Genomic DNA, 57671 nt, shown 5'->3' with positions numbered 1-57671 from the left:
CGCCCAGCTCGGCGACATCGAGAACCTCTACGTCAGCTCTCGCACCGGGCCGCAGAAGGTCCCGCTGCGACAGGTGTCCCGCTTCACCTACTCGCTCCAGACGGAGAAGATCCGCCGCCGCGACCAGTTCCGCACCATCACCGTCGCCACCTTCCCCCAGCAAGGCGTCCTCCCGTCGGAGGTGATGAAGGCGGCGCGCCCCGGACTCGACGCGCTCCAGGAGAGCCTGCCCATCGGCTACACGCTGGAGATTGGCGGCGAGGCCGAGGAGCAGAAGAAGAGCTTCGCCAGCATGGTCGTCGTGCTGGGCATGCTCATCGTCGCCATCTACGTGATGCTCGTCATCCAGTTCAAGAACGCCGTCAAGCCGCTGGTCGTCTTCGCGGCCCTGCCCTTCGGCGCGGCGGCGGCGCTCGTCTCCCTGGTCATCATGGGCGCGCCGTTCAGCTTCATGGCCTTCCTGGGCATCATCAGCCTGATGGGCGTCATCGTCAGTCACATCATCGTCCTCTTCGACTACATCGAAGAGGCGCATGAGCGCGGCGAGTCCCTGCGCGAGTCGCTGCTCGACGCCGGCGTGCACCGACTGCGGCCCGTGCTGGTGACGGTGGCCGCCACCGTGTTGGGGCTCATCCCGCTCGCGCTGCATGGCGGCCCGCTGTGGCAACCGCTGTGCTACGCGCAGATTGGCGGACTCACCGTGGCCACGGTGTTGACGCTGCTGCTCGTCCCCGTCCTCTACACCCTCTTCGTGAGGGACCTGCGCTGGATTCGCTGGGACGCCCACTCCCAGGAGCAGCCACCCGAGTCGAGCACACGGTGAGACAGGCGGTGGACCGACCGGGGACGCGCCCCTGGTCCTCGTCAGAGGGAGTCTCCAGTTTCCTGGATGGAAGCTCCCATGACGGCAGCGCGCCCCAACGCCACCCTGCACCCGCTCGAAAAGGTGCTCGACTGGCTGGTTCCCGCCGTGTGTCTGCTGGCCGTCCTGGTGACGACCGCGGCACTCGCTGGCTGGGCGCTCGGTAGCGTGCGGCTCACCCGCGTGGTGGCCATGCCTGGTGCCGGACCGATGATGCCCATCACCGCGCTGGGCCTGCTCGCCACCAGCGTGTCGCTGTGGCTGCTGCACAGACAGCCGATGAGCCGACGCAGGCGGCTGGCCGGACAAGCCCTGGCGCTGCTCGTCCTCCTGGTCGGAGGGATGATTCTCTTCGAGTACCTGACGCGAAGGGCCCTGGGCATCGACCTGCTCTTCTTCGAGCGGACCGTGCTCGAGATGTCACCTGACCTGCCAGGCCGGCCGTCTCCCCTGACAGCGTTGAGTCTATGTTTCCTGGGCCTGGCCTTGCTGCTGCTCCACGTCATGACGCGCAGGGAATGGCACCCCGCCCGGCTCCTGGCGCTGTTCGTCGCCGTCATCGCCGCGCAGGCGCTCATCGGCTACGCGTACCTGGAAGAAGTCTCCCGCGAGCCTCCGCCAGGGCTCACGATGTTAGGGCCTTATCTGCCCATGGCGCTGCACACGGCGCTGGTGCTCCTGCTGCTGTCGCTCGGCGTGCTCTGCGTCCATCCCAGGCGCGGACTGGTGGGCGTGCTGCTGCGCGATGACGCGGGCGGGCTCATGGCGCGCAGGCTGCTGCCGGCGACCATCCTCATCCCGCTGCTCGTCTGGGGACTGCACCTGCTCAGTGAGCGGCTGGGGCTCCGCGACGCTCCCTTCGGGACCTCCGTGTTCGCGCTCGTCACGGTGGCCGCGTTCCTGACCATCCTGGCGCGCAACGCCCATTCCCTGTCGCGGCTGGACGCGAGTCAGCGCGAGGTCGAGAGGTCCCTGCGCGACTCCGAGGCCCGCTTCTCCGGCATCGTCAACAACGCGGCGGATGCCATCATCACCATCGACGCGAACCAGCGCATCTCCTTGTTCAACACCGGCGCGGAGCAGATCTTCGGTTACACCGCGAACGAGGCCCTGGGGCAGCCCATGAGCCAGCTCCTGAAGGAGCCTCTGGGCACGAGCATGGGCACCCGCGAGGAGCATCGTCGTCTGCTCGGGCTTCGCAAGGGCGGGGAGGTGTTCTCGGCGGAGGCCACTCTCGCCGACGTCTGTGTGGAGGGGACCCGGCAGCGCGTGGTCATCCTGCGGGACATCAGCGCTCGCGAGCGCGCGGAGGAGGGGCGGCGGAATCGCGAGGAGCTGTTCCGCACCGCGTTCGAACATGCGCCCATCGGCATGGCCCTGGTGGGGTTGGATGGGAGTTTCCTGAACGTGAATGAAGCGCTGTGCCAGATGCTCGGATATTCGCGAGAGGCGCTGGGCGGACTGACGTTCCAGGACCTCACCTACCCCGACGACTTGGAGAAGGACCTGCTCCATGTGAAGCAGCTGATCGACGGGGAACAGGCGACCTACCAACTGGAGAAGCGATACATCCACAAGCAGGGGTCCCTGGTGGACGTCCTGCTCACGGCGTCGCTCGTCCATGACTCCTGGGGCAGGCCGCTCCATTTCATCTCGCAGATTCAAGACATCTCCGAGCGCAAGCGACTGGAGGGCGACTGGCTGCTGCTCGCGGAGGCCGGCCCCCGGCTGGCCAGCTCGCTGGACCCGCAGACGACACTCTCCACGGTGTCGCGGCTCGTCGTGCCAGCGCTCGGGGATTTCTGCCTCATCGCCATGCTCGACGAGAACGGACGGGTGCTGCGCAGGGAGTGCCTGGCGGCCTCGGCGGAGAAGTCGAGGCTCCTGGAGACGCTGTTCGACAGGTATCCACAGGCGGCCTTCCGACGCGGGCACGCCCTCGCGGAGGTCTTCAAGACGGGTCAATCCCTCTTGTTGGAAGAGGTGCCGCTGAGGTTGTTGGAGACCACCGCCGAGGAGGCACGCCACCTGGACCTGTTGACGCGGCTGGCGCCGCAGTCGTGCATCGTCGTCCCGCTGAGCGCGCGGGGACACATGCTCGGCGTGGTCGCGCTGGCCACGTCCGAGTCCGGGCGTCGCTACAGCCCCAGGGATCTGGCGTTGGTGGAAGAGGTGGCGCGTCGCGCGGCGCTCGCCATCGACAACGCCAGCCTGCATGCCCAGTCCGAGGAGGCCACGCATCTGCGGGACGAGGTGCTGCGAATCGTGGCGCATGACCTCCGCTCGCCGCTGAACGTCATCGCGTTGAGCGCGGGGACGCTGATGAAGCGCTCACCTTCGGAGCGGGCCTCGGACTCCCGTCCGCTGAACTCCATCCAGAAGGCGGTCATCCGCGCCACCACGCTCATCGAGGACCTGCTGGACGTGGCGCGGATGCAGGGCGGAGGGCTCAGGGTGGACCGACGGCCGGAGTCGACGGAGGCCCTGTTCCAGGAGGCGTTGGAACAACACCGCGCGCTCGCGGACGCGAGGTCCGTCCACCTCCAGCTCGATATCGCACCCGACGTTCCGCCGATGTTCGTCGACAGGGACCGGGTGCTCCAGCTCTTCTCGAACCTGATAGGCAATGCGCTCAAGTTCACCCCCATGGGTGGGCTCGTCACGCTGTGCGCGGAGCCGTGGGGGGACATGGTGCGGTGCTCGGTGAAGGACACCGGCTCGGGAATCCCGACCGAGGACCTGCCCCACCTCTTCGAGCCCTTCTGGCAGGCGAGGAGCCGGCGCAAGGAAGGCGCGGGGCTGGGGCTCACCATTGTCAGGGGAATCACCGAGGCCCATGGTGGCCACGTCTGGGTGGAGAGCCACCCGGGCCTCGGCACGACGTTCTACTTCTCGCTCCCCGCGGTGAATCGAGCGGACACCCCGCTCACGTGGCACGCCTGAGCCAGCGGCTCAGTGAGGCGCGGGCACGGGCCCGTTCCCAGCAGGCGCCGGCCGAGGTCCACGTGTCCTCGGCTCCGGCACTTCACGCCCGCCCTGGCTTGCCGCGCGCTCCAGCGTCGACTCCGTGAAGATGCTCAAGCCCAGCTCCGGCCTGTAGCCGTGCACCTCCTTCACGTCGAGCTTCCGCATGAACTCCACGATGCCGGGACTCACCTCCTGCCCCGGCACCAGGATGGGGAACCCCGGCGGATACGGCACCACGAAGCGCGTGGACACCAGCGGACGCCCTGACTCCAGCGCCTTGCTTGCTTCCGCCAACGTCACGTACTCGCAGTTCTCCTCGCGGTAGGCCATGAAGAACGCGCTCCGGAGATCGCCCTCCCCCACTCCGCCCGACGGCTGGAACGCCGGATGGAAACCACTGAAGTCCGGCAGCGGCGGCAGCTCCTCGGTGATGGCTCGCACCTTCCCATCGAACAGCCGACGCTCCGCCTCCGTCGCCTGGAACAGCATCGACTCCAGCCGCTCCACCTCGTGCCGCAGCCCATCCAACAGGAAGGACAGCGAGCCCCACGTGACGCCAATCGTCGCGTTCATCAACACCGTGTTGATGGACGTGTGGTTCACCTGGATGCCCAGCCGGTCCATCAGCACCTTGCTGCGGAACTCGAAGCCGTTGCGCCCCGTCAGCGCCGTGAAGAGCGTCAGTCGCGTCGGGTCCAGCACGAACTCGTCCTGGCTCCACGCCCGCGTCATGTCGTCCACCCCCGCCGAGTCCGGACCCACATACCGATTCAGCCCCGACTTGCGGAAGACCTCCGGCACCACCTGCTCCGCGTCCAATATCCGCAGGTAGCGGTGCAGCAGCGGGTCTTCCCGCACACGCTCCCGCATCCGCATCGCGAGCTGGTACGCCTCCTTCACCATCGCGAAGCCCTCCAGGTCCACCTGCCGCCGCGCCAGGTCCAACGACGCCACGATTTGATGGTTGGGCGAGGTCGTGAGGTGCGTGAAGTACGCCTCCTTGAGAGGCGCCGCCGCGCGCCGCTCGAAGTCCTCATCCCAGACATGCAGCATGGACCCCTGCCGGAACGCGGACAGTGACTTGTGCGTGGACTGCGTCGCGTACACGCGCACCCGCACCTTGTCCGGGTCCGCCATCAGCCGGTCCTCGAGCGCTCGCCCCCCCGACGCCGGGTCCACGTCCCCCCGGCGCGCTCGCCACGCGCGGTACTCCTCACGGTAGGCCTTGCTGCGCAGCCGCTCCGCCAACCGCTTCGCCGCCGTCATCGCCGTGCGCTGCCGCGCCAGTGGCATGAACGTGGCGTACGCGAACCACGCCTCATCCCAGAGGAACGACAGGTCCGGCTTGATGGCCAGCAGCTCCTCCATCACCCGCTCCGGGTGATACACGAGCCCGTCGAACGTGCAGTTGGTCAACACCACCAGCTTCACCTTGTCCAACCGCCCCGCCGACTTCAGCTCCAGCAGCTTCGCCTTCAGCGTGCTGAGCGCCACGCCGCCGTACATCGCGTACTCGCGCACCGGATACGCATCCAGGTACAACGGATGCGCCCCCGCCAGCACCAGCCCGTAGTGGTGGGACTTGTGGCAGTTGCGGTCGATGAGCACCACGTCGCCCGGCTCCAGCAACGTCTGGTGGACAATCTTGTTCGCCGTCGACGTGCCGTTGGTGACGAAGAAGGTGCGCTGCGCGCCGAACGTCTGCGCCGCCTTCTCCTGCGCTTCCTTGATGGAGCCCTTCGGCTCCAGCAGCGAGTCCAGCCCCCCCGCGGTGGACGACGACTCCGCCATGAAGAGGTTGGGGCCGTAGAACTCCCCCATGTCCCGCAGCCACCGCGAATTGAAGACGGAGTGTCCCCGGGCAATCGGCAGCGCGTGGAAGTTGCCGATGGGCCGCGAGGCGTAGTGCTTGAGCGCATCGAAGAACGGCGTCCGGTACCGCTCTCGCACGCCGTCCACCACGGTGACGTTCAGCTCGGTCGGGGACTCGTACCGGTAGAAGACGCGGTCGAAGAGGCGCTCGGTGTGCAGCTCCCGCCCCACCAGCGACTCGTCCGTGACGAGATAGAGATTGAGGTGCGGGCGCAGCCGCCGCACCCAGCGCGCCACCACGACGCCCGCCTCCTCTCCCCGCTTCTCGGCCTCCGCGAGGATGGGCTCCAGCGTGGAGCGCAGCTGCTTCACCGGCGAGCGCGAGCGCAGCGGCAGGTCCTGCCGCACCACGCAGACCTGCACGTCGTCATTGACGAGCACCGCCACCAGCGCATCCTCCACCGAGCGGACCTGGAGCATCTCGTAGAGGAACTGCTTCTCACCGCGCTGCGCCTCCACCATGCCGTGACGAACGCGCGCGAAGTCCTCCGGCGCCATGTCATCCACCACCAGCGTGGTGAAGTAATGCGAGCCCTCCGGCCCCACCTCCCCGATGGCCCCGGAGGCGCGCGGTCCATCCGCTTCCGACAGCAGACAGGCCCGGTCGCGGTGCATGCTCAAGAGCCCCACCAGGTGGCGCACCTCTTCGGCCAGCTCCTCGATGTCATGCCGGCGCGCCATCTCCGCCAGGCGCAAGAGTCGCGCCTCGCCTGGGAACACGAAGAGCCGCTCGATGGGGTGCACCTCCGCGAAGAGCGACAGCGTCTGCTCCATGTGCTCGGGCTCTACCTTCCCCGCCGCGTGACGCGCCTCCAGTCGGCTCATCTCCTCTCGAAGCCGGTTCCACACGTCCAGACGGACCTGCTCCGGATTCAAGACCGCGGACAGCAGATGTGCTTGGACACCAGACTCCAGCGAGGTCATGGGCTCCGCCATGGCTCTCCATCCTTTCGTCGACGAGCACTGGCGGTGCGCCGTGCGACACGACGTCGGACAAGGTAGCCGTCACACGCCCAGGGCCAACCCCGGACGGCGGGGAGGGGCCAGGGCCTCACGCGAGGCCTCATGGGCGCGGGGGCTCTCCTGCTCGGGCGCTCTCGTCATTGCCTCGGGACCTCCGAGTCCTCACTCCTCAACCACCGAAGCCGGGCGCCTTGTGTCCGCTCGTGAGCGCCCTCGTCCTTGGGAGGAGATGACATGAAGCTCGCACACCATGTTCGTAGAAGCTGGTTGCTCCCCACGTGCCTCCTGGCACTCGCCGCTCCCGGCCTCGCGCTCGGCGACGACCCCAAGCCGGCCACGAAGCCGTCGAGCGCCGCGACTTCGGCCGCCCGCCCCTCCCCGGGAGACGAGGCCATGCCGACGGAGGCGGAGATTCAGCAGGCACTCCAAAAGGCCCACCAGCAGTTCCGAGGCACCAAGGAAGGCAAGAACGCGGACTACATCCCGTACCTCGCCACGGTGAATCCCAACCTCTTCGGGCTCGCGCTCGTCACCGTGGAAGGGAAGGTCTACACGGTGGGCGATGCCTCCTCCGCCTTCCCCATCGAATCTCTCTCCAAGCCCTTCACCCTGGCTCGGCTGATGGAAGAGGTGGGCGCCAGGAAGGTCGAGGACAAGATTGGCGTGGATGCCACCGGGCAGCCCTTCAACTCCATCGTCGCGATTGAGATGAACGAGGACCACCGCGCCGGCAATCCGCTGGTCAACGCGGGCGCCATCACCACCGTGAGCATGATTCCGGCGGCGACGGCCGAGGCTCGCTGGAAGAAGATCAGCGACAACTTCAACGACTTCGCGGGCGCGGACCTCCCGGTGAATGACGAGGTCTACAAGTCGGAGACGGCGACCAACACGCGCAACCAGTCCATCTCCGCGCTGCTGGACTCGTACAAGGTGCTGGGCTCCCCTCGGGAGCAGGCGCTCGACCTCTACACGCGCCAGTGTTCGGTCAACGTCACGGCCCTGCAGCTCGCCACCATGGGCGCCACGCTGGCCAACGGCGGCATCAACCCCATCACCGGCAAGAAGGTCATCAGCCCGGACACGGCGCGCCGCACGCTCGCGCTGATGGCCACCAACGGCCTCTACGAGAACACGGGTGAGTGGCTCTATCAGGCGGGCGTCCCCGCCAAGAGCGGCGTGGGCGGAGGCATCGTCGCCGTCGTGCCCGGCCGCTACGCCATCGCCGCCTTCTCGCCGCCGCTCGACAAGGCGGGCAACAGCGTGCGCTCACAGCGGGCCATCAGCCAGGTCGTCAACTCGCTGGGGGACAATCTCTACGCCGCCACACCCGGTACGGGCAGCCAGCAGGGCACCGGGGGCGCGGGGCGCGACCTGAAGCAGAAGAATCCCCCCTCGCCATAGCCGGGCACCGCGTCCACACCAAGGGCCCCTCCCCACGACGCGGAGGGGCCCGCGGCCAGGCTCAAGGCAAGGCTTCATCCCCCCGCGTGTTCACGGCCGCCCTCCCGCGAGAACGAGGCCGCTGTCCGTCAATCATCGCCGACGTGTCCCGCGCGTTCGCTCCGAGATAGCTCGCGAGCCGTGAGGCTGGCGCCGCTCCTCCTCATGCCCAGAGTGCCGCACGGGTCCGCATGCGAGCACAGATGCGGGCAGCGCTCATTCCGGGGAGCAGGGTATGCGTTGGATGCGAGTGGCGATGTTCATCGCCGCGATGGGCAGCGGGCTTCTCATGCCGGCCGTGGGCTACGCGCAGGACGACGACGACAAGGGCGAGAAGGGCGAGAAGGACGACGACAAGAAGCCCGCGCTCACCGGCGGCTTCGACGAGGAGAACGGCTTCCATCTCCAGTCGGAGGATGGGAACTACCTGCTCGGCATCGGACTGCAGGCCGGCTACAAGTTCGAGCCCGTCTTCCTGGATGGCGATGCGGAGTCGCGCACGGCCTTCTCGTTCCTCCGGCCCATCCTCCGCGGCAACATCTTCCGGCCGTGGATCCGCTTCTGGACATCGCTGGAGCTGGCGGACCCGCCGCTGTACCTGCTCGACTCGCTGGTGGAGATCCAACCCATCGACGCGGTGGGCATCCGCGCGGGTCAGCAGTACACGCCCTTGAGCCGGCACGAGTCCTGGGGACCGCAGCAGATCCTCTTCCCCGAGTTCGCCACCATCGCCAACTACTACTGGACCGGTCGCGACAAGGGCGCGACGATTTTCGGGACGATGGAGCACCTGGAGTACTACGTGGGCCTCTACGGCGGCTCGCCGCTGCGCTCCATCCGCTCCGAGCCCGGCAAGTACCAGTTCAACGCGCGGGCGACGTTCTCCCCCATGGGCAAGCCCGGCTACGGCGAGCTGCCCTACATCATGTCGGGGGACAAGGAGCCGCCTCCGCTCAACGTCTCGTTCACCTTGCAGGGCGCGGGTGGCGACGTGATGCAGGTGAAGGAGAACTTCAACCCGGAGGCCGGCGTCTTCCAAATCCTGAGGACCGGCGAACGGCGCTTCATCACCGGCGGCGTGGACCTCTTCATCCAGGCGCGCAGGTTCAGCTTCTTCGGCGAGGCGTATCTCAGCCGGATGGACCCGAAGGACTCCCCCGCGCGCAACTTCTCCAGCTTCGGCGCGTGGGTTCAGGCCGACTATGTCTTCTACAAGAAGGTTCTCGATGCGGGCGTGCGTCTGAGCTACCTCAACCCGAGCTTCGACCTGGATGATGACCTGCTGTACATCGCGGAGGCGCAGCTCGCCTGGTTCGTCAACGCGCCGCACCTGGCCTTCAAGCTGCGCTACCAGATTGCCCACCAGCAGGCCGCCGCCGGCGCGGAGGCCGCCGCCGTCGTCATCGCCAAGGACCCGGGCACCTCCCAGCTCATCACCCTGCAGCTCAACCTGGCGTTCTAGCGCCTCCTCCGCTGGGCACGGACACCGGCTTTGCGTTATCCCTGCGACTGGCAAGGAGACGCGAAGCCATGCAGCCCATCGACCACGCGCAGCTCTCGCGGCTGGACCTGAATCTACTGGTGGCGTTCGACGCCCTCATGCGCGAGCGCCATGTCACCCGGGCCGCCCACCGCATCGGCCTGGGCCAGCCCGCGATGAGCCACCACCTGGCCCGGCTGCGCGAGCTGCTCGGAGACGAGCTCTTCACGCGCGCCCCCACGGGCATCATTCCCACGCCTCACGCCCAGGCGCTCGCGGAGCCCGTGCGCACCGCGCTCGCGTGCCTCCAAGGCATCCTCACCCAGCGCCCCTTCGACCCCGCCACGCAGGAGCGCCACTTCCGCGTGAGCCTGTCGGATGGGCTGGAGTCCGCGCTGATGCCGCCGCTGCTCGCGCTCGTCGCCGAAGAGGCGCCCGGCGTCACCCTCTCCCTCTCGCCGCTCCAGGAGGCCCAGGGCCTGGCGATGCTGGATGACGGCACGTTGGACCTGCTGGTGGGCCCGCCCCTGGAGCAGGCCCCGCATCACAAGCTGCGGCTGTTCTGCGCCGGGGGCTACCTGGTGGTGTTCGACCCGGGCACCGTACGGGTGGACACGCCGCTGTCCCTGGAGGACTTCCTCTCCATTCCGCATGTCCGCGTGTCACGGCGGGCGGACTCCAGCGACGCGGTGGATGACGCGCTCGCCCGGCTCCGACTGCGCCGCCGCGTGGCCGTGCAGACGACCCATGCGCTCAGCGTGCCGCATCTGCTGCGTGGCGCGCGGCTGCTCGGCCTGCTGCCCCGCCGCTCGGCCCTGGCGAGCGCGAAGGCCTTTGGCTTGAGCGTGAGTCCTCCGCCCCTGGCCTTGAGCGCGGAGAGCATCGCGATGCGCTGGCATGCCTCGCGAGACTCCGACCCGGGCCACATCTGGCTGCGCGAGGCGATGTTCCAGGCCGCGACGTCGAGCGGCGAGGACGGCGCCTTCACCCGGGTGGCGGCGAGGACGCCCTCGCCGCCCAAGCGCTCCCGTCAGAAGGTGGCGATGGGATTGACGGGTGAGCCCGTGCCGCCCTCGATGGCCAGGGGCGCGATGCTCAGGAGGAAGTCGTAGCGTCCACGGGCCGTGGCCGCCTTCGCCAGGGCCTCCAGGTCCGCGTTGTCGATGACGTGGACGCCCAGCGTGTTGATGAGCAGCAGGTGCACCGGCATCACGAGCCCCTCCACGCCCGAGGGCAGCACGTCCAGCCCGACATCCGTTGCGACGACGGCGACACCGCGCGCGGCGAACCACTCCACGCTGGACAGATGCAGCCCCGGTGAGTGCGAGGACACGTCCCACGCTCCCACCGCCGCGCGGCGGGCCCAACGCCCCGTGCGGACGATGACGGCGTCTCCGCTCGTCACCTTCACCTTCGTCTTGCGCTCCCATGCCTCCAGGTCCGCCGCGTGGATGGGCGTCCCCGGCTCCAGGTAGGGCACGCCCTTGAACGCCGCCATGTCGATGAGCACCCCGCGCGTGGTGAGCCCGTCACGCACCGAGTTCACCGAGAGCACCGAGCAGCCCTTCGCGTCGACCTTCGACTGCGCGTAGCCGTTGTACGTCCGGCCCCCGTCGAAGACGTGGCAGAGCGCGTCCAGGTGCGTGTGGGACCAGCCGTGGAAGCCGACAGCCAGCCGGTCCGCGCTGTACGTGGACTCGGGGGCCTCTCCGTGGACGAGCATCTGATGCTCCAGCGGTGACGGGACGTCCGCGGCCTGTCGCGTCTCCAGCGTATGCGCCAGTGAGACGGACACGCCCTCGCGCACCAGCTTCGCGGCCTCCTTGCGCCTGGCGGGAGTGATGAGGTTCGCGGTGCCGAGCTGGTCCTCGGGGCCCCAGCGCCCCCAGTTGCCGTGTCGCTTCTTCCACGCCTGGATGGACTCGGGGCTCGACAGTCCCCGCGCGACAGGCGTGCTCGGCGGCGTGGCGACCGCGGCACCGGTCCACCCCACGCTCGCGAGGAGGACAAGGACCTGGATGGATTTCTGGAACATGGCGCTCTCCGTTGCGGGCCTCCCCGAGGGCGGGAAGGCGACCTCGCCCTCCTCGCGGTGCGGGGAGCGGCGGCGCCACGTACGTAGCGACAGGGGGCGCGACGGCCCAATCGAGCCCGTCGATGACGGTCATCGACGAACGCCCCGGGCGGGCTGTAACCCTCCGCGCTACAAGTCGACGGGATTTGTAGCCTGAAAGGCCACGCCCCGCCTCCATGGGCGGTGATGACCCTGGGGACCGGGTGTGGCGGCACACCCACTGCATTGTGAGAAATCGCCACACGGCCGGGAGCAACCCACCACGACCGTGCGCTCCGTTTCGCAGGGGGGCCCGGGGGGACGGAGTGGGGGGACGCGGGGCCCGGCCGGTGAAGCTCCCAGGCCGGGCCTCCGCGGCGGCTTTTCCCGCATGCCTGGCGGGCAGGCGGAGATGGATGAGCGGGACGTCGTGTCGCGCGGCCATGGTATCTTGAGACTCATGTCTGCTTCCGACCGGGCCCGCAGCACCACCCCCTTGCCTCCAGACGTGCAGACCGACTCGCTCTGGAAGGTCGACGCCCGGGACTCAGGAGACGAAGCGCTGCACGTGACGCTGCCCTATGAGCAGGGCCGCCGCGCGTACGACGCCTCCACCGTGCGCCGCTTCCGCCTGACGGTGGTGGAGGGCACCAACTCCGGCAGCACGTGGGAGTCCACGGCGGACACCTGCTCGGTGGGCTCGCATCCGCTCAACGACTTCGCGGTGGATGACTCCACCGTGTCCCGCTTCCACTGCGAGATTCGAATCGGCGCCAAGGGACCTCAGGTGAGGGACCTGGACAGCCTCAACGGCGTCATCCTGGATGGCGTCCAGGTGATGGAGGGCGTGCTGCGCAGCGGCTCGCTCTTGCGGCTGGGCCGCGTGGTGCTGCGCTTCGACTTCAGCGCGGAGAACAACCGGCTGCCCGTGTCGGAGAGCACGCGCTTCGGCACCCTGGTGGGCGCGTCGGTGGCCATGCGCGTGTGCTTCGCGATGATGGAGCGCGCGGCCTCTCGCGACGTCACCGTGCTGCTGGAGGGCGAGACGGGCACGGGCAAGAGCCAGGCGGCGCAGGCCATCCACGACGCGGGCCGCCGCAAGGACGGGCCCTTCCTCGTCGTGGACTGCGGCGCCATCCCCGCGCACCTCCTGGAGAGCGAGCTGTTCGGCCACGAGAAGGGCGCCTTCACCGGCGCAGTGCAGCGTCGCGCCGGCGTCTTCGAAGAGGCCATTGGCGGCACCGTCTTCCTCGACGAGATTGGCGAGCTGCCCGCGGAGCTGCAACCCAAGCTCTTGCGCGTGCTGGAGAACCGGGAGATTCGCCGCGTCGGCAGCAACACGTACCAGCCGGTGGACGTGCGGCTGATGGCGGCCACGCACCGCGACTTGCGCGCGGAGGTCAACGCGGGGCGCTTCCGCTCGGACCTCTTCTTCCGGCTCGCGGTGCTGCGCATTCCCCTGCCCCCGCTGCGTCAGCGTCCGGAGGACCTGCCCCTGCTGGTGGAGGGCATCCTCGGCTCGCTGGGCGCGGAGCGGGAGCGCACCGCGTCCTTGCGCACGCCGGACTTCCTGGCGCGCCTGCGCTACGCCGCGTGGCCGGGCAACGTGCGCGAGCTGCGCAACTACCTGGAGCGGTGCCTCGTCTTCGAGGAGGCCGTGGAGCTGACCGAGGACGAGTCGCGCTCGGGCAACCCCATGGAGGTGGACCCCAGCCTCCCCTACGCGGACCAGCGCCGCCGCGCGGTGGACGACTTCGAGCGGCGCTACCTGCGCGCGCTGCTGGAGAAGCACCAGGGCAAGGTGGCCCAGGCCGCCGTCACCGCGGGCATGGACCGCGTCCACCTCTACCGACTGCTACGCCGCCACGGAATCAAGCCGTGAAGGTCAGCGTCGGCCGGTGACGCGAGACCAGATGGCTCCGCCGCCCGGCAACGGCGCGGCGTGAAAGCCCGTCTCCAAATCCCTCAGCGCCGCCGCGGTGGCCACCAGCCCCGTGTCCGGGGAGTCCGCCACCCAGCCGGGAAGGTGCAGCAGGCTGCCCCCGGCGCTCGTCCGTCCCTCGGAGGTGGGCAGCCGGTCCACGTGCACGGTGATGGCCAGCTCCACCGGCGCGCCCTCCGCGCCATGAGGGCCCTCCAGCAGTGACAGCGCGGCGGCCAGCACCCGCTCACGCACCGCGCGTTCGGAGACGGCGTCGTCGGGCAGGAGCGCCAGCGCCATGAGGCAGCCGCTCCCCTCCAGCCTCACCTCCAGCCCCGCCTCCCGAGCCACCGCGCCGGTCCGCTCCAGCAGACCATCCATCCGCTCCAGGTGCGACGCATCGACGGCACCCGACAGCCGCGCCTCCGCGTACAGCGCCACCGCGTGGCCCTGGGCCTCTCGCGGCTTCACGCCCCCCACCGCGCGCCGCAGGTCCTCCAGCAGCACGACGACGTCCGGGTAGCGGTCCTCGCGATTCTTGGCGAGGCAGCGCAGCACCACGTCATCCAGCGCCGCGGGCACGGGGGCGCGCTCACCGGGCCGGGGCGGCGGCGCGTGCAGGTGCTGCTCTTCTACTTCATGCCGCGTGGCGCCCTGGAAGGGAGGCTGTCCGGTGACGAGTTGGAACAGCAACACGCCCAGCGCGTACAAGTCAGTGCGGGCATCGGGCGCCTCGCCGCGAATCTGCTCCGGCGCCATGGACAGCGGCGTGCCCAGCGCCACGCCGGTGTGGGTGAGGGACGAAGCGCCCGGCGAGTCCGGCGTCAGTCCCTTCGCCACGCCGAAGTCCACCAGCTTCACCAGGAGGGCCTCGCCGCTCCCGGACAGCTTCATCACGTTCTGCGCCTTCAAGTCCCGGTGCACCACGCCCGCGGCATGGGCCACGCGAAGAGCGGCGCCCACCTGCTCCAGGACTTCCAGCGCCTCGCGTGAGGACAGCGGGCCCCGCGCCGCCAGCTCCGCGGCCAGGTCCCTGCCCTCCAGCCACTCCATGGCGATGAAGGGCCTGCCATCCGGAAGCTCGCCGTAGTCATGCACGCCGACGATGTGCGGATGACTCAGTCGCTGGAGCGTGGCCGCTTCACGTCGGAAGCGGCGCAGCGCGGTGTCCGTCGACAACGCCGACGACTGGAGGACCTTCAGCGCGCAGGCGCCCGCGCCTCCCACGTCCCGAGCACGGTAGAGGGTGGAGACAGGGCCGCGGTAGTGGACACGCTCCACCACCCAACGGCCCACCAAGGCTCCTGGCCGAAGCTCCTCGCCATAGAGCGACTCCACGCCTCCCGTCGTCATGGACTGACGTCCTTGCGCGGACGAATCGTGCGTTCGCACAGCCCATCCGGACTCTGCGCGGTCATCGCGTCCTTCTTGGCCCGGGTCCGCGCGGTCACCGGACCGCAGGGGTCATGCAGGAACGTCGTCACCGGCTCCGTCCAGAGCAGGCCATGGATGTCCTCGCACTCCTCGTAGTCACCATCGCCGCGCACCATGGGGCCGTCGTCCACGGCGCACTTGCCCGCCTCGTTCGCCGTGTCCCAGCACGGCCCCGCCACGGTGGCCGCGCAGTTGGCGCCGGAGCCAGGCAGCGCGCAGACGCGGTACGTGGAGTAGGCCGAGCCGCTGCCCCAGGACGGGTCGTAACAGGAGTACATCTTCCGGTAGATGGCGCCCTTGATGACGGCATCATCGCCCCTCACGACGAAGCGAGAGGGCTCGCCACCCCCGCGGATCTCCTCCACGTACACCTTGGTGGCCAGCGCATCCGGTTCGAAGATGTTGCCGTAGAAGGCGCCCTCGCGAACCGCGAAGACCTGCTTCTCCGACAGCGCGTACCGCGACCTCGAGTTCTCCGACACCGCCACGTTCGCCACGCCGACCTCGTCGGAGTCCCACGCCGCGGTCATCACGCTGTAGTAGCCCTCCGCCGGGCAGGTGAAGGAGACGATGGGGTCCGCGCCGGAGCAGCTTCCTTCACCCTCGCCCAGGTTGGTGGAACCGCTCGAATCGCAGCCGACGACGCCCGAGCAGACGCGCAGCACCATCTGCGCCCCCGAGCTGGAGCCCACCGAGGGGCCGGGGCACGAGGCGGCGCCGCCCGCTCCCACCGACACGGGAGTGCCGGGAACGCAGGCGCCGATTCCGTCGGCGGACCAGCCACAGTCGCGCTGCGCGCCGGTGGTCTGCTCGGTACAGGGACCGAAGCTGACGAGCTTGCTGGCCGTGGTCGGCTCGTACTCGGCGGGCTTCGTCACGGGCTCCAGGTAGAAGATGCTCGGGTCGCCCGGCACCTCACCGCGGATGGACAGCTCCACGCGACGGCCCAGCGCGTTGTTGCGCGACAGGAGGCACCCCGAGACGCGGTTGAGGCACGCCTGCGAGGGCGCCGAGTTGAGCCAGCTCGTGCACAGCCCCGCCTTGCCACCCCAGACGCGGGGGCCGGGAGTAGGACCTCGCGGGTTGTAGTACCAGAGCACCTGGTTGGGCCCCAGCGCACAGCTCACCAGGTACTCCATGAACTTCTGCGCGTCGGGGTCATGCAACTGCTTGAGGATGCGCGGGTCTCCCCCCCCCACGCTGAAGAGGGCCGTCAGCCTCGACGACGCCAGCAGCCCGTTCGCCACGGGGTTGGTGCCAATGGCGTTGAGGACGAGCGCGTCCGTGGACAGGGAGTTGGCGATGCGGATCTCCGCCTGGCTCTCCCCCAGCTCGACCTCCGGAGGACTGGAGAGCACACCTGTCCCCCCATCACAGCCAGCCAGGACCACGAACAGCACGGACACGATTCCCGACGGGGGGCGACGGACAGTGACACCCATGGACGCTCCTCCAGTGAAAAACAAGCAATCAGCGAAATACCCCCTCACAGAAGCACGCCTCAGGCCAGCCCGCCGCCGGTCACCTTACCGCCTCTGAAGCCCACCCTGGCGGGTCGTCTGCTGTGGCGAGGAGAGTCACACACGGCGGAGGTTTTGTAGCGTCACGCGCTACACCCGCCGCGCCACGTCCTGGAGGACCGACAGGCGGGGGCGCCACAGGGGCGCGGCCGACACGGCGCTCTCCGCCTGGGCCAGCCAGGCGAGCCCTTCGGCCAACCTGCGGGCCTCGAAGGCCGAGTGCGCGGCCTGGAGGAGCAGCTCCGCCTTCTCGTCGGGGGAGGCCAGCTCTCGCGCCTCGGCTTCCAGGGCGTGCCAGGCCTGGGCCTCGTGCCCGCCCGCACCGGCCTTGGCCTCGCGCACCTGAAGCTCCACCAGCCTGCGCATGACGGCGGTGGGAGGCAGGGAAGCCGGGGGGCAGTGGGACTCAATCCAGCGAAGCTGCCGGGAGGCTTCGTCCAGGTCTCCCAGCGCGGCGCCGATGCGCGCGAGCAGCAGGGCATCCAGGGGCACCGGATGCTCCTGGAAGAAGCGCACCCCCAGCTCGTGCGCGCGACGCGCCAGGGGCAGCGCCTCTTCCAGCCGCCCCTGCATGTAGAGCACCTCCGCGAGGTTGAAGGTGGACCAGCGCTCCACCTGGGCGTGACCCAGCTCGCGCCCCAGTCCCATGGCGCGACGCAGGTCCTCCTCCATCCGCGCCACGTCCCCCTGCCCCAGCCACAGCAGCACGCGGTTGATGAAGGTGGCGGCCAGGTGCAGGGAGTCACCCGCGGCCTCGCAGCGACTCACGGCCTCCTCGAAGCGCGCGGAGGCTTCCTCCGTGCGCTGAAGGAAGGTCAACGCGGAGCCCAGCATCGCCAGGGCCACCACCAGCGTCTCGTGCTCGCGAGCCCCTTCAGCGCCCTCGACGACGGAGGCGAGGATGCGCGCCGCCGGGGCCCACTCGCCCTGGCGCACGTGCAGCCGTCCCCGGGCAAGAGAGCAGCGCAGCGACAGGCGCGGATCATCGAGCTGCTCGATTCGCTCCAGCGCCTGGCGCGCGCACACCGTCGAGCCGTCCACGTCCTCCATCCAATCGCGCGCGGTGGCCTCCTCCAGCAGCAGGTCCACGGGCAGGGACTTGTCGCCACGGCCTTCGGCCAGGGCGCGCGCGGCGGTCAGGTCTCCAATGCCCTCATGGAAGCGCTGGAGCCGGTGACGCACGCGTCCGCGGCCCGCCAGCGCGAGCGCCCGTCGCGCGCTGTCCTCCTCGGGGAGCAGCGAGAGCGCGCGGGTGTAGTGCTGCTCCGCCTCCACGGATTGATGGGCGCGGCGTGCCTCCTCGGCCAGCGCGAGGAAGGCGATGGCGGCCTCCTCGTGCGCGCCACAAGCGGCGGCATGGTGGGCGCGACGGCGGCGCTCGGCGATGGACGTGCCCGGAGTGGCCAGGCGCGCGGCGGCATGCAGCGTGCGGCGCGTCGCGGGAGGCAGGAGCGCCTCGAGCGCCTCGCGCAGCAGCGGATGGCGGAAGGCGAAGCGGCCCAGGCCCATGGGGCGCAGCAGGCCCGCGCGCACCAGTCGCTGCAGTCCGGCGCCCGCGTCCAGCGCGGTGGCCACGCCAACCAGCTCCTCGCGAGGCTCCAGGTGCCGCAGGGCCGCGTCCACGCGAGCGACATCCAGCTCGGAGCCCAGCACCGCGCACAGGCGCGCCAGCATGCCGTGGGCATCCGGCAGTCCCGCGAGCACGCGCGTGGCGAGCCGCTGGAAGAGGGGCGTCACCGAGACGTCCAGCAGCGCGTCCGGGGCGATGTACCAACCTCCGCCGGGCGAGGCGCGCAGCGCGCCAGCGGTCCGCAGCGCCACGGCCAGCTCCACCAGCGACAGGGGCACGCCCTGGGCCAGTTGTTCCAGCCGCGCCAGCACGGGCTCGGGGATGTGCTCGGCGGGACGAAGCAGGTGCTGCAGCAGCGCGCGGCTCGCGTCGGGAGGCAGCGGAGGCAGGACGTGTCGCGACGCATGGCCGCTGCGCTCGCCCAGGTGGGGACGCAGGCCCAGCAGCGCGGGACGCGCCACCACGCAGACCCACAGCGGAGCGGACGCGCCCGCCAGCGTGGCCACCTCCAGCGCGTCCAGGCTGGTGGGGTCGGCCAGGTGGGCGTCATCCAGCAACAGCACGCGAGGCGTCTCCCGCGCGCGATGACGGAGCGCCTCGGCGAGCCACCGCGCGGCGGCGTGGCGTGCGTCGGCAAGTGGAATGGGCCCGGGGCGCGGAGTCTCGGGCAGCGGCGATGCGCCCTCACCGACGGAGGCTCGCAGCGCGTCCAGCAGGGCCTCCGGCGCGGAGACATCCGGAGCCGCCGCGCGCAGGCGGAAGACCTGGGCACGCCCCGCGGCCTCCAGTCGCATCGCGAGCGCCTCGATGACGCGCGACTTGCCCTGGCCCACGTCACCGGTGAGGACCGAGAAGCCAGGCACGCCCTGCGCGAGACAGCGCGTGGCCTCCCGCTCCAGCAGGTCGACCAGCGACTCTCGCCCCACCAACGGAGGCGGCTCCGACACGGAGCTGGACATGCCCCGGTCCAAAAGCCGCAGCCGTCCACCCGAGGGCACTGAAGCGACGGGCGGCGCGGGGGCACTCACGGCCTCGGTGGCACCAGGCTCCAGTCGCGCCGCCGCCGGGGCGGTGACCCGCGTCTCGCCTGGCACCCACTCCACGGGCCACCAGTCGCCCGGCGCATCGAGCGCGGGGCCCGCCAGGCGCAGCGTGGACGTCCCCGCGAAGACATGCAGCTCCGCGAGGTGGAGGATGGCCGAGGCCTCCCCTGCCTCCACCAGTCGTCGCGCGGCGAGCGCGCCCGCGCGGACGTTCGCCTCGGCGGTGAGCGACTCGGCGAAGGCGAGGACATAGCCGCCGCGCCTCACACGCGCGACGGCGCCGCCTTGTGGCTCGATGGCGGCCAGCACCGCGTCCACGGACAGCGAGGACTGGAGTCCCAGCAGCGCCACGTGTCGCGGCCCCGAGCTCGTGAGTGGAGTCGCCGCGACGCTGGGGACGTCGACAGGCGGGACGATGCTCGTGGAGACGGCGACGTGGCACGCGGCATCGAAGGCGGCGAGCACGTCGGGTGCGCGGGCGAAGCGCTCCGTGGGGACCTTGGCCAGACAGGTGCGGAGCACCTCATCGAGCGCGGGCGGCACCGCGAAGCGCTCGGAGACCCGGGGCGGCCGCAGGCTGACGTGGCCGTGGCGGATCTGCTCGGGGCTTCCGATGAAGGGGGGCGCGCCGGTGAGCAACTCGAAGAGGAGGACGCCGAGCGAGTAGATGTCCGCCGACGTGCTGGCGAGCCGAGCATCGAGACACTGCTCGGGAGACATGTACAACGGCGTGCCCAGCCGCTGTCCCGCGGGCGTCACGCCTGGGGGCAGGTCGTCCTCGGCGTCATCGCCTTCGACGTCATAGAAACGCGCGAGGCCCAGGTCGAGGAGGCTGAGCGTTCCACCCTCGCGCAGGAAGACGTTCTCCGGCTTGAGGTCGCGATGCGCGACGCCCACGGCATGCGTCCGCTCCAGCGCCGCGCACAGGCCTCGGAGCATCTCCCGGACATGGGGCAGTGACGCCGCGCCCGCGCCGGGCAGCGCGGCCATCCACGCCGCGAGCGTCTGCCCGTGCAGGTGCTCCATCACCAGGAAGGGGCGTCCGCGCACCACGCCGTGCTCGAGCAGCTCCGGCACGGTGGGTGGCCCCACACGGCGCAGCGCGGTGGCCTCGCGCGCGAAGCGCTCTTGATGCGGCCCATGCCCCAGCTTCAGGGCCACCTCGCGTCCATCCGAGTCCCGATACGCGGTGTAGACCTGCGAGAAGCCCCCGCTGCCCAGCGGCGCGGCGACGCGCACGCCAGGAACGTCCGCGAGTGACAGGCCTTCGCTGGAAGGACCGCCAGGGGCTCGCGAGCCGTGCACGGGACAGGCCGCGCCCGGCGAAAGGCGGCGGTGGCAGTTCGGGCAGCGCATCGGTGGGACGTGACGCTACCAGAGCGCTTGAACCAGGACGATGCCGACGCCCACCAGTCCTTCGCCCGCGATGACTCCCGCGGCCAACGTCACCATGCGGCCCTCCGCCGTCGTGGATTTCACGTATCCCACCAGCGTGGCCACGAGCCCGCCGAGAAACAGACTCAGCGAGGTGGAGGGTGCAAGCAGGCACGCCAGCCCCATGCCCAGCGGCGAGGGCACCCACCGCCGCGCGCGAGGAGGGAGCAGCCGCTCCGCGAGGACCAGGACGACGGCGGCGAGCGCGGCCCAACCCACGGCGGCGCGAGTCGCGGGTGCCAGCGTGCCCAGCCCCGACGACAAGACGCGCGCGACGCTCGCGGTGACGAAGGCCGCGGGTGCGGGGAGGCGCTCGCCGCCCAGGGCCTCGCGGTCCGGCACGAGCAGGAAGAACAGCGGCACCACCGCGAGCGCCCCCACACCCGAGCCAATCAACTGCGCGAGGAAGAGGCGGCGGGGATTCGCACCCAGCAGGTGACCCGTCTTCAAGTCCGTGAGGAGGTCCGCGGACGACGAGGCCGAGTTGACGGTGATGCCCGCGGTGGCGAGGTTGGCATTCACCTGGTGCGGCAGCAGGACGCCATAGGTGATTTGCGTCACCTGGCTGAGGGCGCCCACGGGAGTTGCGTCCGTCTCACCCGTGACACGACACGAGATGAGACACAGGACGAAGGACATCGCGATGGCGAGCGCCGCGTGCGCGAGAGGAACGCCGAAGCCGCGATTCGCGACGGCCAGGGTCGCCGGCACCACCACGACGAGGCCCGCGAGGAGCCAGGCGCGCGGCACCTGCACGGCGTCCACGGGATGCGGCGGCGAGTCCTGACGGGAGAATATCCCCTGCCAGGCGCGCCGCAGGATGCGAGCCTCGAGCAGGAACTGGAGCAACGATGCGGTGACGAGCATGGCCGCGCCGGGCCACAGACTCCACTCGAAGAAGTTGCCCTTCTCCACGGCGACGAGCCCGGAGCTGAACACGCGAGGAGCCACGAGCCCGTGGATGATGAGCGCGCCCAGCATCAGCGACGTCGTGATGCGCGGCCCGAGCAGCGCCCCCGCGCCCACGGACAACAGGCTCATGTCCAGGCCGAAGCCCAGCCGCTCCAGGGGCAAGCCCCCCCACGAGCCCGGGAAGGAAATCGAAGGGGGAAGCCGCCCCCACCCCTCACGCGCGGCGGTAATGAGCCCCGACACCAGACTGCCCAATCCCAGCAGCCGAACCCGAGGCGCGGCTTCAGCCCCTTTCGAGTGCAGCGTGCGAATGGTGGTGGCGGCGGCGGTGCCGGAGGCGAAGGGAAGTTGCTCGTGGTCCACGAGCTGTCGCTTGAAGGGAACCGCGAAGAGGACCCCGAGCGCGGAGAGGAAGAACGTCCACGCGAGGAGCGTCGGTCCGGAGGGATGCTGGCCGGTGACAATCAGCCAGGCCCCTTGCACGGAGACGAGCGCGCCGCCCGTGGCATAACCCGCCGCCGAGGCGACTGTCTGTGCATTGCAGGTCTCCAGCGGAGACAGGGGCGCGCCGGCGAGTCCCGGCGTGAGCCGACGCAGGAGTCCATGCGAGGTATGGGCGAGCAACGCCGCGGTGACGGCGACCCCGAAGGCGATCCCCGTCTTGAGGCCCATGTAGAGATTGGTGGCGCAGGTGATGATGCCGATGCCCGCGCCCAGCAGCACGGAGCGGAGCGTGAGCTGCGGCAGCCGGTCCCCCTGGTAGACGTGGGTCCACCAGTAGGTGTCCGTGGCCTCGGGGGTGTCTCCCGGGATGCTCAACAGCGACAGGGACGCCGCGGACGGCGCCAGCGGCGACACCTCCTCGTCGGGCAGGTCATGCGGTGAGGGCAAGGCCATGGGCGACTCATCTTTTCATCCCGGCCCCCTCCAGCACGAGCCCCTCACCCCGCCTCACGAGGGGCGGGTACGCCTTGCATCGAGCGGATCAGCCTTCCTAGCCTGTCTGCATGAACTCGAATTTCAGGCTTTCATCCTCCATGTGGTTATCGGTCCTGGTGGCGGCCTGCGGCGTCAGCACCGAGGCGGAGGTGGCGACGGCGGAGTCGCGCGAGCAACCTCGGGCGCTGGAGACCCCGCGTCGCGACTGGACCGCCACGTACGGCGGGGTCGACGGGTTTGGAGACCTGGCGGTTCAACCGGACGGACAGGCCGCGATTGTCGGCACCTCGCGCTCGGACATCGTCGTGGCGAGGTTCGACCCACGAGGGCAGCTGCTCTGGAGCCAGCGCTTCGGAGACGAGAACTACCAACAGGCCACGGGCATCGCCGTCGACAACGTGGGCAACGTGGTCATCACCGGTGACTATTGGGGCCTGCTCGACTTTGGCGGAGGTCCCCTGCCCTGCCGTGGCGAGCCCGGCTTTCCGCGCGCCTTCGTGGCGAAGCTGGACGCCTCCGGTGGGCATGTCTGGAGCCGCTGCTTCGGCGATGGAGGACAGCAGCAGACGGGCACGCTCGCCGTCGCGTCGGATGGAGACGTGCTCGTGAGCGGCTACTTCGACGGCGCCATCGACTACGGCGACGGGCCGATTCCAACGAAGGGCCCGTTGAATCAGTTCGTCGTGCGGCTCGCGGGACGTACGGGTGCGCTGGTGTGGAACACCCACTACGAAGCCGGCCCCGAGAGCACCCTTGCCTCGCTGGCGGTGGACGCTGAAGACAACCTGTTCATCAGCAGCGGCTACCTGAACACGCTGTCATTCGACGGCGTGCCCTGGCTCTCCGAGCCTGGCTTCAACGTGTACGTGCTGAAGCTGGACGCCCACGGCGCGCCCCTCTGGGCGAAGGGCTTCGGCGCGCTGCGGACGCAGACGTTCTGGAGGCTGGCCGCGGACCCGACTGGCAACGTCGTGGGGACAGGCGCGTTCATCGGCACGGTGGACCATGGCGGCGGTCCCCTCTCCAGCGGTGATGGCGACGTGTTCGTCACCTCGCTGGATGGCGCGGGCCAGCACCGCTGGAGCCGGAGCTTCGGGGGCCCGGGCTTCGACTGGGGCTATGACGTGGACGTCGACTTCGAGGGGAACCCGGTGGTGACGGGCGCGTTCAGTGCGTCCATCGACTTCGGCGAAGGCCGACTGACGAGTGCGGGCGGTGATGACATCTTCGTGGCGAAGCTGGACCGCGACGGCGTGACGCGCTGGGGACGTGCCTTCGGTGACGTGCGAAGCCAGTCCGCGCTGCGCGTCGCGAGCGCCGGCCTGCGCGATGTCGTCCTGTGGGGACGGCTCGTGGGCACCCTCGACTTCGGCTCGGGTCCGGTGAAGGGGACGTCCTCGACGGACAGCTTCGTGACGCGAATCACGCCCCAGTAGGCCGCGGCTCCTCCCCGGCGACGCCTCAACGCGCGGCGGGGCGCGTGGGCCACACCGCGGAGAGTTCTTCAGCGCGAGGCAGCCCCTCCACCGCGCCTGACTTCTCGACGACGCGGGCAGCGACAGCGCAAGCGAAGGTCGTCAGCGCCACCAGCTCCTCGCGCGTGGCGGACTCCAGGGCGCGGGCGCCGCCGTACCACCGCACGAGGCCGTGGAGCAGCGCCGCGACGAAGCCATCCCCCGCCCCCGTGGTGTCCACGACGTGAGCCTGTGGCGCGGGGACGTGAACCCGCTCTCCTCGCCACAGGAACAGCGCGCCCCGCTCGCCCAGCGTCACCACGGGCAGCCGCACGCCGAGCGCCGACAGCCGCATCAGGGCCTCCTCGGCAGACTCCGTGCCGGTGACGAAGCCAATCTCTTCCTCGGACAGCTTCACCACGGTGCACAGGGGCAGCATCCGCGCGAGCAGTCCCTTGAGCTGCTCCGGGTCCTCCCACGCGTGCAGGCGCAAGTTGGGGTCACAGCTCACGATGCGGTCCGCGTCGCGCGCCAGCCCGAGCATCCGCACCGTGGCCGCGCGGGCCTCGTCGCGCTGCAGGGAGTTGGAGCCGCAGTGCACGGCCTTGGCCTGGAGCAGGAAGTCCGCGTCCACGTCGGCCTCGCCCAGGAGGAACTCCGCGGAGCGCGTGCGGAAGAAGGTGAAGCTGCGCTCCCCCTTCGCATCCAGGGAGATGAACACCAGCCCGGTGCGAGCCTCCGGCGTCTGGCGCAGGTGGCTGACATTCACGCCCTCCTGGGCGAGTCGCTCGCGCAGGAAGTGGCCGAACTCGTCCGAGCCCACGACACCGAGCATGGCGGGCCGCAGTCCCAGCCGGGCCACGCCCACGGCGACGTTGGCCGGCGAGCCTCCGGGACAGGGATGCCACGCGGCGACCTCACGCACGCGCTTGCCCTGTTCGGAGGGAAGGAAGTCCACCAGCGTCTCACCGAAGCACACCACGTCCAGCGGCGACTCCTGTCCCTCGCTCATGGTTCCTCCCCCGTGTGGCGCCAACCGCGCGCCCTTGCCGTCAGTCCAGGCCCACCTGGGCCATGAAGTCCACGCTCTTGAGACGTCGCCCCAGGTGGTGCGAGATGAAGACGTTGAGCAGACTCCGAGCCCGGGCGCGCAGGTCCGCGGGCAGTGGCGTGCGCTCGCCCTCCTGGAGCGCTCGCAGTCCGGAGAGCAGCTCCGCGGGAATGGGGACGGCTTCGCGGGCGCGCAGGCTGCACGGCTCGCAGACAGCGCCTCCGTGGGCCTGGTCGAACCGGGGACGCTCACCCGGCTCCTTTCCGCACAGCGAGCACGAGTCGAAGCGAGGCATCAGTCCCGCGTGGGCCAGGGCCGACAGCTCGAAGGCCAGCAGCGACGTGGGGCCCGCCTCCTTCGCGTCCAGGCGGCGCAGGTAGCCCTCGAGCAGGAAGAAGAGCTCCGGCTGCGGCTCGTGGTCTCGGGTCAGCTCCCGGCACAGCTCCACGGCGTACAGCGCGCGGGCGATGAGCGACAGGTCCTCTCGCGCGGCGTAGTAGCCGGCGACGATGTCCGTGGAGTCCAGCCGCACCGTGGAGCCCCGAGTCTCGACGATGTGGACGCGCAGCCGCATGAACGGCTCCAGCGCGCCGGCGAAGCGTCGCTTGCTCTTGCGAGCGCCCGAGGCGAAGGCCGTCAGCTTCCCATGCTCGCGCGTCAGCAGCGTGACGAGTCGGTCCGCCTCGCCGTAGTCCATGGTGGACAGCACGAGCGCATCGTCGTCGTAGCGCTCCATGACGTCATTCAACGCGCGAGCGGAGAAGGAAGCTTCCCGCTCAGCACGAGGAACAGGTAGACGCCCAGCGCCAGGGCCACCAGGAGGACGGACAGCCCCACGTAGGCGCGCTTGCGTCGCTCCTTCTCCAGCTGGGCGGGGGACGGAGATGGCACCGAGCGGTCCACCTCTTCGTAGCGCAGCACGGCCTCTTCCGGAGACAGGCCGATGACCTGCGCGTACGCCTTGATGTAGTTCACCACGAAGATGCGCGAAGGCAGCCGCTCCACCTGGCCCGCTTCCAGGGCGGCGATGAGCGTCGGGGGAATCTTGGTCTCCCGCGCGACGTCCTCCAGGGACATGCCCCGGAGGTCGCGCTGCTGGCTCAGGTACTTGCCGAAGTCGACGTGGTCCACGATACGCCCAGATAGCAGACTAGAGCTTTTCGAGCAGCCTTCGGCAGTCGTCCTTCATCTCCTGCTCGCCCGCCTTGGCCTTGGCCTCGCAGAACTGGAAGGCCTGCTTGGCCGCATCCGCCTGCCCCAGCTTCGCCAGACAGACGCCTTCGCGCATGTGCGCCTCGGCCGCTTCCGGGCAGCTCTCACGGAAGCGGGAGAACTGGCGGCACGACTCATCCAGCTTGCCCGTCTCGTCGTAGATGATGCCCAGGTTGCGGTAGCCCAGGCAGAAGCCGGGGTTGGTCGTCACGGACGCCTTGAGGCTGCTCACCCCGCGCGTCGTGTCGCCCTTCTTGTAGAGCGCCCAGCCCATGTTGGCCTGGGCGATGTAGGGCGTCAGGTAGAGCATGTCGTTGAGGACCTGCTCGTAGAGCTTGATGGCCTCGTCGTAGCGGGACTGGTCCAGGTGCACGTTGGCCAGGTTGGTGCGCGCCTCGGAGAAGCCGGGCCGCACCTTCAGCGCGTGCTCGTAGTGCTTCACCGCCTCGGCGGGCCGGCTGAAGACCAGGTGCAGCAGGATGCCCATGGCGTTGTGGGCCTCCGGGTAGTCCGGGTCGTTCTCCAGGGACACCTGCAGCTCGCGCAGCGCGTCCTGGACGTGCCCCTGCTGCTGGGCCTGGAGCGCCAGGTCGTAGTGGATCTCCGCGCTGCGGCGCTCCTTCTCCGTGGGGGTATGGACGCAGCCGGAGAGCGCGAGCACGAGCGCGAGGGAGCAGGTTGCTGAGACGAGGCGGAGCATGGGAGCGGTTCTCGACGACGGAAAGGGAGTGGGAGGCAGGGATTCAGAAGGCCGCGAGGAACCGGCCCAGGGTGGTGGTGACGTTCTTCTTCTCCTCCGCGCGCGCCTTCACCGCCGGCACGAGCGTGGGGTCCTTGAAGAAGACCGGCAGCGTCTTGAGCATCTCGTCCTGCTGCTCCGCCGGCTGCGCGCGCCAGTTGGCGTCATCCATCATGAAGCCGAGCGACTCGACGAAGGCGAGCGCCTCCCCCTCGTCGTCGCGGTACTCGTCCGCCGTCATGTTGCGGCGGCCGGACAGGTACACGGCGCAGTCCCCCGCCTCGGAGAGGTAGAGGTAGACGAAGACGGCCGCCCCCTGCCCTCCCCGGAGGCCCACGACGAACGCCTGGGCCGGCCCGGCCTGCTTGCCGGGGATGGCCACATGCGGCGTGTTGAGCGAGGTGTGCAGCGCGAGGATCTGCTCACGCGTCGCGGGAAGCCCGCGGTAGCGCTCATCCAGGTTGAACACGACGTGTCTCTCCGTGAACCCTCCCCCGTCAGCGCGTGGTGAGGGTGAACTCCTGTGTGACGTCCTTCGACTCCGCCGCCGTCGTCTGGAAGCGGATGAGCGGGTTGTCGATCATCACGTTCCCACCGCCCTCGTTGCCTTCCCCGATGATGACCCGGAACACGTGCTTGGGCGAATCGCTGCGCCTCGAGCCCGTGCCGACCTTCTTCGCCATCAACATCACCTGGTTGGCGCCCGGCTGCAGGTGCCTGGTGACGTCGACGACGACCTGGTCCTCGTTGCCGCGCAGCTTCCGCAACCACCGGGAGTTGACGTACACGTCGATGTCGTACTCGGTCATCCCCGGCACCGTCTGCTCTGTCACCAGCCAGTAGCGCTGGGTGACGCGCCCCGGAGTGGTGGCCACGGCGGGGGCGGCGGCAGCGGGAGCGCCCTGTCCGGAGGCCGGCACGGCCATGGCCTGGGGGGCAGCGGCCTGGGCCACGGCGGGAGTCGCCGCGGAGGGCGCCGCGGGCGTCGTGGCGGCCTGCGCAGGAGCTGTAGGCGGCGGCGTTACCGTCGTCGTCGACGCGCGGTAGCCCGGTGCATCGATGTGGATGTTGCCGGCCTCGTCGATGCGGACGGTGGCCTTCTCGAACTTCGTGTTGGTGACGCCGTCGATCAACACACCGTTGAGGTAGACGGAGCCGGCGAGGGCACCCAGCGGCGACAGCACCACCAGGGCGGCGGTGAGCGCCGCGCTCGAAAACGGGCGATTCATGTAGTCACTCCTCGGAAACTCCAACAGTCCCGGGCACTTGCAACGCTTAGCGCACCCTGGGGAACGGGACAAGGCGCACATGCACGTGCTTGGAGCGGCCGGGCGCCCGGGAGATTCACCGACGCGTCAGGGCGTCGGCTCGGGGCTGGGGGCCTCGCGCTGGGCCAGGGCCCAGTCTCCACCCAGGCCATGGCCCTCGCGGAACCGGCGGAAGTCGCGCCGCACCGCCCGGGGATAGCGCCGGAAGCGCTCCAGCTCGCCCTGCTTGATGGCGTTGCGGATGCGGGTGGGGCCGGCGTTGTAGGCCATCAGCGCCAGCTCCAAATCTCCACCGAAGCGGTCCTGGAGCGAGCGCAGGTAGCGGATGCCCAGCCGGACGCAGAGGGCGGTATCGGCCGTCACCTCTTCCCGGGACAGCCGCAGGCCTTCCTTCTCCGCCAGGAAGTGGAGGGTGCTGGGCTTTATCTGCATCAGCCCGCGCGCGCCCTTCTCGGAGACGGCCTCCTCCGCGAAGTCGGACTCCACGTCGATGAGGGCCAGCACGAGCAGCGGATCATACCCCGCCGTCCGAGCCTCCTCCGCGATGGCCTGCCCCAGCTGCCGCCTCAGGGTGAGCCCCAGGTCTGGCGCGCGACGGGACAGCACCGCGTCGATGAGGGTGGCTTCGGGAGAGGCACTCTCCGCGCCCACCCGCTCGGGGACGACGGGCTGCACCGGACGCTCTTCCAGCAGCGGAACCACCCGCGCGGACATGACGAGCATCACCCCCGCCAGCAGGGGGACTCGGGAGCAGCCAGAGCTGAGGGCGTGGAGAGATTCGAAGAACCGCGTACCGAAAGACCTCCCGCCCGTGGGGGCGGGGGCCTTCACTTACGTTGCTCCAGGGCCTGGATGCGCTCGGCCAGGCGGTCCAGACGGGTACCGAACGCCTGGAGCTCCTCGCGACGCGGAAGCTTCATCCGAGTCACCGCGGTGCGGACCTTGTCTTCCACGTTGTGCTCCAGGTCCTTGCGGTGCCCCGCCAGACGGTCCGAGAAGGCTTGGGCCTGACGCTTCACCTCGTCCTGGCTCCAGCCCGCCACGGCGGCTACCCGCTGTACGGCTCGGGCGGCTTCCTCTTCGGCGGTGTTCACCGCCAGCAGCGCCTGACTCCAGAGGCGCTCAAAGGTTTCCGCGACGGGGTTCTTCTCTCGGGGGGCCTCGGGCTTGTTGTCCAATGGGTCTCTCCGGGAGGGGTGTACCAGGCAAGCAGGCCCGGGACAGTCGAACGGACCTGCCACGTAATCACACCCCTGGGGGTGAAGGAAACGAGAACGAGCCCCCTGCCCTGCGCCATGTCCACTCGCGGCACAGGAAGGGGGCACCAACCGTCAACCACGCGGCGCTCTCAGGCGCGCGGCGTGGTCTCCGAACCCTTCGCCGCGCCGTTGCGGCGGATGGGCTTGAGCAGCGCGTCAACCTTGCGCGACAGCTTGGACAGCTCCTTGTTGATTTCCTGAAGCTGGGACTGGCTGGCCACGCCCACCGTCTCCACCACCCGGGCCTGCAGCCCGTCCAGGCGCTTGCGCAGCTCCGTGCCGGCCGCGTTCACCTTCGTGCCCAGCTCCTTCACGCGAGGGTCCGTCAAGAGCTCACCCGCCTGGAACTTCGTCCACAGCGACTGCGCCTCCTTGGTGGCCTCCAGGCGGCGGGCGTCCAGCGCCTTCACGACCTTGCCGGCCTCGCCCTCCAGCTCCTCGATGCGCTTCTGCGCATGGGCGAGCTGGGCCTTCAGGAATACTTCGACGTTCGACAGACTGCTCTTCACCGCCTCGGCGCTCGCCTCGGTCGTGGTCGCCGCCGCCTCGTGCTTCGTCGCCTCGTGCTTCGTCGCCGCCTGCTTCGTCGTGGCCATGTCGTCCTCCCCTTTTTTGTCCCGGCGTCGCCGGGGACTAACCCGATGTGTCAAAAGTCTACGCGCGAAACTTAACGCAGCGCGCCATGGGCGTCAAGGCCGACGTCCGGGAAATCCGGCTTATCCGGGCCACAAAATGAAACCGCCGCCCCGATGCGAGCACCGGGGCGGCGGAGGGAAGCAAGCCGGCACGCCCAAGGGGCGGCCGGAGGAGGCTAGGCGGCGCCCGTCGTCTGGGTGCCTTCCGGGCGCTGGGACGGCGAGCCCAGGGGGCCACCGTCGCCATGAGCACCGGCGAGCGCGGCCTCCATCTCGTTGACCTCGTCGGTCGGGCTCTCCACCTCGATGTCGAGGTGCTTGTAGTTCGGCAGGCCCGTGCCGGCGGGGATGAGCCGGCCCATGATGACGTTCTCCTTGAGGCCGCGCAGGTAGTCCACCTTGCCGTTGATGGCGGCCTCGGTGAGCACCTTGGTGGTCTCCTGGAAGGAGGACGCCGAGATGAACGACTCGGTGGAGAGCGAGGCCTTGGTGATGCCGAGCAGCAGCGGCTCACCCACGGCCGGGCGCTTGCCCTCGGCCATGATCTTCTCGTTCTCCTCTTCGAACACCCACTTCTCGACCTGCTCGTCGACCAGGAAGTTGGTGTCGCCCACGTCGGTGACGCGCACGCGGCGGAGCATCTGCCGCACGATCGTCTCGATGTGCTTGTCGTTGATCTTCACGCCCTGGAGTCGGTAGACCTCCTGCACTTCGTCCACCAGGTAGCGCGCGAGTTCCTTCTCGCCCAGCACCTTGAGGATGTCGTGCGGGTTGGCCGCGCCGTCCATCATCGCCTCGCCGGCCTTCACGCGGTCGCCGGAGTGGACGCTGATGTTCTTGCCCTTGGAGATCAAATACTCCTTGGCCAGGTCCGTGCGCTGCTCGCCATTCACCTCGGGGGTGATGATGAGCTTGCGCTTGCCCTTGGTGTCCTTGCCGAACGACACCACGCCGTCGATCTCCGCGATGGCCGCGGCGTCCTTCGGCTTGCGCGCCTCGAAGAGCTCGGCCACGCGGGGCAGACCGCCCGTGATGTCCTTGGTCTTCGTCGTCTCGCGGGGCACCTTGGCGAGCACTTCGCCCGGGTGGATCTCATCGCCGTCGTTGACGGTGATGATGGAGCCCTGCGGCAGGAAGTAGCTCGCCGGGTTGCGGGACGAGGGCAGGTCCTTCGTGTTGCCCTGGGCGTCGCGGATGGAGACGCGAGGACGCGCCTCCGGGTCCTTGGACTCGATGATGGTCTTGCGGGACAGGCCCGTGACCTCGTCGAGCGTCTCGGACATCGTCACGCCTTCGATGATGTCCTCGTACCGGACGGTGCCGCCGACCTCGGTGAGCAGCGGAATCGCGAACGGATCCCACTCGGCCACGAGCGTACCCGGCTCGATGCGCTGGCCTTCCTTGATGAGGATGCGGGCGCCGTAGATGATCTGGTAGCGCTCGCGCTCACGGCCGGAGTCGTCGACCACGACGAGCTCGCCGTTGCGGTTCATCGCGACCAGGGTGCCATCCACCTTCTGCACCGTGGTGAGACCCGCGAACTTCACCTTGCCGGCGTAGCGGTTCTCCAGGCTGGACTGCTCCGCGCGCCGCGTCGCCGCGCCACCGATGTGGAAGGTGCGCATCGTCAGCTGCGTACCCGGCTCACCGATGGACTGCGCCGCGATGACGCCGACGGCCTCGCCCACGGACACCTTGCGACCACGCGCCAGGTCACGGCCGTAGCACTCGACGCAGATGCCGCGCTTGGCCTGGCACGTGAGCACCGAGCGGATCTTCACCTTGTCCAGACCGCTGTTCTCGATGCGGCGGACGCGCTCCTCGTCGATCTCCTCGTTGGCGCGCACCAGCACCTCGCCCGTGACGGGGTCGAGGATGTCATCCAGCGCCACGCGGCCCAGGATGCGCTCGCCGAGCGGCTCGATGATCTCTCCGCCTTCGACCAGGGCGCCGATGAACAGACCGTCCATGGTGCCGCAGTCGTACTCGTTGATGATGGCGTCCTGCGCCACGTCGACGAGACGACGGGTGAGGTAACCGGAGTTGGCCGTCTTGAGCGCCGTGTCCGCCAGACCCTTGCGAGCGCCGTGCGTGGAGATGAAGTACTGCAGCACGGAGAGGCCCTCGCGGAAGTTCGCGGTGATGGGCGTCTCGATGATTTCGCCGGAGGGCTTCGCCATCAGGCCGCGCATACCGGCCAGCTGACGGATCTGCTGGGCGCTACCACGCGCGCCCGAGTCGGCCATGATGTAGATGGGGTTGAACGAGGGCTGCTTGCGCGACTCGCGCTTGCCGTCCTTGTCCCCGGAGGCCTCCTCCTGGGAGATCTGCTGCATCATCTCCTGGGCGACCTTCTCGGTGACCTCGGCCCAGATATCGATGACCTTGTTGTAGCGCTCACCGTCGGTGATGAGGCCCTCAAGGTACTGGTTCTCGATCTCCGCCACTTCCTTGCGCGCGTAGTCCAGGAACTCCTGCTTCTTCGCAGGGATGATCATGTCCTTGAGCGCGATGGAGATGCCGGCGCGGGTCGCGTTGTAGTAGCCGAGGCTGCGGATGCGGTCCGCGAGCAGCACCGTCTCCTTCTCGCCGGTGAGGCGGTAGCAGAGGTCGATGAGGCCGCCGAGCGACTTCTTGTCGAGCACCTTGTTGATGGCGTCGAAGCCCACGCGGCGCGGCACCACTTCCCACAGGAGGACGCGGCCGACGGTGGTCTCCTTGCGGACGCCGTCGATGCGGCAGACCACCTTCGCCTGCAGGTGCACCTCGCCGTGGTCGTGCGCGGCGCGCACCTCGTCGGGCGAGCTGAACACGCGGCCCTCGCCGTTGGCGAACTCGCGGGCGCGGGTCATGTAGTAGATGCCGAGCACCATGTCCTGCGTCGGGACGATGATGGGCTTGCCGTTCGCGGGGCTGAGGATGTTGTTCGTCGACATCATCAGCACGCGGGCTTCCATCTGGGCTTCGATGGAGAGCGGCACGTGCACGGCCATCTGGTCACCGTCGAAGTCGGCGTTGAACGCCGCGCAGACGAGCGGGTGCAGCTGGATGGCCTTGCCCTCGATGAGGACGGGCTCGAAGGCCTGCATGCCCAGGCGGTGCAGCGTGGGCGCGCGGTTGAGGAGCACCGGGTGCTCGCGGATGACGTCCTCGAGGATGTCCCAGACCTCGGGACGCTCCTTCTCCACCATCTTCTTCGCCGACTTGATGGTGGTGACGTAGCCCTTCTCTTCCAGCTTGTTGTAGATGAACGGCTTGAACAGCTCGAGCGCCATGATCTTCGGCAGGCCGCACTGGTGCAGGCGCAGCTCGGGACCGACGACGATGACAGAGCGGCCCGAGTAGTCCACGCGCTTGCCGAGCAGGTTCTGACGGAACCGGCCCTGCTTGCCCTTGAGCATGTCGGACAGCGACTTGAGCGGCCGCTTGTTGGGGCCGGTGATGGTCTTGCCGCGGCGACCGTTGTCGAACAGCGCGTCCACCGCCTCCTGCAGCATCCGCTTCTCGTTGCGGATGATGATGTCAGGGGCGTTGAGCTCCTGGAGGCGCTTGAGGCGGTTGTTGCGGTTGATGACGCGGCGGTACAGGTCGTTCAGGTCGGAGGTCGCGAAGCGGCCACCGTCGAGGGGAACGAGCGGGCGCAGGTCCGGCGGAATCACCGGAATCACGTCCAGCATCATCCACTCGGGCTTGTTGCCGGAGACGCGGAACGCCTCGGCCACCTTCAGGCGCTTGGCGTACTTCTTCCGCTTCGCCTCGCTGGTGGTCTCGCGCATGTCCTTGCGCAGGTCCTCGGACAGCCTCTCCACGTCCAGCGCCTTGAGCATCTCGCGGACGGCCTCGCCGCCCATGCCCGTGGTGAAGGAGTCCTCACCGTGCTCCTGGTAGAGCCGGTGCATCTTCTCTTCGCTGATGAGCTCGCCCTTGGTCAGCGGCGTCGACTTGGGGTCGAGGACGATGTAGCTCTCGCAGTAGAGGACCTTCTCCAGCTCCTTGAGCGTGATGTCGAGCAGGTTGCCGATGCGGCTCGGCAGCGACTTGAGGAACCAGATGTGGGCCACCGGCGTGGCCAGGGTGATGTGGCCCAGGCGCTCGCGGCGGACCTTCGACTGGATGACCTCCACGCCACACTTCTCACACACCACGCCACGGTGCTTCATGCGCTTGTACTTGCCGCAGTTGCACTCGTAGTCCTTCACCGGCCCGAAGATGCGGGCGCAGAACAGGCCGTCACGCTCCGGCTTGAACGTGCGGTAGTTGATGGTCTCCGGCTTCTTCACCTCGCCATGGGACCACTGGCGGATCTTGTCGGGCGACGCCAGCGCGATGCGGATGGCGTTGAACGACAGCGGGTCCTTCGGCTTCTCGAAGAAGTTGAAAATGTCCTTCACGTTGCCTCCGAAATCTCGTGAGGCGTCCCCCGTGGGGAACGCCAGCTGATTCGGGCCCCCGCCCCGGACCCGGCCGCGCCCACCCTTTTCAGGGTGGCGGGCGGCCGGTCAGGCGGGCGCTCCGGCTCTCTCAGGCGTCAGTACCGGTCTTCCGGTCTTCGCCGTCACCACCACCACCCAGGAAGTCACCGCCGAAGCTGCGCTGCCGCTCCGGGGGGGCGTGCTCCAGCAGCTCGACGTCGAGCGCGAGTGACTGGAGCTCCTTGAGAAGCACGTTGAACGACTCGGGCAGGCCACTCTCCAGGACGTTGTCGCCCTTGACGATGGCCTCGTACATGCGCGTGCGGCCCACCACGTCGTCCGACTTGACGGTGAGGAACTCCTGCAGCGTGTACGCCGCGCCGTAGGCCTCCATCGCCCAGACTTCCATCTCTCCCAGTCGCTGACCGCCGAACTGGGCCTTGCCGCCCAGCGGCTGCTGGGTGACGAGGGAGTAGGGACCAATGGACCGGGCGTGGATCTTCTCGTCCACCAGGTGGTGCAGCTTCAGCATGTACATGACGCCGACGGTGACGTTCTGGTCGAACGGCTCACCGGTGCGCCCGTCGAAGAGCACCATCTGGCCCGTGCGCGGCAGCTTCCCCTCGTCCAGCAGCTGGTGGATCTCCAGCTCGTGGGCGCCGTCGAACACCGGCGTGGCCACGTGGATACCCCGCTTGGAGCGACGGCAGAGCTGCTTGATCTCCTCCTCGTCCAGCTTGTCGAGGAACTCGCCGAACGCGGTCTCCTCGCCGTAGATGGCCTTGAGGCGGACCTTGATGGCGTCCGCGCTCCAGTTGTCCTCCACGTAGCGCTGCAGCGCCTCGCCGGTGCCCTTGGCGGCCCAGCCCAGGTGCGTCTCGAGGATCTGCCCGATGTTCATGCGGCTGGGAACGCCGAGCGGGTTGAGGACGATGTCCACCGGACGGCCATCCTCCAGGTACGGCATGTCCTCCTCGGGGAGGATGCGGGACACGACGCCCTTGTTTCCGTGGCGGCCGGCCATCTTGTCGCCCACGGCCAGCTTGCGCTTGATGGCGACGTACACCTTCACCATCTTGATGACGCCGGGGGGCAGCTCGTCGCCCTTCTTGATGCGGGCGATCTTCTCGCCGAAGGCCAGCTTCACGGCCTCCTTCGTCTCCTCCAGGTTGCGGAGGATGTCGCGCACGCGGGAGTCGAGCGGGTCGCCGACGGAGATCTCGCCCCAGTACTTGTAGGGCACGGTGGCCAGCAGCGCGTCGTCGAGGATGTCCCCCTTCTTCAGGAGGATCTTCCCCTTGTCGTCCACGAGCTTGCCCTGGACCTCCTTGCCACGCACCAGCGCACGGATGCGGCCGATGGCGCTGTCCTGGAGGACCTTGATCTCGTCGTTCTGGTCCTTGAGGAGCTTCGCCTCCTCCATGGACTCGATCTGCTTGGCGCGCTCGTCCTTCTCCACGCCCTTGCGGCTGAACACCTTGGCGTTGATGACGGTGCCCACCACGCCCGGAGGCACGCGCAGGGAGCTGTCGCGAACGTCGCCGGCCTTCTCGCCGAAGATGGCGCGCAGCAGCTTCTCTTCGGGAGACAGCTGCGTCTCGCCCTTCGGGGTGATCTTGCCCACCAGCACGTCGCCGGGCTTCACCTCGGCGCCGATGCGGATGATGCCGCTCTCGTCGAGGTCCTTGAGGGCTTCCTCACCCACGTTCGGGATGTCGCGGGTGATCTCTTCCTTGCCCAGCTTGGTGTCTCGCGCGATGCACTCGAACTCTTCGATGTGGATCGACGTGAAGACGTCATCCTTCTGGATGCGCTCGCTGATGAGGATGGAGTCCTCGAAGTTGTAGCCCTGCCACGGCATGAACGCGACGACCACGTTCTGCCCCAGCGCCAGCTCACCCGTCTCGGTGGCCGGGCCGTCGGCGATGACGTCACCCTTCCGGACCTTGTCGCCCTTGCTGATGATGGGCTTCTGGTTGAGGCAGGTGTTCTGGTTGGAGCGCTGGTACTTGAGCAGGTTGTAGATGTCGACCTCGCTCGAGACGTCGCTGAGCGAAGCCGGCACGTCCGCCTTCACCACGATGCGGCCCGCGTCCACGCTCTCCACCGTGCCGTCGCGCTTGGCCACGCACGTCACGCCGGAGTCGCGCGCGACGATGGCCTCGATGCCCGTACCCACCAGCGGCGCGCTGGTGCGCAGCAGGGGCACCGCCTGGCGCTGCATGTTGGAGCCCATGAGGGCGCGGTTGGCGTCGTCGTTCTCCAGGAACGGGATGAGCGACGCGGCCACCGACACCAGCTGGTTCGGAGACACGTCCATCAGGTCCACGTCCTCGGCGCGAGCCTGGACGAACTCACCGCCGCGGCGGCTGGACACGAGCGCGTTGACGAACTTGCCCTTCTTGTCCGTCTCCGCGTTCGCCTGGCCGATGGTGTGCTTCTCCTCCTCGAGCGCCGAGTAGAAGGCCACGTCCGTCGTCACGATGCCCGCTTCGACCTTCCGGTACGGCGTCTCCACGAAGCCGAACTCGTTGACGCGCGCATACGTCGACAGCGACGCGATGAGGCCGATGTTCGGACCTTCCGGCGTCTCGATGGGGCAGATGCGGCCGTAGTGCGTCGGGTGCACGTCGCGCACCTCGAAGCCGGCGCGCTCGCGGGTCAGACCGCCGGGCCCGAGCGCGGACAGACGGCGCTTGTGCGTCACCTCGGACAGGGGGTTCGTCTGGTCCATGAACTGCGACAGCTGGCTGGACCCGAAGAACTCCTTGATGACCGCCGTGACGGGCTTGGCGTTGATGAGGTCGTGCGGCATGAGCGTCTCGATCTCCTGGAGGCTCATGCGCTCCTTGATCGCCCGCTCCATGCGAACCAGACCGATGCGGTACTGGTTCTCCAGCAGCTCACCCACCGCGCGCACCCGGCGGTTGCCGAGGTGGTCGATGTCGTCGATGGTGCCCTTGCCGTTCTTCAGATCGATCAGGTAGCGGATCACCTCGAGGATGTCGCGCTTGGTGAGGATCTGCCCGTCGAGAGGCTCCTCGAGGCCGAACTTGAAGTTCAACTTGAGGCGACCGACCTTGGACAGGTCGTAGCGCTCCGGGTTGAAGAACAGGTTGGTGAACAGGTTGATCGCCGTCTCCGGCGTCGGCGGATCGCCAGGGCGCAGGCGGCGGTAGATCTCCATGATGGACTGCTCGGGCGTCTCGAGCTTGTCCAGCATCAACGTCTCACGCAGGTACGGACCCACGTTGAGGTTGTCGATGAAGAGGACCTTGAACTCCTTGATGTTGCGCTTGAGGAGCTCGTCGATCTTGTCCTGCGAGACTTCCTCGTTGCACTCGAGGATGACCTCGCCGGTGTTCTCGTCCACCACGTCGTAGGCGGACACCTTCGTGAAGAGCTCGTCCGCGTCGATGGGCAGCGTCTTCATCTTCGCCGCTTCGAGCTTCTTGATGGCGGCGCGGGTGAACTTGCGGTTCTTCTTGACGATGAGCTCGCCCGTCTTCGTCTTGATGTCGCGGGTGGCTCGCTGGCCCGGGAGCAGCTCCAGCTCGACGCTCTTCTCGAAGTCCGTCGCGCTCTGGAGGTAGATGGTCTCCGTGGCGTAGTAGTAGTTGAGGATCTCCTCGGTGGAGCCCTTGAACTCCAGCGGGTTCTTCTTCGCGGTGTCGCTGACGGCGCCCAGGGCGCGGATGAGCACCGTCGCGGGCAGCTTGCGCCGGCGGTCGATGCGCACGTACAGCAGGTCCTTGTGGTCGAACTCGAAGTCGATCCACGAACCGCGGTAGGGAATGATGCGGGCGTTGTAGAGCAGCTTGCCAGACGAGTGGCTCTTGCCCTTGTCGTGGTCGAAGAAGGCACCCGGGCTGCGGTGCAGCTGGCTGACAACGACGCGCTCGGTCCCGTTGATGATGAAGGTGCCGTTCTGGGTCATCAGCGGGATTTCCCCGAAATAGACCTCCTGCTCCTTCACGTCACGGATGGACTGGGCGCCAGTCTCCTCATCCTTGTCCCACACCACCAGGCGGACCACGACCTTGATGGGGGCGGAATAGGTCATCCCGCGCTGATGGCACTCATCGACATCGTACTTCGGCTTCTCCAGGTGGTAGCTGACGAACTCCAGCGACGACGTCTCGTTGAAATCCCGAATCGGGAAAACCGAGTTGAAGACACCCTGAAGTCCGACGTCCTCACGCTTCTCCGGCGCGATATCGGCCTGGAGGAACTTCTCGTAGGACTGCTTCTGGATGTTGATAAGATTGGGAATGTCGATGATCTTCGCGATCTTCGCGAAGGTCTTCCGCACGCGGAAATTGTTCTGGATCTGCGTCGGCATTCTGGCTCCGGGGACGGCTGCTCGGGCGGGGCAAACATCAATAACGCGCGGCGGCGCCGGGAAATTTGCAACTGTCAAATGGGCAAAGCCGGCAGCCCCCCTCACTGGGAGCGCCGGCCTGCTCATTCGGTCAGGAAGCTGCTTGGGAATTCCCGGAAACCAAGCAGCTCCTGTTCGACTTACTTGACGTCGACGGTGGCGCCAGCCGCGACGAGCTGGTCCTTGATCTTCTTGGCGTCGTCCTTGTTGACGCCTTCCTTGACCGTCTTGGGCGCGCCCTCGACCAGGTCCTTGGCCTCCTTCAGGCCCAGGCCGGTGATGGCGCGGATCTCCTTGATGACGTTGATCTTGTTGGCGCCGGCGTTCGCCAGCACCACCGTGAACTCCGTCTTCTCCTCGACAGGAGCGGCGGGGCCGGCTGCGGGGCCGGCAACGGCAACGGCGGCAGCGGCGGAGACGCCCCACTTCTCCTCGAGGGCCTTCACCAGGTTGGCGGCCTCGATGATGGTCAGGGAGGAAAGCGAATCAACGATTGCGTTCAGGTCAGCCATGGAACTGTGTCCTTCTTGGATTGACTAACGGCCTTACTCCCAAAGGGAGGAACGGCCGAAAAGGTGGGTGTAGAAAAACTTCTCGGATTGATGAGGGAAACTACCCCTGCGCCTTGTCCGCGTGGGCCTGAACGACCCGCGCGAGCTGCGTACCCGGGGCGGCGATCGTCCGAACCAGCTTGGTCGCCGGCTGGGTGATCATCCCGAGCAACTGCGCCCGGAGCTCGTTGAGACCCGGCAGCTTCGCCAGCTGCTTGACACCGGCGACGTCGACCTTGCGGCCGTCGACCACGCCACTGCGGATCTTGATCTTGTCCTCGAGGTCTTTCGTGAACTCGGCCAGGATCTTCGCTGGGGCCACCACATCGCCGTAGCTGAGACACAGAGCCACGGGACCCGTGAAGTCATCAGCGATGACAGCCAAGTCCGTGCCCTGCGCAGCACGACGCGCCAGCGTGTTCTTGATGACCTTGTACTCGACGTTGCCCTCACGGAACTTCTTGCGCAGCTTCGTCACCGTCTCCACATCCACCTTGGAGAACTCGGCAACGACGGCCGACTTGGTCCGCGAGAACTTCTCGTGGAGTTCCTTGATCATCTCCTCCTTCTCGCTCTTCAGCACTTTGACTCACCTCCTTACTGGCCCGTCTTCCGACGGGCGTGATGCCTGGGCCAAAGTGGCAGAGCGAGAGGAGTCTCCGAGAGACACCACAACGCACCTCCAGTCTCGGCAGGGCTGGCCTTGCGGCCGTTTGAACCCGACAGGGGAAGCCATGCCCCGACCGGTTGTCCGGTTCCCAACGGGGCACTTCTCCTCTGACCGGGTCCCTGCTGTCATGAACCAGGTCGGAACACCCGTCTCACGACGTGGCGCTCCAATTGCAAAAGCCGGGGGCCTATACCCCCGGCTTCAGCAAAGATCCAGAACTTTCGAACCTGAGACGTCAGGCAAGCGGCACCTCTGACACCCCCTGTGCGGGGATGAGGGCGCCGCCCTGCCTGCTGTCCGCCTAGCGGTGGCGGGCCAGAATCTCCTGGGTGTCGATCTTGATGCCCGGGCCCATCGTCGTGGAGATGGCGATGCCCTTCAGGTACACGCCCTTGGCGGTGGCCGGCTTGAGCTTCATCACCAGGTCCACCAGCGCGTTGAAGTTGCCCTCGAGCTTGTCCACCGAGAAGGAGGCCTTGCCCATCTTCGCATGGACGATGCCGGCCTTCTCCGCACGGAAGTCAACCTTACCGCCCTTGGCGTCCCGGATGGCCTTGCCGACATCCATGGTCACCGTGCCGACCTTCGGGTTCGGCATGAGGCCACGGGGACCGAGCACCTTACCGAGGCGACCGACGATACCCATCATGTCGGGCGTCGCGATGACGGTGTCGAAGTCGAGGAAGCCCTCCTCGATGCGCTTCTGGAGATCCTCCGCGCCGACGATGTCCGCACCCGCGTTGCCAGCCTCGGTGGCGCGCTCGCCCTTCGCGAACACGGCCACTCGCACGGTGGCACCCGTGCCGTTGGGCAGAACCACGGCGCCACGGACCATCTGGTCCGCGTGCTTGGGGTCCACACCCAGGTTGATGGCGACATCGACCGTCTGGTCGTACTTCGACGCCCGCGCATCCACCGTCTTCTTCAGGAGCTGAAAGCCCTCGGCGATGCTGTAGCGCTTCTCGCGATCCACCAGCGTGGAGGCCGCGCGGAACTTCTTCCCATTCTGAGCCATGACAGAAATCCTCGTCCGTGAGTGGGGCGGCGGCTTAGCCGACGACGTCGATGCCCATGGAGCGCGCGGTGCCAGCAATGGTGTTCATGCAGGCCTCAAGCGACGCGGCGGTGGTGTCCTGAATCTTCTTCGTGGCGATCTCCTCGAGCTGCTTCCGGGTGATCTGCCCCACCTTCTCCTTGCCAGGCTTCTTCGCGCCCGACCCCTTCTTCTTGTCGGTGTGCAGTCCCGCCGCCTTCTTGATGAGGACGGCCGCCGGAGGCGTCTTGAGGATGAAGGTGAAGGAGCGGTCCTGATAGACGGTGATGATCACCGGGATGATCAGTCCCTCCTTGGCCTCCGCCTGCGTCTTCGCGTTGAACTGCTTGCAGAACTCCATGATGTTCACGCCCTGCTGACCGAGCGCGGGGCCGATCGGCGGAGCGGGGTTCGCCTTGCCGGCGGGAATCTGCAGCTTGACCTGACCTGTGACCTTCTTCATCGGCTGACGACTGCCTTTCGAGGGGGTGGTCCTGACGGGCCTCCAGACGGGGAGGTCCTCCCACCCATGGAACCGCGCCCCGGAGGGCGCGGAAGGTGTGCGGAGCGCGCTCTATCCGAGCCGCCCGCGGAAAACTAGCCGGTGGTCTTCTCCACCTGCATGAAGTCCAGCTCCACGGGCGTGGCGCGGCCGAAGATGCTCACGAGCACCTTCACGCGACCCTTCTCCGCATTGACCTCTTCCACCGTGCCGTTGAAGTTGGCGAAGGGCCCGTCAATGACGCGCACCGTGTCACCATCGTCGAACTGCACCTTGGGCTTGGGCTTGAGCGTGCCCTCGGAGATCTGCGACGTGAGCCGCGCGACCTCCTGGTCCGAGATCGGCAGGGGGTTCTGGTGCTGCGCCGTCCCGGGGAAGCCGGTGATCTTCGGCGTGTTCTTCACCAGGTGGAGCGTCCGGTCGTTCAGCTCCATCTGCACGAAGATGTAGCCCGGGAAGAACTTGCGGCGAGACGTCTTCTTCTCGCCCTTCACCATCTCCACGACCTGCTCCATGGGGATGAGGATTTCACCGAACTGGTCCTGCAACCCCTCGAGACGCACCTTCTCCTCCAGGCTCTTCTTGGCCTGGTTTTCGAAGTTCGAGTAGGTGTGGACCACGTACCATTTCATGGCCATTACAGCTTCCCCCAAAGGACCGGGAGCCACTCCACCATCAAGTTGTACGCGACGGTGTCGATGCAGAAGAGCAGCACCGCGGCCACGAGGGAGGCGACGACCACGGCCATGGTCGACGTCCGGGTCTCCGGCCAGGTAGGCCAGGAGACCTTCATCAACTCGGACGCGACCTCCATGGAGAGCGTGTGCGTCTTTGGATGGAAGAATCCAGCCACGGCCGCCCCGACGGCCACCAGGTAGCCGACGAGGGTGGACACCTTCCAGTCCAACCCCTCGATGAGCACCGCGTCAGGCCATCCGAAGCTGGCCCACAGTGCCCCGAAGAGGCGCTCCAGGAACAGCGCCAGGATGATGCCGGCGAGGAGGTAGAAGATGACCACGAGCCGCTTCGGGTCCATCGCCGAGCGGTTAGCCTGCTGGCTGGCCTCTGATGCCGTCGCCATGGTGCCTCACGAGGTACTGCGAATGCGAAACTTCAAGATCCGTGGAAACACAGGAACCCCCGGTACCTCCAGGTACCGGGGGCCCCGCTCCCACTGAGACTTGGCAGGCCAGGAGGGATTCGAACCCCCAACACGCGGATTTGGAGACCGCTGCTCTACCGTTGGAGCTACTGGCCTAGAAACTCTCAGGAACTACCGACCTAGACCTTACCTTCCTTGTGGTCCGTATGCTTGCGGCACTTCGAGCAGAACTTGCTCAATTCGAGCTTGTCCTGGCTCTTCCGCTTGTTCTTCGTGGTCGTGTAGTTCCGCTCCTTGCACACCGTGCACTCGAGCGAAATAATGGAACGATTGCCCTTCGGCATGACCTACCTCATCAGACACGAGAGGGGAAGGCTACCGGAAGGCGCCCTCCCCTCAAAATCCGGAAAGTGGAGCCAGGAAGCCCTGCGGCCTCCCGGGCGTATTACTCGATGACCTCGGCAACAACGCCGGCGCCCACCGTGCGGCCACCTTCGCGAACAGCGAAGCGCAGCTCCTTGTCCATCGCCACCGGGGTGATGAGCTCCACCTCGATCGCGATGTTGTCGCCCGGCATCACCATTTCCACGTTGTCGGGCAGCTTCACCGTTCCCGTCACGTCCGTCGTGCGGAAGTAGAACTGGGGACGGTAGCCCTTGAAGAACGGGGTGTGACGACCACCCTCTTCCTTCGACAGCACGTAGATCTGCGCCTTGAACTTGGTGTGCGGCTTGATGCTGCCCGGCTTGGCCAGAACCTGCCCGCGCTCCATGTCCTCGCGCTTCAGACCACGCACCAGCGCGCCGATGTTGTCGCCCGCCCGGCCCTCGTCCAGCAGCTTGCGGAACATCTCCACGCCCGTGACGACGGTCTTCTGCGTCGGACGCAGACCGACGACTTCGATTTCCTCGCCGACCTTGATGACTCCGCGCTCGACGCGGCCCGTCGCCACCGTTCCACGGCCGGCGATGGAGAACACGTCCTCCACCGGCATCAGGAAGGGCTTGTCCGTCGCGCGCTCAGGCGTCGGGATGTACGCGTCCACCGCCTCCATCAGCTTCAGGATGGCGCCCTCGCCGATTTCGCTCGTGTCGCCCTCGAGCGCCTTCATCGCGGAGCCAGGGACGATGGGAATCGAGTCGCCCGGGAAGTCGTACTTCTTCAGCAGGTCGCGAACTTCCATCTCGACGAGCTCGCGCAGCTCGGGGTCGTCCAGCAGGTCGACCTTGTTCAGGAAGACCACGATGTACGGAACACCGACCTGGCGCGCCAGCAGGATGTGCTCACGCGTCTGGGGCATCGGGCCGTCCGCGGCCGAGACGACGAGAATCGCGCCGTCCATCTGCGCCGCGCCCGTGATCATGTTCTTCACGTAGTCGGCGTGACCGGGGCAATCCACGTGCGCGTAGTGACGGTTCTTCGTCTGGTACTCCACGTGCGCCGTGGAGATGGTGATGCCGCGCTCACGCTCTTCCGGCGCCTTGTCGATCTGGTCGTACGCCAGGAACGTGGCGCCGCCGGTCTTGGCCAGCACCTTCGTGATGGCCGCCGTCAGCGACGTCTTGCCGTGGTCCACGTGTCCGATCGTGCCGATGTTCACGTGGGGCTTGTTACGCTCGAACTTCTCCTTGGCCATGACACTCCTCTAAAAAATGGAGCCCTGAACCAGGATTGAACTGGTGACCTCATCCTTACCAAGGATGCGCTCTGCCAACTGAGCTATCAGGGCTTGGCGATGCTATGAACTACAACGTTTGGAGCGGGAAATGGGATTCGAACCCACGACATTCAGCTTGGAAGGCTGACGCTCTACCAACTGAGCTATTCCCGCGTTGCCGAGTGGAGGGAGATGGATTCGAACCATCGAAGGCGTAGAGCCGGCAGATTTACAGTCTGCTCCCTTTGGCCGCTTGGGTATCCCTCCGCAATTTTGCTGCCGACTGCATACTGCACCCCATGCTGCTCGTCTCGGGCCCTCATCCGCGGCCCCCGTCCTGCTTGGCCGGCGGCGGGACTTGAACCCGCGACCTACTGATTACAAATCAGTTGCTCTACCGACTGAGCTACACCGGCACTCATCCGGCTCCTGCCTACCGCCCTACCGCACCTCCACCGAACCCGTCAACCACCCGACTCCGATGTGCGAGGCGCGCCCTTTTAGAAGTCCCCACCATCCAAGTCAAGGGGATTGATCCCAGATGATGGCCGACTAACGGGAGGCGCTCCCCCGCTGCCGGGCGACCTCGTATAGCAGAATGCCGGCCGAAACGGACGCATTGAGTGAACCGACCTGACCCGCCATGGGAATCCGCAGGCGATGGTCGCAGTGCTTGAGGACTCCCTCCCTCACGCCCGCCCCCTCGGCCCCCACCACCAGGGCCAGGGGCCCGTCCAGCCGGGCGCTCCACATGGGCTCGGTCGCGTCCACGTCCGCCGCCGCCACCCAGAGCCCCGCTTCCTTCAGCTCCTCCAGCGCACGGGAGATGTTCACCACCCGGGCGATGAGGCAGTGCTCCACCGCGCCCGCGGACGCCTTGGCCACCGTTCCCGTCACCTGCACGGCACGGTCCTTGGCGATGACCACCCCATGAGCGCCCAGCGCGTTGGCCGAGCGGATGATGGCGCCCAGGTTGTGCGGGTCCTGGATTCCGTCGAGCACCACCACCAAGGGAGGCCGCTTGCTGGCCGTGGCCGCGTCGATGATGTCCTCCAGGTCCGCGTACTTGAAGCCTCGCAGCTCGAGCACCACGCCCTGGTGGACGCCGCCGTCGGCCATGGCGGCCAGGCGCTCGCGCGACACCTTCTCCACCCGGACTCCAGCGTCCCGGGCGCGGCTGAGCAGCTCGCCCGCGGCCTTGGCGGCAAGCTGTCCCTCCACGATGAAGAGCCGCTCCACCTCGTCCGGCTTGGCCCTCAGGGCCTCGAGGACGGGATTGACGCCATAGACGTGACGCGCCGGGGAGTCCCCGCCATCGCGCTCGCCTCGACCACCTTTGGGGGGACGCTCACGCATGGGAACTAGAGGACCTCGACGGGAACGGAGAAGGACTTCTGCTGGCGGGCGCAGATCTTCTCCGTGCAGATGAAGAAGACGAGCTTCGCGTCCACGGAGCCCTTGCCCGCGGCCGTGGCGGAGAACGGAACCTCGAAGCGGGGGTCCACGAACTCCTGGCCCGCGGCCTTCTTCGCGACCGAGTCCTCGCGCCCCAACTTCTCCTTCGCGACGGAGACCTGGCTGCCCTTCACCTCGAGCTTCAGCGGAGCCTCCTCGGAGACATGGGCGCCGGGCTTCGTCTTCACCGAGAGCACGAACACGCCCTTCTCACCCGCCTTGACCTGGGTGGAGGAGCCGTCCGTGGACACGTCATAGAGGCTGGCGGGGTCCACTTCCTCGGCGGACGCCGGGGCCGCCCAGACGCAGGCCACCAGCAAGGCGGCAACGGAGGTGAGGCTTCGGATGTGCGACATGGCGGGTCTCCTGAAAGCGGGTGCTGCCTATCATGCCTGCGACGTGGGTCGCCGGCTTTCTCTTCACGCGCCCCCTGCTCCACCCGTGGGCGTGCGACTCGAGCGCTTCTTGCGCGTCGTCGAGGACGACGGCAGGCCCGGCGGGGGCATGCCCCGGGGCGGAAGCAGGTCCGGGACGGACACGGGCTCCGCGCCAGCAACCAGCTCCTCGGCGCGGATGATGATGGGCGTGGCCAGGTCCATGCCCGTGACGGCCTCCATCTCCGGCAAGGCGGGCGAGCTGTTCACCTCGAAGACCTTCGACTGCCCCTGGATGTCCAGCAGGTCCACGGCCGCCACTTCCAGCCCCACCAGGCGCGTGGCCTTCTCCGCCGTGGCGCGCTGCCCCTCGGACAGCTCCATCGCCTCCAGCCGAGCCCCCTTGATGAGCGTGTGGGCGAGCCGACCGGGCCGCGGCCTGCGGCGCACCGCGGCCACCGCCTTGCCACCGACAACGAGCACGCGCACGTCCTGGCTCGTGCTCTTCACGTACTCCTGCATCACCAGGTTATGGCCCAGGCCGAGCACCGCCTCGAGCGCGGCCTCCAGGGATTGGAGGCTCTCGCACACCATCACCCCGTGGTTCTCCTGCCCCTGGAGCAGCTTCACGAGCACCGGCACCCCACCCACCAGCCCCACCATCTCCTTCAGGTGGGCGGCGTCCCGCGCCATCACTGTGGCGGGAATGTCGATGCCATGCGCGGACAGCAGTTGCAGCGAGCGCATCTTGCTGCGCGACTGGGCAATGGCCTGGGCGTGGTTGACGAGTGGCACCCCGCCCAGCGCGAACTGGTTCACCACCGCGAGCCCATACGTGTTGATGGACTGGGCGATGCGCGGCAGGACGACGTCCGTGGGCGCCAGCTTCTTGCGGTCGTAGTAGAGGGTGGCGCTGCCCCCGTCCAGGTGCATCTGCACCCGGAGCGGGTTGAGCACGCGCATCTTGTGCCCCCGCGCGCGGCCCGCCTCGACAAGACGCCGAGTGGAGGGAATGGAAGCGGACCGCGAGAGGAGGGTGACTTTCATGGGCGGGGACGGCGAACCGGGCCAGAGGCGAGGGGACCTATAATCCCCACACCCGCCCGGGTAAAGCCGCCCCCGTCCGACTGCCTAGCGCTGGCGGATGGCGCGAATCTCGATGTTGATGGGCGCTTCCGGCCGGGAGTTCTTGATGCGCTCGCACGCCGCGCCGTTGAAGAGCACGCCGTCGTCCGTCAGCGCCCAGGTCCCGTCACCCGCCAGGGTGCGCTCGCCCTCGATGTAGACGACGACCAGCTTCGGGTCCGAGGGCCGCTGCGGGCCCTTGAGGGGAATCAGGCAGGGCTCCGGGTTGATGACTTCCTTGCTGATGCGCTCCAGCGCCTCGGCCAACTCCGTCTGGTTGCCCGCCTGGTAGAAGGCCCGGCCGCACAGGCCCGTCGCCGCGATGCACGTGTCGTTGGAACCACAGGCCGTCGCGTCATCCGCGCAGGAGCGGGCGAAACCACCCGCCGCCGCCATGGACTGGAGCACCACCGGACCATCCCCCGCCGCCGTCTCGGCGCCAAAGCCGATGACGATGGTCGTGATGCCCTGGTCCTTCAGCGCCTGCACGGCCTGCACGGAGGCGTTGGTGTCAAGGCAGCCACGACGTTCGAAGGCCGCCCCGCTCGTGCCGCAGGAGGTGGTGCCAGGGACGGTGCACTTGCAGAGCGCGGGCTGATCAACGCCAGAGTACTCATTGTTCGCATTGCAGTTGGGGAGACCGTCCGTCAGGAGGATGACGAAGTTCTTGCGGTCCTTGACCTGCAAGGCAGGAATCTGCCCGATGAAGTTCAGGCTTCCACTGGTCGGTGTTCCACCGAAGGGCCTGCCGGTGCCGCTGTTGGGGATGCCCTGGATGAGGTCGTTGATGGAGTTGGCGTGCGCCAGCAGCGAGGCATCGTCCTCGACGATCGGCAAATCCCTGCGGACCGAGGTCGAGGAGGCACTGGTGCAGGCCTCGATGCTCGAGGAGTCCTCCGTGGCCTGGGGATAGGTCGTGAGCGCGAAGCGGACATAGGGACCGCTGTTCGCGAGGAACTGGGGCACGGCGGCCTGCAGCTCGGACCACCGCGTGGGGCACGTCGCCGTGGGGCACGGGTTGGTGTTGCCACACAGCGTCAGCGGGCCGGTGCCTTGATCCGGCACCTGGCAGGACGGCCGCGTCGTATCCACCGGAAGCGTCATCGAGCCGGAGACGTCCACCAACATCATGATGTTGGGCTTGCTCGACAGGGCGGTGATGGTCTCCTCGACCGTCGTCTGCGCGATGGCGAGCGGCTCCACCGGCTCGAAGTCGTAGGACTGACAACCCGCGGCGACGACACCCGAGAGGGCGCCGAAGACGAGAGCGCTCAGGAGGGGCAACTTGGCGCGCATAGGTGATGAATTCCTTCTGCTTCTCATGGGGGGACGCGGAGCTCCGCGCGGCCGGGCTCTTCAGGGGACGGCTTGAGGGGAAGAGTAACGCGTGACTCCCCTCGGAGGCTACAGCCTCAAAAGGCAGGGCGCATCAGGTTCAACCCATACTGCGAGGTTACAGCAGGAGCCGATGGCTCACGCTCGGCAGGCACACACCCGGTGTGGCGTTGACGACATTGGCGCCTGCCTGGCTCCTCTTCGACGTGGATCACCTAGAGCGTCAGCGTGCGCGCCCCTTGCGTCAGTCGCCACAGCGAGGCGAGGCCCATCACCTCGTCCAAGGGGCCGTGGAGTGACTCGGGCTCAAGGCCGCACAGGCGCACTGTCGTGTCGCAGGCGATCAGCTTCGCGCCCAGCGCCCTCGCCTCCTGCAGCATCTTCAGCGGCGGTGCCACACCCAGGGACTCTCCTCGCGCGTGCTCTTCACGCTCCCGCTCGCTCTCGGGCTGACCGAAAGTTCCACCCACCCAGGAGCGGAGCGCGTCGAAGGCGAAGACGAAGTAGACCTCGTCGCCCATCGCCACGGCGGTGATGCCCATGGAGCCCGCCTGGAAGGCCGGCTCGTACGTGGCGTGCTGCAGAAAGAAGAAGACGCGTCCAGCCATCAACGCGGCACCATAACGGGGTTCGAGTCGGAGCGGTCAACCGGCGTATAACCCAGGACGTTCCCCTGCTCGAGGCGCCCCCATGCCAACACCGACCTCGCCGCCACCTCGCCATACCGTCGCGCCCCTCCCCTCGCGGGGACGACAGTGGTGGCATCTCCTGCTCGGAGCGGGACTGCTCGCGAGCTCCGGGAGCACCGCGCTCGCGTACTCGCACGCCTCGGGGGAACCGCCCTCGGCCGTGCCCTCCTCGCCCATTCCGGCCGCACCGGGCGACCTGCGGGAGCAGGTGCTGACGTTACTCGACGCCTCCCAGGGGCCGCTTCGAGAGGAGCAGTGGCGTCGGCTCGGGCCGCAGGCCGTGCCTGTCCTGCGCTCGCTCGTGGTGGACGGCGCGGCTCCCTCGTCGCGGCGCGAGCGGGCCATGGCGTCGCTGGCCCTCATCGACCCGCCCCAGGGCGCACCGTCCATCCAGGAGGTCCTGGAGGATCCGCGTGCTCCCGCTGATGTCCGCGCCAGCGCCGCGGGAGCCCTGGCTCGCTGCCTGGGCACCGAGGCCATCCGTCCCCTCACGGCGCGACTGGTGGACCGCGAAGACCCCGTTCGGGAGGCCGTGGCCCTGGCGCTCGGGCGACTGGGTGGACAGCAGGCCCGTCAGGCACTCGAGGAACGCCTTCCCCTGGAGGAACGCCCCCTCGTGCGCGAAGCACTCCAGCGAGGACTCAGCCTCGCGGAGCCCTGAGCGCTCTCGACATGACTCGGGGCTCGCGTCGGCCCGGGCCTTCCGTTAGATGGGGGCCATGCGCCCCACGGTCCTCCTGTTCGATATCGATGGCACCCTCGTCACCACCGGCGGCGCGGGACGCCGGGCCATGGACCGCGCCTTCGAGCAGCTTCACGGCCGCCGCGATGCCTGCGACTCGTTCCACATGTCCGGCATGACGGACCGGGGCATCGTCCGCACCGCCCTGCGCGTCATCGGCGTCGAGGACACCGAGGCCGCCATCGATGCTGGCATCGCCGCCTACCTCACCCACCTCGCGGACGAAATCCAGAAGGTCGAAGACGCGCGCTATCGCGTGTTCCCCGGCATGCGCGAGGCCGTGCTCGCGGCGCGCGCTCGCCCCGGCTTCGCCGTGGGCCTGGGCACCGGCAACGTCCGCGACGGCGCGCGTCTGAAGCTGGAGCGCGTGGGCATCCACGACCAGTTCGCCTTCGGCGGCTTCGGCTGTGACCATGAGAACCGCGTGGAGCTGATCCGCCGTGGCGCGGAGGCAGGCGCGGCGACGCTCGGCGCCCCTCGCGAGGAGTGCCGGGTGGTCATCATCGGGGATACGCCCAAGGACGTCGACGCGGCCCTCGGCATCGGCGCCGAGTGCATCGGCGTGGGCACGGGGACCTTCACCGCCGAGGCCCTCTTGCAGGCCGGCGCCCATGCCGCCTTCCCGGACTTCTCGCACCGCGACGCCCTTCCGACGCTGCTCGGGGGAAGCTGACCCCTTCCGCCCGCGCTCGGAGCCGAGCCCGGGCTGTGGTATCTCCCGCCGCCCTTCCGAGGAGCCCGTCGCATGTCATCCACGCTCGAGTCCTATGAGCTCATCCGCTTCGCCGAGGCCTTCGAGGGTCGGATCGCGACCGCGGGAGAGATGCTCGCCGGTCGCCCCGGCCTGGAGGCCGAGAAGAGCTGGCTGACCACCGCCCTGGAGCTGGTGCGCACCACTCGCGCCCCCGCCGCCGGCGTGGTCGACCGAGTCAAGGACCTCCCCGAGCTGGATGAGGCCCGCGAGGAATATGCCTTCCACCAACAGGGGCTCTGGGTCGACTCCCTGGAGAAGCTGCACGCGGGCATCACCTTCACCGCCAGCAGCCGTGCGCCTGTCATCGAAGCGCTCTTCCCCCACCTCAAGTTCGCCCAGCTCCGACGTGCGCCTCGAGAAGTCGTCTTCGAGTACGCCACGTCCTACGAGCGGCGCACCCGCAGCTCCTATGTCTCGCGCATCTTCGCTCGCGAGGACTTCGCGCTCGTCCGTCCCGTGATGGACCAGGTCGCCGCCGCGCATGCCGCCTGGCGCGCCAGTCATGAGCCCGCGCCGCTCTCGCTCGAACAGGAGGCCGTGCTCCGCGAGGAACTGGTGAACCTGGGGCGCAAGCTCGAGGTGGCGCTGCGACAGGCGCGACTGCTCTCCGAGGCCGCGCTCGTCCCCGTCCCCAGCGTCCATGAAGCCGCGGCGCTCGGACTCAAGCCCAAGCGTAAAGCGGGTCGCGGACTGGCGCCCTCCGACGACGGACTGGGCGCGCTCGACCTCGAACCCTCGGACTCCATGGAGCCCACCGAGGCCGAGCTGGCGGAGGTCGCCGCCCTCGATTCGTCCTCCGACGACCAGGTGCCAACCCGTCCGCCGCACGCGTCGAACAGAGATGTGCCTCTTGATGAGGAGGCGGTCGACACTCGCATGGCGCATGGCAAGGAACCGGCAACGGCCGGACCTCGCGATGGCAGCACGGACACTGTTGGCTCCGACGAGCTGGCGACGAGTGGGCCGGAGGCATCGGTGGATGACGCCGCGCCCGGCCAGGGCGGCGCTCGCGGACGCAAGCGTGAGGCGCACGTCGACGCGCACCTGGGCAAGGACACCTCTGATTCCCAGAGCGAAGCGGCTCCATCCCTTCGAGAGTTCGAGACGAGCCAGACCCGCGAGGACGAGCCCGGCGCCGCGACGGCGGAACCACGCGAATCGGCTCCTCGTGGACGCAGGCGCGAGTCGGAGGAGGCTCCTTCTTCTGGCGATGACAGCACGAACTCGGCGGAGGCCTCACGTCCTGGCTCGGGTCGCGGACGCAAGCGCGCCGCAGAGGCCGGCTTGACGTCGGGCGAAGCGCCCGGCCCTTCAGAAGGAGAGCGCGGACGACGTGCTCGTGACGCGGGCTCAGCTCCAACCACCAGCGATCCTTCCACCGAGTCAGGAGACTCGCGAACACAGGCTGCTCGCGGACGCGCTCGCGACGCGGGCTCTTCTCCAACCGCCGGCGACAGCTCCAACGACGCAGAAGGCTCGCGCGCACAGCCTGCTCGCGACGCGGGCTCGCCTCCAAGCGCTGACGACACCTTCAACGACTCGGAAGGCTCGCGCGCACAGCCTGCTCGCGGACGCTCTCGCGGTGCTGGCGCTCCTCCAACCGTCAGCGACAACTCCAGCGCGGCAGAGGACCCACGCACACAACCTGCTCGCGGACGACACGCTCGCGACGCTGGCTCGCCTTCAGTTGCCGGCGATACCTCCAACGCGGCAGAGAATGCACGCGCACAACCTGCTCGCGGCCGCGCTCGCGATTCAGGCGCGCCCACTGCGTCTGATGACTCGGCCGCTCCGGCACCCTCGCGTGCCCAGGCTCCCGCCGTGCGCAAGAAGAAGGGCGTGACGTCTACGCCTGGCGCGGCTGGAACCGAGACCCCCTGAGCGAGCTTCGGCTCGCGCGTTAGAGGTACCCGGACATGGCGGACGCCGCCCTTCCCATCGACCCGCTCCTTCCGGACATCGTCACCACCTTGCGCGGGGCTCGTTCGCTCGTGCTCGAGGCACCTCCTGGCGCGGGCAAGACGACGCGCGTGCCTCGCGCACTGTTGGAAGCGGGGCTCGGCGGAGGCAAGGAGATCGTCGTCCTCCAGCCGCGACGCCTCCCCACCCGACTCGCCGCCCAGCGCGTCTCCGAGGAGATCGGCGAGCGCGTGGGCGACACCGTCGGCTACCAGGTCCGCTTCGAGGACGTGCGCAGCGCCAAGACCCGACTGTCCTTCGTCACCGAGGGCGTGCTCGGACGCCGCCTGCTGTCCGACCCCACCCTTCGCGACGTGGGCATCGTCGTGCTCGACGAGTTCCACGAGCGCCACCTGTCCGCTGACATCTCACTGGCGCTGCTTCGCCGCCTGCAAGAGACGCGTCGCCCTGACCTCAAGCTCGTCGTCATGTCCGCGACCCTGGAGGCCGAACCCGTTCGTGCGTACCTTGGAGGTTGCCCCTCCCTGCGCTCCCAGGGCCGACGCTACGATGTCAGCGTGGAGTACCTCCCCGCTCCGGATGACCGTCACCTGGACCTGCAGGTCCTCTCCGCCATCAAGCGCCTGTTCACCAACGGCGTGGATGGCGACGTGCTCGTCTTCCTCCCTGGCGCCGGGGAGATTCGCCGCACCCGCGACGCCTGCGCGGAGTTCGCCGAGCGCCACGACACCGACGTCCTCCCGCTCCACGGAGACCTCTCCCCCGCGGAACAGGACCGCGCCGTGCGCAAGAGCCCGCGCCGGAAGATCATCCTCTCCACCAACGTGGCGGAGACGTCCGTCACCATCGACGGCGTCTCCGTGGTCATCGACACGGGCCTCGCGCGTGTCGCGAGCCACTCGCCCTGGTCCGGACTGCCCACCCTCAAGCTGTCCAAGGTGAGCCGCGCCTCCGCCATCCAGCGCGCCGGACGCGCCGGTCGCACCCGCGCCGGCCACTGCGTCCGCCTCTACACCCAGCACGACTTCGACGGCCGCCCCGAGCAGGAGGCCCCCGAAATCCGCCGCATGGACCTGGCGGAGACCGTGCTCTCCCTGCGTGCCTCCGGCGTCGTCGACCTCGGCGCCTTCCCGTTCTTCGAGCCCCCTCCCGCGGCCTCGCTCGACGCGGCGGAGACGCTGCTTCGTCGACTCGGCGCCGTCGACGCGAAGGGCCTTGTCACCGACGTGGGCCAACGCCTGCTGCGCTTCCCCGTCCACCCCCGCCAGGCCCGCGTCATCGTCGAAGGCGAGCGCCGGGGCGTCGGCGCCGAGGCCGCCACGCTCGCGGCCCTCATGGGCGAACGGGACATCCGCCGCGAGGCTCGCGCCAACCTGGGCGGAGGTGGACGCGCCTCCGCGGTCGTCAGTGGCCCCTCGGACCTGCTCGAATTGCTGGAGCGCTTCCGCGAGGCCGAGCGCGCGGGCTTCGCCTCCGGCCGGCTGCACTCGCTCTCCCTCGAACAGGGCGCGGTGCAGTCCGTGGACCGCGTGCAGAAGCAGCTGCGTCGCGCCGTGCGCGGCCAGGGCGACAAGCCGCACCGCGCGGAGGACATCGAGCAGGCACTCATGCTCAGCGTCCTCGCGGGCTACCCGGACCGCGTCGCGCGCAGGCGTCGGCCTCGCGCACCCGAGCTGCTCCTCTTCGGCGGCGGAACCGCGTCCCTCTCCGAGTTGAGCGTCGTACAGGACGCAGACCTCATGGTGGCAGTGGACGCCGAGGAGCGCCCGGGTAAAGGCGCCGTGGTGCGACTGGCCAGCGCCGTGGAACCCGAGTGGCTGCTGGACCTCTACCCCGACACGCTCGAAGAGGTGGACACCCTCCAGTGGAACGCCGAGGCCCGCCGCGTGGAGCGCCTCACGCGCCTGTCCTACGGCAACCTCATGCTCGAGGAGACCCGCGCCCCCGCGCCCGCGTCGGAAGCAACGGCACGCGTCCTCGTCGAAGCGGCGCTCGCGGCCGGGCCCGGTCGCTTCGCCGACCCCGAAGCCCTGCAACAGTGGCGCACGCGCGTGGCCCTGCTCGCCCAGGCCTTCCCCGAGGCGAAGTTCCCCGCCGTGGATGACACCTTCCTGCGCGACGCGCTCGCCTCCCTCTGCTCGGACGCGCGCAGCTTCAAGGACCTGGAGGGCGTGTCCCTCATCGACGCGCTCTACGCGCGGCTCAACTCCGAGCAACAACGACTGCTCGCCACCCACGCTCCCGAGCGCGTCACGCTGCCCGGTGGCCGGGGCGTGAAGGTGAACTACGAGCCGGGCAAGCCGCCCTGGGTGGAGTCACGCCTGCAAGACTTCTTCGGGCTGGCCCAGGGGCCCAGCGTTTGCGCGGGCCGCGTGCCACTCGTGCTGCACCTGCTCGCGCCCAACATGCGCGCCGTACAGGTGACGACCGACCTGGCGGGTTTCTGGGAGCGGCACTACCCGGCGCTCCGAAAGGAGCTGGGTCGCAAGTATCCGCGCCACTCCTGGCCGGAGGACCCGAGGCACGCGCAGCCGCCCGCGCCCCGTCCTCCTCGCCGCTGACTAGAAGCGCTTGCGCATCTCGAGGTGGTCGATGCCACCCTCGAGGAACACGGTGCCCATCTCGGTGTAGCCGTGCTTCTTGTAGAACTCCAGGGCGTAGAGCTGCGCGTGCAGCATGATGCCCTGGACGCCGCGTCGCCGGGCTTCCTCCTCCAGCGACGTCAGCAGCAGCGAGCCCACGCGCGCCTTGCGGTGCGCCTGGAGCACGGCCATGCGCCCTACCTGGCCCCACAGACCCTGCTCACCCGAGGGAGGCTGAGGCAGCATCACCAGCCGCCCCGTGCCGATGGCGTGGCCTCCCTGGTTGGCGATGATGTGGTAGGCGTGTGCGTCTTCTGCATCCCGCTCGATGCCCTCGGGGACGTGCTGCTCCTCGATGAACACCACCTCGCGGATGGCGAGCGCCTGAAAGAGCTCCGCCTCACTCTGGATCTGAGTGATGGAGACGGGCGCGGAAGTATCCGTGGGACTGGCCATGTCGAGGGCAAGGTACACAAAAGGACGCGAGGTCAACAGGCGGAAAAGCACCCGGCCATGTCAAGGTCCAAACCGTCCATGAGCCCCCGCCCCATCGCCAGCCGCCTGCCGCTGGCGGGCTTCTACTTCCTCTACTTCGCCACGGTGGGCATCGTCCTCCCGTTCCTGCCCGCCTGGTTCAAGTCGCTCTCCCTCTCGGCGACGCAGGTGGGACTGCTGCTGTGCCTCAGCCCCTGCGTCTCGCTGCTCGTCCCTCCGCTGTGGGGGCACCTCGCCGACCGCACCGGCCGTACGTCCCGCGTGCTCACCGTGCTGGCGCTCGGCGCGGCGCTCGCCTTCGGGCTGGTGGCCAGCGCCCGCACCTTCGAGACGCTCGTCCCCGCAATGGCGCTGTACGCGTGCTTCGCGTCCGCCTTCACCCCGCTCATGGACACCCTCACCCTCCACCACGTCGCGCGCACCGGCGACAGCTTCTCGCACCTGCGCCTCTTCGGCTCGCTGGGCTTCATCGCTTCGTCCGTCCTCTTCGGACTGCTCGCCACGGACGTGGACCGCACGGTGGTCCTGGCTCCGCTCGCGCTGCTCGCCTTGCTGGTGCCCTGGAGCCTCACCCTCCGCGACACCGCGGCCGCGAGCCGGGGACTGAGCCCCTTCGCGGGACTTCGGCTCCTGCGTCACAAGGATTTGCGCTGGCTGCTCGCCGCCACCTGTCTGCACTGGATGGCGTGCGCGCCGTTCCATGGGACGTTCTCCATCCACGTCATGGCCCTGGGCCTCTCCCCCGCCGTGGTGGGGACCGTGGCGGGCCTGGGCGTGCTCGCGGAGGTGGGGGTGATGGCGCTCTACCCGCGCGTGGCGGGAGGGCTCGCGCCGCGCAACGTCCTGGCCTTCGCCTTCGCCATGAGCGCGCTGCGCTGGGGCGGCATGGCCCTGGTGTCGTCCCCCACGGGACTGCTGCTGCTCGCGCCCCTGCATGGCCTGACGTTCGGCGCCTTCTACGTGGGCAGCGTGGCCTTCCTCTCGCGACGCGTGCCCCCGGAGATGCGGGCGTCCGGCCAGGCCTTGTTCGCCGCGTTCACCTTCGGCCTGGGAGGACTGATGGGCTACCTGTCCGCTGGCGTCGGCTACGACTGGCTCGGGGGGCACCGGCTCTTCGCCGTGGCCGGGGTGCTGGAGCTGGTGGCCGCGGGCCTTGTCCTGAGGGCCGCCATCGCACCCTCGGAGCCCTTGCCAAGGCCCCTCTCCGCAGGGGCCTCGGGGTGATAGGCTGGAGTCCTCATGCGTATCGCCCGACTGCTCGCACTTGCCCTGGGCCTGCTCGCCGGCCCCGCCATCGCTCAGCCGGAGTTCTTCTTCGGCACCGGTGAAGCCCCCACCTTCCGCGAGGAGGCCGTGGACAAGCGCTTCACCCGCACGCGCCTGTACCAGGCCCTCAACCAGGGCACCGCGGATGCGAACTGCGCGCAGCTGGTGGGCGCGTTCCTGACGATGCTGGGCGAGGTGGGCACCCAGTTCCACAAGCGCGACGAGAACTTCATGCTGGACCCGGCGCTGGTGCAGGCGCTGAGCACCCAGCTGGTGACGGACCGGTTCCCGGGCAACAGCTTCTTCGTGGCCATGGTGCGCCGGGTGCTCATCGACAAGAAGCTGAGCGCCGACTGGCTCCAGACCGCCGAGTCACTCGTCCCCTTCTATCCCGCCATCGACATGGCGCGGCTGCGCTTCCTCGCCGACGGCGTGAAGCCCGTGGACAGCTTCCTGCTCACCCTGCCGGTGCTGCGCGAGCGCTACGCGGAGGAGGTCCAGCGCGTCAACTCGGTGGCCATGTCCACCGCCGAGGCGCTGTTCCGCGACAACTACCTGGACCACGACCTGGCGTTCAGCGGCATGGAGCTGGTGG

General features: G+C 68.5%; 44 protein-coding genes and 5 tRNA genes (2 of these 49 only partly in view). 13 read left to right on the top strand and 36 right to left on the bottom strand.

The annotated features are described in order from the left end of the window. Positions 1–823: the final stretch of an efflux RND transporter permease subunit gene (locus LZ199_RS02600; protein ID WP_253992026.1), read on the top strand. It extends 2831 nt beyond the left edge of the window; 823 of the gene's 3654 nt are visible here — the last part of the coding sequence; the start codon falls outside the window, past its left edge; it ends in the stop codon at positions 821–823. 78 nt (positions 824–901) lie between these two features. Continuing rightward, entirely contained in the window at positions 902–3805 is a 2904-nt protein-coding gene (locus LZ199_RS02595; protein ID WP_253992025.1) for a sensor histidine kinase, read from the top strand. A 9-nt stretch (positions 3806–3814) separates the two neighbouring features. Here the strand turns inward: LZ199_RS02595 and LZ199_RS02590 are convergent, their stop codons facing one another. Further along, the gene (locus LZ199_RS02590; protein ID WP_253992024.1) at positions 3815–6637 is read right to left on the bottom strand and encodes an aminotransferase class I/II-fold pyridoxal phosphate-dependent enzyme; all 2823 of its coding nucleotides are present in this window, start codon (positions 6635–6637) and stop codon (positions 3815–3817) included. A 261-nt stretch (positions 6638–6898) separates the two neighbouring features. Here LZ199_RS02590 and glsA point away from each other — a divergent pair, with 261 nt between their 5' ends. From glsA to LZ199_RS02575, 3 genes are all read left to right on the top strand, one after another. Next, on the top strand, positions 6899–8068 hold the full coding sequence (glsA, locus tag LZ199_RS02585; RefSeq protein WP_253992023.1) for a glutaminase A: 1170 nt from the start codon (positions 6899–6901) through the stop codon (positions 8066–8068). Between the two features lie 274 nt (positions 8069–8342). Continuing rightward, on the top strand, positions 8343–9569 hold the full coding sequence (locus LZ199_RS02580) for a porin (protein ID WP_253992022.1): 1227 nt from the start codon (positions 8343–8345) through the stop codon (positions 9567–9569). Positions 9570–9637: 68 nt separating this feature from the next. Next, positions 9638–10699: a LysR family transcriptional regulator gene (locus tag LZ199_RS02575; protein ID WP_253992021.1), complete on the top strand. Its 1062-nt coding sequence runs from the start codon at positions 9638–9640 to the stop codon at positions 10697–10699. On the opposite strand, the gene LZ199_RS02570 is transcribed toward LZ199_RS02575, so the two are convergent. Next, positions 10618–11622 (bottom strand): cyclase family protein, encoded by a 1005-nt coding sequence (locus LZ199_RS02570; protein ID WP_253992020.1) that lies wholly within the window; start codon positions 11620–11622, stop codon positions 10618–10620. The two genes, LZ199_RS02575 and LZ199_RS02570, sit on opposite strands and share 82 nt — an antisense overlap. Before the next feature lie 478 nt (positions 11623–12100). Between LZ199_RS02570 and LZ199_RS02565 the strand changes: the two genes are divergently transcribed. Continuing rightward, positions 12101–13522, top strand: a complete 1422-nt coding sequence (locus LZ199_RS02565) for a sigma 54-interacting transcriptional regulator (RefSeq protein WP_253992019.1) — start codon at positions 12101–12103, stop codon at positions 13520–13522. 3 nt (positions 13523–13525) lie between these two features. On the opposite strand, the gene LZ199_RS02560 is transcribed toward LZ199_RS02565, so the two are convergent. From LZ199_RS02560 to LZ199_RS02545, 4 genes are all read right to left on the bottom strand, one after another. Continuing rightward, positions 13526–14914: a serine/threonine-protein kinase gene (locus LZ199_RS02560; RefSeq protein WP_253992018.1), complete on the bottom strand. Its 1389-nt coding sequence runs from the start codon at positions 14912–14914 to the stop codon at positions 13526–13528. After that, positions 14911–16437 (bottom strand): hypothetical protein, encoded by a 1527-nt coding sequence (locus LZ199_RS02555; protein WP_253992017.1) that lies wholly within the window; start codon positions 16435–16437, stop codon positions 14911–14913. Before LZ199_RS02555 ends, LZ199_RS02560 begins: the two co-directional genes overlap by 4 nt. Positions 16438–16605: 168 nt before the next feature. Beyond that, positions 16606–20484 carry a serine/threonine-protein kinase gene (locus tag LZ199_RS02550; RefSeq protein WP_253992016.1) on the bottom strand — a complete coding sequence of 1293 codons (3879 nt, stop codon included), beginning with the start codon at positions 20482–20484 and terminating at the stop codon, positions 16606–16608. Between the two features lie 15 nt (positions 20485–20499). After that, a complete protein-coding gene (locus tag LZ199_RS02545; protein ID WP_253992015.1) occupies positions 20500–22371 on the bottom strand; it encodes an OPT family oligopeptide transporter in 1872 nt (623 codons plus the stop codon). A 140-nt stretch (positions 22372–22511) separates the two neighbouring features. On the opposite strand from LZ199_RS02545, the gene LZ199_RS02540 reads away from it, so the two are divergent. Beyond that, positions 22512–23849, top strand: a complete 1338-nt coding sequence (locus LZ199_RS02540) for a hypothetical protein (RefSeq protein ID WP_253992014.1) — start codon at positions 22512–22514, stop codon at positions 23847–23849. A gap of 25 nt (positions 23850–23874) precedes the next feature. On the opposite strand, the gene LZ199_RS02535 is transcribed toward LZ199_RS02540, so the two are convergent. From LZ199_RS02535 to LZ199_RS02395, 29 genes are all read right to left on the bottom strand, one after another. Beyond that, positions 23875–24879, bottom strand: coding sequence for a carbohydrate kinase family protein (locus LZ199_RS02535; protein WP_253992013.1), 1005 nt, complete (start codon positions 24877–24879; stop codon positions 23875–23877). A 40-nt stretch (positions 24880–24919) separates the two neighbouring features. Next, on the bottom strand, positions 24920–25654 hold the full coding sequence (gene recO / locus LZ199_RS02530; RefSeq protein ID WP_253992012.1) for a DNA repair protein RecO: 735 nt from the start codon (positions 25652–25654) through the stop codon (positions 24920–24922). An 8-nt stretch (positions 25655–25662) separates the two neighbouring features. Next, positions 25663–26049: a helix-turn-helix domain-containing protein gene (locus LZ199_RS02525; RefSeq protein WP_253992011.1), complete on the bottom strand. Its 387-nt coding sequence runs from the start codon at positions 26047–26049 to the stop codon at positions 25663–25665. Positions 26050–26068: 19 nt separating this feature from the next. Beyond that, positions 26069–26830: a social motility TPR repeat lipoprotein Tgl gene (tgl, locus tag LZ199_RS02520; protein ID WP_253992010.1), complete on the bottom strand. Its 762-nt coding sequence runs from the start codon at positions 26828–26830 to the stop codon at positions 26069–26071. 43 nt (positions 26831–26873) lie between these two features. Further along, positions 26874–27338: a social motility and stimulation tgl protein gene (locus LZ199_RS02515; protein ID WP_253992009.1), complete on the bottom strand. Its 465-nt coding sequence runs from the start codon at positions 27336–27338 to the stop codon at positions 26874–26876. Positions 27339–27366: 28 nt separating this feature from the next. Further along, the gene (locus LZ199_RS02510) at positions 27367–28098 is read right to left on the bottom strand and encodes a hypothetical protein (protein ID WP_253992008.1); all 732 of its coding nucleotides are present in this window, start codon (positions 28096–28098) and stop codon (positions 27367–27369) included. Between the two features lie 126 nt (positions 28099–28224). Continuing rightward, entirely contained in the window at positions 28225–28968 is a 744-nt protein-coding gene (locus LZ199_RS02505) for a lytic transglycosylase domain-containing protein (RefSeq protein WP_253992007.1), read from the bottom strand. After that, positions 28965–29315, bottom strand: coding sequence for a phasin family protein (locus LZ199_RS02500; protein ID WP_253992006.1), 351 nt, complete (start codon positions 29313–29315; stop codon positions 28965–28967). The genes LZ199_RS02505 and LZ199_RS02500 overlap by 4 nt, the downstream gene beginning before the upstream one ends. Before the next feature lie 170 nt (positions 29316–29485). After that, positions 29486–29992 (bottom strand): hypothetical protein, encoded by a 507-nt coding sequence (locus LZ199_RS02495; RefSeq protein WP_253992005.1) that lies wholly within the window; start codon positions 29990–29992, stop codon positions 29486–29488. Positions 29993–30207: 215 nt separating this feature from the next. Further along, a complete protein-coding gene (gene rpoC, locus LZ199_RS02490; protein WP_253992004.1) occupies positions 30208–34422 on the bottom strand; it encodes a DNA-directed RNA polymerase subunit beta' in 4215 nt (1404 codons plus the stop codon). A gap of 130 nt (positions 34423–34552) precedes the next feature. Continuing rightward, the gene (gene rpoB, locus LZ199_RS02485; RefSeq protein WP_174458971.1) at positions 34553–38785 is read right to left on the bottom strand and encodes a DNA-directed RNA polymerase subunit beta; all 4233 of its coding nucleotides are present in this window, start codon (positions 38783–38785) and stop codon (positions 34553–34555) included. Positions 38786–38964: 179 nt separating this feature from the next. Continuing rightward, positions 38965–39336, bottom strand: coding sequence for a 50S ribosomal protein L7/L12 (gene rplL, locus LZ199_RS02480; protein ID WP_253992003.1), 372 nt, complete (start codon positions 39334–39336; stop codon positions 38965–38967). 100 nt (positions 39337–39436) lie between these two features. Continuing rightward, a complete protein-coding gene (gene rplJ, locus LZ199_RS02475; protein WP_253992002.1) occupies positions 39437–39958 on the bottom strand; it encodes a 50S ribosomal protein L10 in 522 nt (173 codons plus the stop codon). A gap of 388 nt (positions 39959–40346) precedes the next feature. Then, a complete protein-coding gene (gene rplA, locus LZ199_RS02470; protein ID WP_253992001.1) occupies positions 40347–41060 on the bottom strand; it encodes a 50S ribosomal protein L1 in 714 nt (237 codons plus the stop codon). Between the two features lie 34 nt (positions 41061–41094). Continuing rightward, the gene (rplK, locus tag LZ199_RS02465) at positions 41095–41541 is read right to left on the bottom strand and encodes a 50S ribosomal protein L11 (RefSeq protein WP_163870620.1); all 447 of its coding nucleotides are present in this window, start codon (positions 41539–41541) and stop codon (positions 41095–41097) included. 134 nt (positions 41542–41675) lie between these two features. Further along, positions 41676–42218, bottom strand: coding sequence for a transcription termination/antitermination protein NusG (gene nusG / locus LZ199_RS02460; RefSeq protein ID WP_090494984.1), 543 nt, complete (start codon positions 42216–42218; stop codon positions 41676–41678). Next, positions 42218–42661: a preprotein translocase subunit SecE gene (gene secE, locus LZ199_RS02455; RefSeq protein ID WP_253992000.1), complete on the bottom strand. Its 444-nt coding sequence runs from the start codon at positions 42659–42661 to the stop codon at positions 42218–42220. Before secE ends, nusG begins: the two co-directional genes overlap by 1 nt. 101 nt (positions 42662–42762) lie before the next feature. Further along, positions 42763–42838 (bottom strand) — tRNA-Trp (locus LZ199_RS02450). Between the two features lie 23 nt (positions 42839–42861). After that, positions 42862–43026, bottom strand: coding sequence for a 50S ribosomal protein L33 (rpmG, locus tag LZ199_RS02445; RefSeq protein ID WP_046713307.1), 165 nt, complete (start codon positions 43024–43026; stop codon positions 42862–42864). A gap of 101 nt (positions 43027–43127) precedes the next feature. After that, the gene (gene tuf / locus LZ199_RS02440) at positions 43128–44318 is read right to left on the bottom strand and encodes an elongation factor Tu (protein ID WP_253991999.1); all 1191 of its coding nucleotides are present in this window, start codon (positions 44316–44318) and stop codon (positions 43128–43130) included. 17 nt (positions 44319–44335) lie between these two features. Next, positions 44336–44411, bottom strand: a tRNA-Thr gene (locus LZ199_RS02435). A gap of 26 nt (positions 44412–44437) precedes the next feature. Then, positions 44438–44513: transfer RNA gene (locus LZ199_RS02430), tRNA-Gly, on the bottom strand. Positions 44514–44522: 9 nt separating this feature from the next. Then, positions 44523–44606, bottom strand: a tRNA-Tyr gene (locus LZ199_RS02425). A 76-nt stretch (positions 44607–44682) separates the two neighbouring features. Then, positions 44683–44755, bottom strand: a tRNA-Thr gene (locus LZ199_RS02420). Positions 44756–44891: 136 nt separating this feature from the next. After that, positions 44892–45695 carry a 23S rRNA (guanosine(2251)-2'-O)-methyltransferase RlmB gene (rlmB, locus tag LZ199_RS02415; RefSeq protein ID WP_253991998.1) on the bottom strand — a complete coding sequence of 268 codons (804 nt, stop codon included), beginning with the start codon at positions 45693–45695 and terminating at the stop codon, positions 44892–44894. Positions 45696–45700: 5 nt separating this feature from the next. Next, on the bottom strand, positions 45701–46150 hold the full coding sequence (locus tag LZ199_RS02410) for a hypothetical protein (protein WP_253991997.1): 450 nt from the start codon (positions 46148–46150) through the stop codon (positions 45701–45703). Positions 46151–46213: 63 nt separating this feature from the next. After that, positions 46214–47215, bottom strand: a complete 1002-nt coding sequence (locus LZ199_RS02405; RefSeq protein ID WP_253991996.1) for an ATP-grasp domain-containing protein — start codon at positions 47213–47215, stop codon at positions 46214–46216. Between the two features lie 84 nt (positions 47216–47299). Further along, positions 47300–48589 carry an adventurous gliding motility lipoprotein CglB gene (gene cglB, locus LZ199_RS02400; RefSeq protein WP_253991995.1) on the bottom strand — a complete coding sequence of 430 codons (1290 nt, stop codon included), beginning with the start codon at positions 48587–48589 and terminating at the stop codon, positions 47300–47302. Between the two features lie 254 nt (positions 48590–48843). Next, a complete protein-coding gene (locus tag LZ199_RS02395) occupies positions 48844–49236 on the bottom strand; it encodes a hypothetical protein (RefSeq protein WP_253991994.1) in 393 nt (130 codons plus the stop codon). An 82-nt stretch (positions 49237–49318) separates the two neighbouring features. Here LZ199_RS02395 and LZ199_RS02390 point away from each other — a divergent pair, with 82 nt between their 5' ends. The 4 genes from LZ199_RS02390 to hrpB all read left to right on the top strand — a co-directional run bounded on the left by LZ199_RS02390 (position 49319) and on the right by hrpB (position 55294). After that, the gene (locus LZ199_RS02390; RefSeq protein ID WP_253991993.1) at positions 49319–49978 is read left to right on the top strand and encodes a HEAT repeat domain-containing protein; all 660 of its coding nucleotides are present in this window, start codon (positions 49319–49321) and stop codon (positions 49976–49978) included. 49 nt (positions 49979–50027) lie between these two features. Next, complete coding sequence (locus tag LZ199_RS02385) at positions 50028–50732, top strand: HAD family hydrolase (protein WP_253991992.1); 705 nt, start codon at positions 50028–50030, stop codon at positions 50730–50732. A 72-nt stretch (positions 50733–50804) separates the two neighbouring features. Beyond that, a complete protein-coding gene (locus tag LZ199_RS02380; RefSeq protein WP_253991991.1) occupies positions 50805–52694 on the top strand; it encodes a hypothetical protein in 1890 nt (629 codons plus the stop codon). 35 nt (positions 52695–52729) lie between these two features. Next, entirely contained in the window at positions 52730–55294 is a 2565-nt protein-coding gene (gene hrpB, locus LZ199_RS02375) for an ATP-dependent helicase HrpB (protein WP_253991990.1), read from the top strand. Here hrpB and LZ199_RS02370 read toward each other — a convergent pair whose 3' ends face one another. After that, the gene (locus LZ199_RS02370) at positions 55295–55771 is read right to left on the bottom strand and encodes a GNAT family N-acetyltransferase (protein WP_253991989.1); all 477 of its coding nucleotides are present in this window, start codon (positions 55769–55771) and stop codon (positions 55295–55297) included. A 78-nt stretch (positions 55772–55849) separates the two neighbouring features. Between LZ199_RS02370 and LZ199_RS02365 the strand changes: the two genes are divergently transcribed. Together LZ199_RS02365 and LZ199_RS02360 are read left to right on the top strand one after the other, a co-directional pair. Beyond that, complete coding sequence (locus LZ199_RS02365) at positions 55850–57034, top strand: MFS transporter (protein ID WP_253991988.1); 1185 nt, start codon at positions 55850–55852, stop codon at positions 57032–57034. A gap of 15 nt (positions 57035–57049) precedes the next feature. Continuing rightward, positions 57050–57671, top strand: partial view of a hypothetical protein gene (locus LZ199_RS02360; protein ID WP_253991987.1) — the 5' portion only. The gene runs 431 nt beyond the window's last position; only the first 622 of its 1053 coding nucleotides appear in the window; its start codon is at positions 57050–57052; its stop codon lies off the right edge, out of view.

This window comes from Myxococcus qinghaiensis (assembly GCF_024198215.1).
Taxonomy (GTDB): Bacteria; Myxococcota; Myxococcia; order Myxococcales; family Myxococcaceae; genus Myxococcus; species Myxococcus qinghaiensis.
The sequence above is the reverse complement of the archived record's forward strand: the minus strand, read 5'-3'. Positions and strand labels throughout refer to the sequence as shown.

What these genes read in the sequence shown, in the direction of transcription:
- LZ199_RS02365 (WP_253991988.1), top strand. Translation starts at nt 55,850, where the DNA reads ATGAGCCCCCGCCCCATCGCCAGCCGCCTGCCGCTGGCGGGCTTCTAC.
- LZ199_RS02405 (WP_253991996.1), bottom strand. Translation starts at nt 47,215, where the DNA reads ATGAAAGTCACCCTCCTCTCGCGGTCCGCTTCCATTCCCTCCACTCGG.
- rlmB (WP_253991998.1), bottom strand. Translation starts at nt 45,695, where the DNA reads ATGCGTGAGCGTCCCCCCAAAGGTGGTCGAGGCGAGCGCGATGGCGGG.
- LZ199_RS02545 (WP_253992015.1), bottom strand. Translation starts at nt 22,371, where the DNA reads ATGGCCTTGCCCTCACCGCATGACCTGCCCGACGAGGAGGTGTCGCCG.
- LZ199_RS02565 (WP_253992019.1), top strand. Translation starts at nt 12,101, where the DNA reads ATGTCTGCTTCCGACCGGGCCCGCAGCACCACCCCCTTGCCTCCAGAC.
- tgl (WP_253992010.1), bottom strand. Translation starts at nt 26,830, where the DNA reads ATGCTCCGCCTCGTCTCAGCAACCTGCTCCCTCGCGCTCGTGCTCGCG.
- LZ199_RS02380 (WP_253991991.1), top strand. Translation starts at nt 50,805, where the DNA reads ATGTCATCCACGCTCGAGTCCTATGAGCTCATCCGCTTCGCCGAGGCC.
- LZ199_RS02580 (WP_253992022.1), top strand. Translation starts at nt 8,343, where the DNA reads ATGCGTTGGATGCGAGTGGCGATGTTCATCGCCGCGATGGGCAGCGGG.
- LZ199_RS02555 (WP_253992017.1), bottom strand. Translation starts at nt 16,437, where the DNA reads ATGGGTGTCACTGTCCGTCGCCCCCCGTCGGGAATCGTGTCCGTGCTG.
- LZ199_RS02495 (WP_253992005.1), bottom strand. Translation starts at nt 29,992, where the DNA reads ATGGCCACGACGAAGCAGGCGGCGACGAAGCACGAGGCGACGAAGCAC.
- cglB (WP_253991995.1), bottom strand. Translation starts at nt 48,589, where the DNA reads ATGCGCGCCAAGTTGCCCCTCCTGAGCGCTCTCGTCTTCGGCGCCCTC.
- LZ199_RS02560 (WP_253992018.1), bottom strand. Translation starts at nt 14,914, where the DNA reads ATGACGACGGGAGGCGTGGAGTCGCTCTATGGCGAGGAGCTTCGGCCA.
- rpoB (WP_174458971.1), bottom strand. Translation starts at nt 38,785, where the DNA reads ATGCCGACGCAGATCCAGAACAATTTCCGCGTGCGGAAGACCTTCGCG.
- rplK (WP_163870620.1), bottom strand. Translation starts at nt 41,541, where the DNA reads ATGAAGAAGGTCACAGGTCAGGTCAAGCTGCAGATTCCCGCCGGCAAG.
- rplA (WP_253992001.1), bottom strand. Translation starts at nt 41,060, where the DNA reads ATGGCTCAGAATGGGAAGAAGTTCCGCGCGGCCTCCACGCTGGTGGAT.
- rpmG (WP_046713307.1), bottom strand. Translation starts at nt 43,026, where the DNA reads ATGCCGAAGGGCAATCGTTCCATTATTTCGCTCGAGTGCACGGTGTGC.
- LZ199_RS02595 (WP_253992025.1), top strand. Translation starts at nt 902, where the DNA reads ATGACGGCAGCGCGCCCCAACGCCACCCTGCACCCGCTCGAAAAGGTG.
- LZ199_RS02395 (WP_253991994.1), bottom strand. Translation starts at nt 49,236, where the DNA reads ATGGCTGGACGCGTCTTCTTCTTTCTGCAGCACGCCACGTACGAGCCG.
- rplL (WP_253992003.1), bottom strand. Translation starts at nt 39,336, where the DNA reads ATGGCTGACCTGAACGCAATCGTTGATTCGCTTTCCTCCCTGACCATC.
- LZ199_RS02575 (WP_253992021.1), top strand. Translation starts at nt 9,638, where the DNA reads ATGCAGCCCATCGACCACGCGCAGCTCTCGCGGCTGGACCTGAATCTA.
- recO (WP_253992012.1), bottom strand. Translation starts at nt 25,654, where the DNA reads ATGGAGCGCTACGACGACGATGCGCTCGTGCTGTCCACCATGGACTAC.
- LZ199_RS02390 (WP_253991993.1), top strand. Translation starts at nt 49,319, where the DNA reads ATGCCAACACCGACCTCGCCGCCACCTCGCCATACCGTCGCGCCCCTC.
- tuf (WP_253991999.1), bottom strand. Translation starts at nt 44,318, where the DNA reads ATGGCCAAGGAGAAGTTCGAGCGTAACAAGCCCCACGTGAACATCGGC.
- secE (WP_253992000.1), bottom strand. Translation starts at nt 42,661, where the DNA reads ATGGCGACGGCATCAGAGGCCAGCCAGCAGGCTAACCGCTCGGCGATG.
- LZ199_RS02570 (WP_253992020.1), bottom strand. Translation starts at nt 11,622, where the DNA reads ATGTTCCAGAAATCCATCCAGGTCCTTGTCCTCCTCGCGAGCGTGGGG.
- nusG (WP_090494984.1), bottom strand. Translation starts at nt 42,218, where the DNA reads ATGGCCATGAAATGGTACGTGGTCCACACCTACTCGAACTTCGAAAAC.
- LZ199_RS02540 (WP_253992014.1), top strand. Translation starts at nt 22,512, where the DNA reads ATGTGGTTATCGGTCCTGGTGGCGGCCTGCGGCGTCAGCACCGAGGCG.
- LZ199_RS02510 (WP_253992008.1), bottom strand. Translation starts at nt 28,098, where the DNA reads ATGAATCGCCCGTTTTCGAGCGCGGCGCTCACCGCCGCCCTGGTGGTG.
- glsA (WP_253992023.1), top strand. Translation starts at nt 6,899, where the DNA reads ATGAAGCTCGCACACCATGTTCGTAGAAGCTGGTTGCTCCCCACGTGC.
- LZ199_RS02550 (WP_253992016.1), bottom strand. Translation starts at nt 20,484, where the DNA reads ATGCGCTGCCCGAACTGCCACCGCCGCCTTTCGCCGGGCGCGGCCTGT.
- LZ199_RS02590 (WP_253992024.1), bottom strand. Translation starts at nt 6,637, where the DNA reads ATGGCGGAGCCCATGACCTCGCTGGAGTCTGGTGTCCAAGCACATCTG.
- LZ199_RS02370 (WP_253991989.1), bottom strand. Translation starts at nt 55,771, where the DNA reads ATGGCCAGTCCCACGGATACTTCCGCGCCCGTCTCCATCACTCAGATC.
- LZ199_RS02410 (WP_253991997.1), bottom strand. Translation starts at nt 46,150, where the DNA reads ATGTCGCACATCCGAAGCCTCACCTCCGTTGCCGCCTTGCTGGTGGCC.
- hrpB (WP_253991990.1), top strand. Translation starts at nt 52,730, where the DNA reads ATGGCGGACGCCGCCCTTCCCATCGACCCGCTCCTTCCGGACATCGTC.
- LZ199_RS02385 (WP_253991992.1), top strand. Translation starts at nt 50,028, where the DNA reads ATGGGGGCCATGCGCCCCACGGTCCTCCTGTTCGATATCGATGGCACC.
- LZ199_RS02535 (WP_253992013.1), bottom strand. Translation starts at nt 24,879, where the DNA reads ATGAGCGAGGGACAGGAGTCGCCGCTGGACGTGGTGTGCTTCGGTGAG.